The sequence below is a fragment of the Halomonas sp. I5-271120 genome, assembly GCF_030553075.1.
Classification (GTDB): domain Bacteria; phylum Pseudomonadota; class Gammaproteobacteria; order Pseudomonadales; family Halomonadaceae; genus Onishia; species Onishia taeanensis_A.
In genome coordinates, this window is record NZ_CP130701.1 from 2,747,744 (window position 1) to 2,803,448 (window position 55,705).

Annotated in this window: 53 protein-coding genes and 2 tRNA genes (2 of these 55 cut by a window edge); 26 read left to right on the forward strand and 29 right to left on the reverse strand. The window is 64.5% G+C overall.

The annotated features are described in order from the left end of the window. Positions 1-388, forward strand: partial view of an RNA polymerase sigma factor FliA gene (locus tag Q2K57_RS12275; protein ID WP_304525244.1) — the 3' portion only. It extends 317 nt beyond the left edge of the window; only the last 388 of its 705 coding nucleotides appear in the window; its start codon lies beyond the left edge, outside the window; it ends in the stop codon at positions 386-388. A 428-nt stretch (positions 389-816) separates the two neighbouring features. On the opposite strand, the gene Q2K57_RS12280 is transcribed toward Q2K57_RS12275, so the two are convergent. Next, positions 817-2,925 (reverse strand): carboxy terminal-processing peptidase, encoded by a 2,109-nt coding sequence (locus Q2K57_RS12280; RefSeq protein WP_112053412.1) that lies wholly within the window; start codon positions 2,923-2,925, stop codon positions 817-819. 130 nt (positions 2,926-3,055) lie between these two features. Here Q2K57_RS12280 and Q2K57_RS12285 point away from each other — a divergent pair, with 130 nt between their 5' ends. Further along, on the forward strand, positions 3,056-4,354 hold the full coding sequence (locus Q2K57_RS12285; protein WP_304525245.1) for a M18 family aminopeptidase: 1,299 nt from the start codon (positions 3,056-3,058) through the stop codon (positions 4,352-4,354). A gap of 40 nt (positions 4,355-4,394) precedes the next feature. Here the strand turns inward: Q2K57_RS12285 and Q2K57_RS12290 are convergent, their stop codons facing one another. The 10 genes from Q2K57_RS12290 to Q2K57_RS12335 all read right to left on the reverse strand — a co-directional run bounded on the left by Q2K57_RS12290 (position 4,395) and on the right by Q2K57_RS12335 (position 12,956). Then, positions 4,395-5,378, reverse strand: a complete 984-nt coding sequence (locus Q2K57_RS12290; protein ID WP_304525246.1) for a DMT family transporter — start codon at positions 5,376-5,378, stop codon at positions 4,395-4,397. Positions 5,379-5,525: 147 nt separating this feature from the next. Next, positions 5,526-5,602 (reverse strand) — tRNA-Met (locus tag Q2K57_RS12295). 131 nt (positions 5,603-5,733) lie between these two features. Then, positions 5,734-6,825, reverse strand: coding sequence for a redox-regulated ATPase YchF (gene ychF / locus Q2K57_RS12300; protein WP_112053409.1), 1,092 nt, complete (start codon positions 6,823-6,825; stop codon positions 5,734-5,736). Positions 6,826-6,972: 147 nt separating this feature from the next. Next, a complete protein-coding gene (pth, locus tag Q2K57_RS12305) occupies positions 6,973-7,557 on the reverse strand; it encodes an aminoacyl-tRNA hydrolase (RefSeq protein ID WP_112053408.1) in 585 nt (194 codons plus the stop codon). A gap of 149 nt (positions 7,558-7,706) precedes the next feature. Continuing rightward, positions 7,707-8,369, reverse strand: coding sequence for a 50S ribosomal protein L25/general stress protein Ctc (locus tag Q2K57_RS12310; RefSeq protein ID WP_112053407.1), 663 nt, complete (start codon positions 8,367-8,369; stop codon positions 7,707-7,709). A gap of 123 nt (positions 8,370-8,492) precedes the next feature. Then, positions 8,493-9,434, reverse strand: coding sequence for a ribose-phosphate pyrophosphokinase (locus tag Q2K57_RS12315; RefSeq protein ID WP_181463005.1), 942 nt, complete (start codon positions 9,432-9,434; stop codon positions 8,493-8,495). Between the two features lie 69 nt (positions 9,435-9,503). Further along, positions 9,504-9,578, reverse strand: a tRNA-Gln gene (locus tag Q2K57_RS12320). Positions 9,579-9,670: 92 nt separating this feature from the next. After that, a complete protein-coding gene (gene ispE / locus Q2K57_RS12325; protein ID WP_304526693.1) occupies positions 9,671-10,474 on the reverse strand; it encodes a 4-(cytidine 5'-diphospho)-2-C-methyl-D-erythritol kinase in 804 nt (267 codons plus the stop codon). A gap of 76 nt (positions 10,475-10,550) precedes the next feature. Beyond that, on the reverse strand, positions 10,551-11,156 hold the full coding sequence (gene lolB, locus Q2K57_RS12330; RefSeq protein ID WP_112053404.1) for a lipoprotein insertase outer membrane protein LolB: 606 nt from the start codon (positions 11,154-11,156) through the stop codon (positions 10,551-10,553). Positions 11,157-11,216: 60 nt separating this feature from the next. Then, the gene (locus tag Q2K57_RS12335) at positions 11,217-12,956 is read right to left on the reverse strand and encodes a tetratricopeptide repeat protein (protein ID WP_304525247.1); all 1,740 of its coding nucleotides are present in this window, start codon (positions 12,954-12,956) and stop codon (positions 11,217-11,219) included. 232 nt (positions 12,957-13,188) lie between these two features. Between Q2K57_RS12335 and hemA the strand changes: the two genes are divergently transcribed. The 6 genes from hemA (at position 13,189) to Q2K57_RS12365 (ending at position 19,054) form a co-directional block, all read left to right on the forward strand. Beyond that, positions 13,189-14,463, forward strand: coding sequence for a glutamyl-tRNA reductase (hemA, locus tag Q2K57_RS12340; protein ID WP_112053403.1), 1,275 nt, complete (start codon positions 13,189-13,191; stop codon positions 14,461-14,463). 25 nt (positions 14,464-14,488) lie between these two features. Next, positions 14,489-15,577 carry a peptide chain release factor 1 gene (prfA, locus tag Q2K57_RS12345; RefSeq protein ID WP_304525248.1) on the forward strand — a complete coding sequence of 363 codons (1,089 nt, stop codon included), beginning with the start codon at positions 14,489-14,491 and terminating at the stop codon, positions 15,575-15,577. Positions 15,578-15,618: 41 nt separating this feature from the next. Further along, positions 15,619-16,458 carry a peptide chain release factor N(5)-glutamine methyltransferase gene (gene prmC / locus Q2K57_RS12350; protein WP_304526694.1) on the forward strand — a complete coding sequence of 280 codons (840 nt, stop codon included), beginning with the start codon at positions 15,619-15,621 and terminating at the stop codon, positions 16,456-16,458. 239 nt (positions 16,459-16,697) lie between these two features. Next, positions 16,698-17,198, forward strand: coding sequence for an Lrp/AsnC ligand binding domain-containing protein (locus Q2K57_RS12355; RefSeq protein ID WP_112053401.1), 501 nt, complete (start codon positions 16,698-16,700; stop codon positions 17,196-17,198). A gap of 158 nt (positions 17,199-17,356) precedes the next feature. Next, a complete protein-coding gene (locus Q2K57_RS12360; protein ID WP_304525249.1) occupies positions 17,357-18,130 on the forward strand; it encodes a HesA/MoeB/ThiF family protein in 774 nt (257 codons plus the stop codon). 3 nt (positions 18,131-18,133) lie between these two features. Beyond that, positions 18,134-19,054, forward strand: a complete 921-nt coding sequence (locus tag Q2K57_RS12365) for a LysR family transcriptional regulator (protein ID WP_304525250.1) — start codon at positions 18,134-18,136, stop codon at positions 19,052-19,054. Positions 19,055-19,122: 68 nt separating this feature from the next. Here Q2K57_RS12365 and Q2K57_RS12370 read toward each other — a convergent pair whose 3' ends face one another. Together Q2K57_RS12370 and Q2K57_RS12375 are read right to left on the reverse strand one after the other, a co-directional pair. Beyond that, positions 19,123-20,616 carry a CoA-acylating methylmalonate-semialdehyde dehydrogenase gene (locus Q2K57_RS12370; RefSeq protein ID WP_304525251.1) on the reverse strand — a complete coding sequence of 498 codons (1,494 nt, stop codon included), beginning with the start codon at positions 20,614-20,616 and terminating at the stop codon, positions 19,123-19,125. A 60-nt stretch (positions 20,617-20,676) separates the two neighbouring features. After that, positions 20,677-22,029, reverse strand: coding sequence for an aspartate aminotransferase family protein (locus Q2K57_RS12375; RefSeq protein WP_369700264.1), 1,353 nt, complete (start codon positions 22,027-22,029; stop codon positions 20,677-20,679). 216 nt (positions 22,030-22,245) lie between these two features. On the opposite strand from Q2K57_RS12375, the gene Q2K57_RS12380 reads away from it, so the two are divergent. The 5 genes from Q2K57_RS12380 (at position 22,246) to Q2K57_RS12400 (ending at position 27,307) form a co-directional block, all read left to right on the forward strand. Beyond that, entirely contained in the window at positions 22,246-23,394 is a 1,149-nt protein-coding gene (locus Q2K57_RS12380) for an ABC transporter ATP-binding protein (RefSeq protein WP_304525252.1), read from the forward strand. Continuing rightward, positions 23,391-24,314 carry an ABC transporter permease gene (locus Q2K57_RS12385; protein ID WP_112053395.1) on the forward strand — a complete coding sequence of 308 codons (924 nt, stop codon included), beginning with the start codon at positions 23,391-23,393 and terminating at the stop codon, positions 24,312-24,314. Before Q2K57_RS12380 ends, Q2K57_RS12385 begins: the two co-directional genes overlap by 4 nt. Beyond that, positions 24,311-25,114, forward strand: coding sequence for an ABC transporter permease (locus tag Q2K57_RS12390; protein ID WP_304525253.1), 804 nt, complete (start codon positions 24,311-24,313; stop codon positions 25,112-25,114). Before Q2K57_RS12385 ends, Q2K57_RS12390 begins: the two co-directional genes overlap by 4 nt. Before the next feature lie 146 nt (positions 25,115-25,260). Then, positions 25,261-26,346 (forward strand): PotD/PotF family extracellular solute-binding protein, encoded by a 1,086-nt coding sequence (locus Q2K57_RS12395; RefSeq protein WP_304525254.1) that lies wholly within the window; start codon positions 25,261-25,263, stop codon positions 26,344-26,346. Positions 26,347-26,731: 385 nt separating this feature from the next. Then, positions 26,732-27,307, forward strand: coding sequence for a glycine zipper 2TM domain-containing protein (locus Q2K57_RS12400; RefSeq protein WP_112053392.1), 576 nt, complete (start codon positions 26,732-26,734; stop codon positions 27,305-27,307). 186 nt (positions 27,308-27,493) lie between these two features. Here the strand turns inward: Q2K57_RS12400 and Q2K57_RS12405 are convergent, their stop codons facing one another. Then, complete coding sequence (locus Q2K57_RS12405) at positions 27,494-28,933, reverse strand: FAD-binding oxidoreductase (RefSeq protein WP_304525255.1); 1,440 nt, start codon at positions 28,931-28,933, stop codon at positions 27,494-27,496. A 312-nt stretch (positions 28,934-29,245) separates the two neighbouring features. Between Q2K57_RS12405 and Q2K57_RS12410 the strand changes: the two genes are divergently transcribed. Further along, entirely contained in the window at positions 29,246-29,416 is a 171-nt protein-coding gene (locus tag Q2K57_RS12410; protein ID WP_112053390.1) for a DUF6435 family protein, read from the forward strand. Positions 29,417-29,537: 121 nt separating this feature from the next. Here Q2K57_RS12410 and gatB read toward each other — a convergent pair whose 3' ends face one another. The 3 genes from gatB to gatC are packed head-to-tail and all read right to left on the reverse strand — an operon-like array spanning position 29,538 to position 32,783. Further along, on the reverse strand, positions 29,538-30,992 hold the full coding sequence (gatB, locus tag Q2K57_RS12415) for an Asp-tRNA(Asn)/Glu-tRNA(Gln) amidotransferase subunit GatB (protein WP_112053599.1): 1,455 nt from the start codon (positions 30,990-30,992) through the stop codon (positions 29,538-29,540). Further along, positions 30,992-32,452 carry an Asp-tRNA(Asn)/Glu-tRNA(Gln) amidotransferase subunit GatA gene (gene gatA / locus Q2K57_RS12420; protein ID WP_304525256.1) on the reverse strand — a complete coding sequence of 487 codons (1,461 nt, stop codon included), beginning with the start codon at positions 32,450-32,452 and terminating at the stop codon, positions 30,992-30,994. Before gatA ends, gatB begins: the two co-directional genes overlap by 1 nt. 43 nt (positions 32,453-32,495) lie before the next feature. Beyond that, a complete protein-coding gene (gene gatC / locus Q2K57_RS12425) occupies positions 32,496-32,783 on the reverse strand; it encodes an Asp-tRNA(Asn)/Glu-tRNA(Gln) amidotransferase subunit GatC (protein WP_112053388.1) in 288 nt (95 codons plus the stop codon). Positions 32,784-32,990: 207 nt separating this feature from the next. Between gatC and Q2K57_RS12430 the strand changes: the two genes are divergently transcribed. The 7 genes from Q2K57_RS12430 (at position 32,991) to tldD (ending at position 43,045) form a co-directional block, all read left to right on the forward strand. Next, entirely contained in the window at positions 32,991-34,028 is a 1,038-nt protein-coding gene (locus Q2K57_RS12430; protein ID WP_112053387.1) for a rod shape-determining protein, read from the forward strand. A 76-nt stretch (positions 34,029-34,104) separates the two neighbouring features. Beyond that, complete coding sequence (gene mreC, locus Q2K57_RS12435; RefSeq protein ID WP_304525257.1) at positions 34,105-34,959, forward strand: rod shape-determining protein MreC; 855 nt, start codon at positions 34,105-34,107, stop codon at positions 34,957-34,959. Continuing rightward, positions 34,959-35,447, forward strand: coding sequence for a rod shape-determining protein MreD (mreD, locus tag Q2K57_RS12440; protein ID WP_304525258.1), 489 nt, complete (start codon positions 34,959-34,961; stop codon positions 35,445-35,447). The genes mreC and mreD overlap by 1 nt, the downstream gene beginning before the upstream one ends. 35 nt (positions 35,448-35,482) lie before the next feature. Next, positions 35,483-36,067: a nucleoside triphosphate pyrophosphatase gene (locus Q2K57_RS12445; RefSeq protein WP_304526696.1), complete on the forward strand. Its 585-nt coding sequence runs from the start codon at positions 35,483-35,485 to the stop codon at positions 36,065-36,067. Positions 36,068-36,100: 33 nt separating this feature from the next. After that, on the forward strand, positions 36,101-37,564 hold the full coding sequence (rng, locus tag Q2K57_RS12450; RefSeq protein WP_304525259.1) for a ribonuclease G: 1,464 nt from the start codon (positions 36,101-36,103) through the stop codon (positions 37,562-37,564). A gap of 10 nt (positions 37,565-37,574) precedes the next feature. Next, positions 37,575-41,579, forward strand: a complete 4,005-nt coding sequence (locus Q2K57_RS12455) for a YhdP family protein (RefSeq protein WP_304525260.1) — start codon at positions 37,575-37,577, stop codon at positions 41,577-41,579. Continuing rightward, entirely contained in the window at positions 41,576-43,045 is a 1,470-nt protein-coding gene (gene tldD, locus Q2K57_RS12460; RefSeq protein WP_258395889.1) for a metalloprotease TldD, read from the forward strand. Before Q2K57_RS12455 ends, tldD begins: the two co-directional genes overlap by 4 nt. A 117-nt stretch (positions 43,046-43,162) precedes the next feature. Here tldD and yjgA read toward each other — a convergent pair whose 3' ends face one another. Then, positions 43,163-43,666 carry a ribosome biogenesis factor YjgA gene (yjgA, locus tag Q2K57_RS12465; protein ID WP_112053382.1) on the reverse strand — a complete coding sequence of 168 codons (504 nt, stop codon included), beginning with the start codon at positions 43,664-43,666 and terminating at the stop codon, positions 43,163-43,165. A 66-nt stretch (positions 43,667-43,732) separates the two neighbouring features. Between yjgA and pmbA the strand changes: the two genes are divergently transcribed. Next, positions 43,733-45,073 carry a metalloprotease PmbA gene (gene pmbA, locus Q2K57_RS12470; protein ID WP_304525261.1) on the forward strand — a complete coding sequence of 447 codons (1,341 nt, stop codon included), beginning with the start codon at positions 43,733-43,735 and terminating at the stop codon, positions 45,071-45,073. A 146-nt stretch (positions 45,074-45,219) separates the two neighbouring features. On the opposite strand, the gene Q2K57_RS12475 is transcribed toward pmbA, so the two are convergent. The 11 genes from Q2K57_RS12475 to Q2K57_RS12525 all read right to left on the reverse strand — a co-directional run bounded on the left by Q2K57_RS12475 (position 45,220) and on the right by Q2K57_RS12525 (position 53,454). Then, a complete protein-coding gene (locus Q2K57_RS12475; RefSeq protein WP_112053380.1) occupies positions 45,220-45,489 on the reverse strand; it encodes an HPr family phosphocarrier protein in 270 nt (89 codons plus the stop codon). A 5-nt stretch (positions 45,490-45,494) separates the two neighbouring features. Next, positions 45,495-46,400, reverse strand: a complete 906-nt coding sequence (rapZ, locus tag Q2K57_RS12480; protein ID WP_304525262.1) for an RNase adapter RapZ — start codon at positions 46,398-46,400, stop codon at positions 45,495-45,497. Positions 46,401-46,482: 82 nt separating this feature from the next. Continuing rightward, on the reverse strand, positions 46,483-46,965 hold the full coding sequence (locus Q2K57_RS12485; RefSeq protein WP_112053378.1) for a PTS sugar transporter subunit IIA: 483 nt from the start codon (positions 46,963-46,965) through the stop codon (positions 46,483-46,485). 4 nt (positions 46,966-46,969) lie between these two features. Then, entirely contained in the window at positions 46,970-47,278 is a 309-nt protein-coding gene (gene hpf, locus Q2K57_RS12490) for a ribosome hibernation-promoting factor, HPF/YfiA family (RefSeq protein ID WP_304525263.1), read from the reverse strand. Between the two features lie 156 nt (positions 47,279-47,434). Beyond that, a complete protein-coding gene (locus tag Q2K57_RS12495) occupies positions 47,435-48,847 on the reverse strand; it encodes an RNA polymerase factor sigma-54 (RefSeq protein WP_112053376.1) in 1,413 nt (470 codons plus the stop codon). 202 nt (positions 48,848-49,049) lie between these two features. Beyond that, on the reverse strand, positions 49,050-49,775 hold the full coding sequence (lptB, locus tag Q2K57_RS12500; RefSeq protein WP_112053375.1) for an LPS export ABC transporter ATP-binding protein: 726 nt from the start codon (positions 49,773-49,775) through the stop codon (positions 49,050-49,052). Positions 49,776-49,783: 8 nt separating this feature from the next. Further along, entirely contained in the window at positions 49,784-50,311 is a 528-nt protein-coding gene (gene lptA, locus Q2K57_RS12505; RefSeq protein WP_112053374.1) for a lipopolysaccharide transport periplasmic protein LptA, read from the reverse strand. Beyond that, positions 50,308-50,889 (reverse strand): LPS export ABC transporter periplasmic protein LptC, encoded by a 582-nt coding sequence (lptC, locus tag Q2K57_RS12510; RefSeq protein WP_112053373.1) that lies wholly within the window; start codon positions 50,887-50,889, stop codon positions 50,308-50,310. The genes lptA and lptC overlap by 4 nt, the downstream gene beginning before the upstream one ends. Then, positions 50,889-51,473: an HAD family hydrolase gene (locus Q2K57_RS12515; RefSeq protein WP_112053372.1), complete on the reverse strand. Its 585-nt coding sequence runs from the start codon at positions 51,471-51,473 to the stop codon at positions 50,889-50,891. Before Q2K57_RS12515 ends, lptC begins: the two co-directional genes overlap by 1 nt. A gap of 9 nt (positions 51,474-51,482) precedes the next feature. Beyond that, positions 51,483-52,463: a KpsF/GutQ family sugar-phosphate isomerase gene (locus Q2K57_RS12520; RefSeq protein WP_112053371.1), complete on the reverse strand. Its 981-nt coding sequence runs from the start codon at positions 52,461-52,463 to the stop codon at positions 51,483-51,485. Positions 52,464-52,494: 31 nt separating this feature from the next. Further along, positions 52,495-53,454: a calcium/sodium antiporter gene (locus Q2K57_RS12525; RefSeq protein WP_369700265.1), complete on the reverse strand. Its 960-nt coding sequence runs from the start codon at positions 53,452-53,454 to the stop codon at positions 52,495-52,497. Between the two features lie 157 nt (positions 53,455-53,611). On the opposite strand from Q2K57_RS12525, the gene Q2K57_RS12530 reads away from it, so the two are divergent. The 4 genes in view from Q2K57_RS12530 to Q2K57_RS12545 are tightly spaced (at most 26 nt apart) and all read left to right on the forward strand, a layout consistent with a single transcriptional unit that may run on beyond the window. After that, positions 53,612-54,433 carry an ABC transporter ATP-binding protein gene (locus Q2K57_RS12530; RefSeq protein WP_112053370.1) on the forward strand — a complete coding sequence of 274 codons (822 nt, stop codon included), beginning with the start codon at positions 53,612-53,614 and terminating at the stop codon, positions 54,431-54,433. Then, positions 54,430-55,212, forward strand: a complete 783-nt coding sequence (gene mlaE / locus Q2K57_RS12535; protein ID WP_304525264.1) for a lipid asymmetry maintenance ABC transporter permease subunit MlaE — start codon at positions 54,430-54,432, stop codon at positions 55,210-55,212. The genes Q2K57_RS12530 and mlaE overlap by 4 nt, the downstream gene beginning before the upstream one ends. Further along, positions 55,209-55,673, forward strand: coding sequence for an outer membrane lipid asymmetry maintenance protein MlaD (gene mlaD, locus Q2K57_RS12540; protein WP_112053368.1), 465 nt, complete (start codon positions 55,209-55,211; stop codon positions 55,671-55,673). Before mlaE ends, mlaD begins: the two co-directional genes overlap by 4 nt. A gap of 26 nt (positions 55,674-55,699) precedes the next feature. Next, positions 55,700-55,705, forward strand: the 5' end (the start) of a protein-coding gene (locus Q2K57_RS12545; protein ID WP_112053367.1) for a phospholipid-binding protein MlaC. Its footprint extends 651 nt past the window's final position; the window shows 6 of its 657 coding nt (coding positions 1-6); its start codon is at positions 55,700-55,702; its stop codon lies off the right edge, out of view.

The window sequence follows — 55,705 nt, forward strand, 5'->3', positions numbered from 1 at the left end:
GCAGTTGGGCAGGCCGCCGGAGGAGCGGGAAATTGCCGCCGATCTCGACATGCCGATGGATGTCTATCGCCAGTTGTTGAGCGATACCAATAACGGCCACCTGTTGCCGTTCGAGGAGCTGGTAGCCGAAAGCGGCGAACCCCAGGCCGGAGCAGGCGGGCCGCAGTCTCCTTTTGCGGCACTGGTGGATGGCCAGCAGCGCGAACAGCTGGTAGAGGCCATCAGTGCCTTGCCAGAGCGCGAAAAGCAGCTGATGGCGCTCTACTATCAGGAAGAACTGAACCTCAAGGAAATCGGTGCAGTGCTCGGCGTGACCGAATCCCGTGTCTGCCAGCTGCACAGCCAGGCCGTGAGTCGTCTCAGGGCGCGAATGGCTCCCGATAGCTGATGCCTGTTTCGGCGACCCGCTGCAAGCTCCCCCCCGTCCCTAGCGTTATCCCTTCTGACATCCGTTACGGCTGCGCGATGATCCCCGCAAGCGCAGGAGTCGGGTGTCGCTTATCGAGGCCCCCTGATGGTCAGGGCTGTCAGTTACCCCTTGTCTTCCCGCTGCTACATGCCCTGAAAGAACCGTCGGTTGATGATTGAGTCTCTCTAGGCCCAGTGCGGGGACACGGGTGAGGTGAGGCCTGGCGTCACATTGAGTTCTAGTGAGTGCTCTAAGCAGTCTGAATAGACAGGAAGGGGGCTGCCCCCGGACTCAGGGCAATGCGACAGGGAAGCTGTGAGGGCAGAAAGAAGCGGGAAGGGCGAGCGTTGAGGGAGAGTGATGAAAAAGGGCGCCCCCGCTGGGTGCGCCCTTCGTTAAGGGAGAGGTTACTCCATGCTGCTGAGCTGGCGCCCATCCTTGCTGTCGTCCTCGCTTAGATGCGCGTAGTCGAGCAGGATCTCGGCACTCTCGATGAGCTGGGCCCGGTCGATGGGGGCGGGCTCCCCGCTGTTCAATGGCTCAGCAGACGCTGATTCATCGGCGGCGCCACGCGCGTCGCTCCAGTCTTCGAGCTCCTCGAGTCCCAGCGCGCGACGGCGCTGATTCTCAAGCGACAGCTGCTCGGCTTCCTGGGCCTGCATTTCGCGCTGACGCTGCTCGCGATTCAGGCTGACACTGGTGAGCTGATCGCGCAGCTGGCGGGAAAGCTCGGCCTGTTTTTCCAGATAGACGAAGTTGGGGTGCGTGGCGATGCGCTCGCGATGTGACGCGGCCAGGGCTTCAAAATGACGCCACGGAGTCCCGTAGAGGCGGTACTGTACTGCACGCACGGTGTCCCAGGGCAGGGCGTTGTCGAGGCTGCTCTCACCGATCACTTCCGGATCGATCAGGCTCGGGAACGTAATATCGGGCTCGACGCCGCGGTGCTGGGTGCTTTCCCCGGAGATACGATAGAACTTGGCTCGCGTCAGCTTGACCTCGCCGTGGCTGAGTTCATTGAGGGTCTGCACGGTGCCCTTGCCGAAGGTCCGGCTGCCCACTATCAGGCCACGGCCATAGTCCTGAATGGCACCGGCCAGGATCTCGGATGCGGAGGCCGACAGGCGGTTGACCAGCACCGTCAGCGGGCCGTCATAGAGAACGCCACTGTCGGTGTCGCCATACAGGCTGATGCGACCGCTGGCGTCGCGTACCTGCACGGTGGGACCACGGTCGATGAACAGGCCGATCAGTGAATTGGCTTCCTGCAGGGCGCCGCCACCGTTATCGCGCAGGTCGAGTACGATACCCTCGACGTTCTGTGCCTTGAGGGAACGAATCTCCTTGGCCACGTCGCGGGTGGTGCTGCGGTAATCTTCTTCGCCGGCCTGCCAGGCGTCGAAGTCGACGTAGAAGGTGGGAACGTCGATCACACCGATGCGGTGAGTACCGTCTTCGCGTTTGACCTCGATGACCTCGCTGCTCGCCGCCTGGTCCTCAAGGTTGACGGTGTCACGCACGATTTCGACGATATGCGAGCGCGTCGTGTCCACCGACTGGGCGGGCACCACGTCCAGCAGCACCTTGGACCCCTTGGGGCCGCGAATCAGATCAACCACGTCATCGAGGCGCATGCCGACCACGTTAGTCATCTCGCCGTCATCGCCCTGGCCGACGGCGACGATGCGGTCGGCGGGCTGGAGCACGCCGGCCTTCTCGGCGGGGCCACCCGCCACCAGGCTCGAGACCTTGACGTATTCGCCATCGGCCTGCAAAAGGGCGCCGATACCCTCGAGGGACAGACGCATCTGGATATCGAAGGATTCGCCCTGACGCGGTGACAGGTATTCGGTATGGGGGTCGATGGTGCCGGTAACGGACGCCATGAACAGGCCGAAGATATCTTCGGAATTGGTCTGGCGTATGCGGTTCAGCTGGCCTTCAAAGCGATCACGCAGCGTTTTTTCTACCTCGGCTTCTTCCTGACCGCTGAGCATCATGGTCAGGGCCGAGTTCTTGAGGCGCTTGTTCCACAGTTGGTCGAGGGCGTCTTGTTTCTCGGCCCAGGGCGCATCCTTGCGATCCAGTGCCAGCCGCTGGTCGGTATCGTAGCGGTAGTCGAGGCCGTCATCGAGCTTGGCCAGGATCCACTCGAGACGTGCCTCGAGGCGTTCCTGATAGCGCTCGTAGAGTGCGAAGGCAGGCTCCAGGTCGCCGTCGTAAAGCACGTCGTCGATGCGATCGCTTAGACTGTCGCGGAATTCATTGACGTCGCGCTTGAGCAGGTAGGCTCGCTGCGGGTCGAGAATATCCAGGTAGCGCTGGAAGACACGCTGCGACCAGCTGTCGGTCAGGCTGACATCCGCGTAGTGGCCGTAGCGAAGAGAGTCGGCGATTTCTGGCGCCACCTGCTGCTGCGCCTCGCTGGGGTGCGGCTGGGCCATCGCCATGGCGCTCAGCGTCATCAGCATCAGGGTGATGGCGCCTATCCGCCAAATGGCTGCAATCCGTCTCATCAATGAAGCACTCCCGGTTTCATGTACACTTCGTCCCTAGCTGAGCCTGGCTCGTCACCCGCCTCTCGACAGCCGAGAGGGCATTGTAGCAGCCTGTGTCGCCAGACACAGACCCTCCAAGAGGATGAACATGCATCACGCCTCCCCCGTGGATCGCCTGCTCGACTTTCTCGAGCACTCGCCAACGCCCTGGCACGCGGTTGCCAACATGGCTGAACGCCTAGAAGCTGCCGGCTATCGTCGCCTGGATGAGACACAACCCTGGACGCTCGCTGCCGGTGAGCGGATCTACGTGACCCGCAACGACGCTTCGATTATTGCGGTGCAGCTGCCTAAGGGTCGACTCGATGCGCTGCGCATGATCGGGGCCCACACCGATAGCCCGGGGCTGCATTTGAAGCCCCATGCCGCTCAGCGCAGCGCCGGCTGGCTGCAGCTCGGCGTGCAGGTCTATGGCGGGGCGCTGCTGGCACCCTGGTTCGATCGCGATCTGGGGCTTGCCGGCCGCGTCCACCTGCGCCGCCCCGATGGGCGCATCGAAGGCGTGCTGCTCAACGTCGACTGGCCGGTGGCAACGGTGCCGAGTCTGGCGATTCATCTCGATCGTGAGGCCAACAGCAACCGTTCCATCAACCCTCAGACCGAGATGGCGGCGGTTTTGTTGCAAGGCGGAGACAGCGATGACTTCAACGACCTGCTGAGGGGCTGGCTTGACGCGCAGCATGGCATTCAGGGCGCCGAGCCGCTGGACTTCGAACTGGCGCTCTACGACACCCAGCCCCCGGCGCGAGTGGGCGCTCGAGGCGAGCTTATCGCCAGCGCTCGCCTTGATAACCTGCTGTCCTGTTTCATCGGCATGGAAGCATTGCTTGATTGCAACGGTGAGCAGGGCGCATTGCTGGTGGCCAACGACCATGAAGAGGTCGGTAGCGCCAGCGCTTCCGGTGCCCAGGGGCCCTTCCTCGGTGATGTGTTGCGTCGCGTCAATGCTCAGCTTGGCGAGGCCGGCGACGAGGGCTTTATTCGCCTGATCCAGGCATCCAGAATGATCTCCTGCGACAATGCCCATGCGCTGCATCCGAATTTCAAGGACAAACATGACGCCGGCCATGGTCCCGCTATCAACGGCGGCCCGGTGATCAAGGTCAACGCCAGCCAGCGCTATGCGACCAACAGTGCCACCTCGGCGCTGTTTCATGACCTATGCCGCGAGGCCGAGGTGCCGGTGCAGACCTTCGTCACCCGCGCCGACATGGGGTGTGGCAGTACCATCGGGCCGATCACCGCCACCGAACTCGGTGTGCCGACGCTTGACGTGGGCGTCGCCCAGTGGGGCATGCATTCAATCCGCGAGACCGCCGGCAGCGAGGACGCCGAGCGGTTGATTCGTGTGCTGACCGCTTATCTGAATCGCGCTGAGCTCGTTTGATCGCGAGCTGGGTCGCCCGGTCCCGGCCCCGGTCCCGGCCTTAGTCAGTGCGAGTGCGGGGCCGGGCATTCTCTTTGCCTGCTTGCTCGGAGGCGGGGGCATCGCCTTGAGTCGGCTCGGGTTGGGTGGTGCGGGGCTGAGCCGCGCCGGCTCGGGCAGCGCTGGCTTGATTAGTCCCCGGACGGTCGAGGGCCAGCCCCGCCACCACCAGGGCAGCGCCGATTATCATGGGGGCCGTCCACTGCTCGTCGAACAGCAGCCAGGCCATTACCGCCGCGCAGGGCGGGACGAGGAAGAAGGTGCGGGCGACCTGGTGCGCTTCGCCGCGGGCGATCATCATCATCAGTAGCCAGATGGCACCCACCGAGATCGCCCCGACCAGCCAGGCAAGTGTCAGCAGCAGGCGAGGGGTGGGGTCGAAGGTGAAACTGCCGACCCAAGTGGCGGCGATGCTGAACACCAGCGCCGCCCCCAGATACTGAAAGATCAACCCCTCGACCATTCCCATGCCGCCGCTCAGTCGCTTCTGCCATAGGGTGGCGCTGGAGATGCCGACCAGTGCGACCAAGCACCAGGTCAGGCCAATCAATGGCCATCCTTGAGATACCTCCAATCCCCCTCCCAGCACCAAGCTGGCGCCCAGCGCGCCCAATGCAAGGCCGCTCCATTGCCTGGGGCCCAGGCGCACCCCGAGCAGCGGCAACGACAGGGCCGCCGTGGCCAGTGGGTGCAGGCTGACCAGCAGTGCCGTGAGCCCGGCGGGTAGCCCGGATTTGACCGCGGCGAAGACGCCGCCCAGGTAGGCGCCGTGCAGCAGCATGCCCACGCCCATTTGGCAGCCTCGCTGTGCACGGCTGCCCCATTGGCCTGGCAACCGGCGTACCCACAGGATGACGCCCAGTACCGGGAGCACCAGCAGGCTGCGCACCAAGAGTAGGGTAAAGGGCTCGGCATCCATGGTGCCCAGTCGGGCACAGATGAAACCGGTCGAGAAGAGCAGCACGAAGGCCAGCGGAATCCACATCGTCACAATCCTTTGAATCGACTCGCGCGCCAGCCCAAGCCTGGAGCAGGCGGGCATGTCGGGCTGAGCTCTATTGATGTCACGTATGCCTGAACGGGTCAAAAAAAACGCCCGAACGGCTAGCCGTTCGGGCGTTTTTACGAGTTCTGGTGGCTACACCCTGATTCGAACAGGGGACCCCATCATTATGAGTGATGTGCTCTAACCAGCTGAGCTATGTAGCCAACGGCGATGAATGTTACTCAAGAGGCTATGATTCGTCAACCATAAGAGCATGATACATCGGCTTTTTTCATCGCTTTGAGTCAAAACCTCTGCGCCGGGGCATGCCGATCAGGTCTTCGGCTCTCAGGGCCTAGACGTTGAAGCGGAAGTGCACCACGTCGCCGTCTTTGAGGATGTACTCCTTGCCTTCCAGGCGCCACTTGCCGGCATCCTTGGCACCCTGCTCGCCTCCCAGTGACACGAAATCGTCGTAGCCGACCACTTCGGCGCGAATGAAGCCTTTCTGGAAGTCGGTGTGGATCACGCCAGCGCCTTCCGGGGCGGTGGCGCCGACCTTGACGGTCCAGGCGCGCACTTCCTTGACCCCGGCGGTGAAGTAGGTCTGCAGACCCAGCAGTTCATAGCCGGCACGAATCACGCGATCAAGGCCGGGCTCGTCCATCCCCAGCTCGTCGAGGAACATGGCGCGTTCTTCGTCTTCGAGTTCGGCAATCTCGGCCTCGATCTGGTTGCAGACCGGCACCACCATAGCGCCCTCGGCGCTGGCGATCTCGCGCACCTTGTCGAGATAGGGGTTGTTCTCGAAGCCATCGTCGTTGACGTTGGCGATGTACATGGTCGGCTTCAGAGTCAGGAAACCAAAGCTCTTAAGCTGCTGCTGCTCGTCAGCATCGAGGCCGAAGCTGCGCAGCGGCTGGCCCTCGGCCAGGTGAGGCTGGATGCGCTCAAGGATCGCCTTGGTGGCGATGGCATCCTTGTCGCCGCCCTTGGCGACCCGCACCAGGCGCTGGATGGCGCGCTCGACGGTATCGAGATCGGCAAGCGCCAGCTCCATGTTAATGATCTCGATGTCCGCCTCGGGATCGACCTGGTTGGCGACGTGGATGACGTTGTCGTTATCGAAGCAGCGCACCACGTGAGCGATGGCGTCGGTTTCGCGGATGTTGGCCAGGAACTTGTTGCCCAGGCCCTCACCCTTGGAAGCACCGGCGACGAGGCCCGCGATATCGACGAACTCCATGGTGGTGGGCAGCACCTTCTGGGGCTTGACGATCTCAGCCAGCTTGTCGAGGCGCGGGTCCGGCATCGGCACGATGCCAACGTTGGGCTCGATGGTGCAGAAGGGGAAGTTTTCGGCGTCGATGCCCGACTTGGTCAGGGCATTGAAGAGGGTGGACTTGCCGACGTTGGGCAGGCCGACGATACCGCAGTTGAAACCCATGGTGTGTTCCTGGAATTCGGTGGAAAAACGATGGCGGGCATTCTACGCCACACGGCAGACCTTCTCTAGCAGCGCCGTGCCCAGCGAAAAACTGGCGGGCAACGGTTCGGCCAGGCAAGCCTCAGCGCGCGAGTAGCGGTTGTGTCGTCACCCCTTGAAGCTGTGCAGCCGGTTCATGGCTCGCGCCCAGTCACCGCTGACGGCATCCGGCAGAGTGCGTTCGATCTCGTCGATGGAGGCGTCGATGGCGGTGCGTTCTGCCTTGCCGGGACGACCCAGCACATAGTTGACGACCTGGCGGGCGTCACCAGGGTGGCCGATGCCGATGCGCAGCCGGTGGAAGTCCTTGGCGTTGCCCAGCGAGGCGATGATGTCGCGCAGACCGTTATGGCCGCCGTGTCCACCGCCTTGCTTATAGCGCGCAGTGCCGGGGGCGATATCGAGCTCGTCGTGGGCGACCAGCAGCTCTTCGGGGGCAAGCTTGAAGAACTTGGCCAGGGCGGACACGGAGCCGCCGCTCTTGTTCATGAAGGTCTGTGGGTACAAGAGGTGCAGGTCCTGGCCGGCCAGAGTGATCTTCGAATAGAGACCCAGGAACTTGCGCTCTGGGCGCAGGGCGACGTGATGATCGCGTGCCAGGGACTCTATCAGCCAGGCGCCGGCATTGTGCCGGGTGGCATCGTAGTCGGCACCCGGGTTGCCAAGGCCGATAATCGCTTTCAGCTGACTCATGCCGGTGTCCTCGCGTGTTCGGGGGCGTGTGTTCGAGGGGCTACAGGTAGGGCTTGTGACAGGCAAAAAAAATCAAGCGCCGAAGCGCTTGATTTTCAGAAGACAGCACGGGCATGACGGCTAGCCGGCATGCCCGCAGGCGTCGCCGATTACTCGGTTTCGCCTTCGTCTTCAGCCGGCTTCGCTGCCGGTGCGTCGGCTTCTTCGCCTTCTTCGCTTTCCTCGGCCCGAACCTTGGCCTTGGTCACGCTCAGTACGGCGTTGTCGTGATCTTCGCCGTGGGTCAGTGCAACCAGGGTCACGCCCGCCGGGACGACAAGGTCGGACAGGTGCAGGGTGGTGCCCAGCTCGAGGTTGCTGATATCCACTTCCAGATACTCGGGGAGATCCTTCGGCAGGCAGCTGATCTCGACGTCGGAAGCCAGCACGTGCAGCTCGCCGTCCTCGTCCTTGATCGCCTGGCTGGTGTCTTCACCCACCACGTGCAGCGGAACATGCAGGGTCAGCTCGTGGGTAGCGTCGACGCGCAGGAAGTCGGCGTGAGTCACCAGCGGCTTGAAGGGGTGACGCTGCAGGTCACGAACCACGACCTGCTCCTTCTGACCTTCCACGTCCAGTGTGATCACGGAGGAGAAGAAGGACTCATCTTCGATGGCCTTGTAGAACGGGGCCTTGTCGATGGCGATAGACTTGGGAGCCGTCTCACCGCCGTAGATGATCGCCGGGATGGCGAGGTCCGCACGACGCAGGCGGCGGCTCGCACCTTTCCCCAGGTCGTGGCGAACGCTGGCATTAAGATTGAAATCGGACATTGAATGAAACCTCAGTGGTTTGATGAGGAGAACGCCAAGCCCGCGACCAAGCGTTGACGTTTCCAAGAGCGCCTGACGGCGCGCGTATCCTGCGTGGTGTTCCGTTTGTCCCTTGTCGGGACGTCAGTGGAACATCGCGCTGACGGATTCTTCGTTGCTGACGCGGCGGATCGCCTCGGCGATCAGACCGGCCACCGACAGCTGGCGGATCTTGCCGCTCCGGCGTGCTGATTCGGACAGCGGGATGGTATCGGCCACCACGACCTCGTCGAGCACCGAGCCGGTGATGTTGTCGACGGCCGGACCGGACAGGATCGGGTGAGTGGCGTAGGCCACCACGCGGCGTGCGCCGTGCGCCTTGAGCGCCTCTCCGGCCTTGCACAGGGTGCCGGCGGTATCGATCATGTCGTCCACCACCACGCAGGTGCGGTTTTCGATCTCGCCGATGATATGCATTACCTGAGCCTGGTTGGCCTGGGGGCGACGCTTGTCGATGATGGCGAGATCAGCATTGAGCTGCTTGGCGATAGCCCGGGCGCGAACCACGCCGCCCACGTCCGGGGAGACCACGACCAGGTCTTCGTAATTCTGGCGCTCGATATCGTCGAGCAGGATCGGTGAGCCGTAGACGTTGTCGACGGGCACATCGAAGAAGCCCTGAATCTGATCGGCGTGCAGATCCATGGTCATCACTCGGTCAACGCCGGCCTTGACCATCATGTCGGCGACGATCTTGGCGGAGATGGGCACGCGGGCCGAGCGGACGCGGCGGTCCTGGCGTGCGTAGCCGAAGTAGGGAACCACCGCCGTGATGCGGGCGGCAGAGGCGCGACGCAACGCATCAATCATCAGGACCAGTTCCATGATGTTGTCGTTGGTGGGCGCGCAGGTGGACTGCAGTACGAAAACGTCCTTGCCGCGGACGTTCTCGTTGATTTCGACCGCGATTTCGCCGTCGCTGAACTGGCCTACCGTGGCGTGGCCTAGGCGATTGTCGAGTCCTTCGGCAATCTTGCGGGCAAGTTCGGGATTGGCGTTCCCGGCGAAAACCATCAATTTAGACACGCGCAGCCACCTTTGGAGTCTTGGGAATCTCTATGAGGGATGTTGACGGGCGGTCGACTCGGGAGGGAATGGCTGGGGTAGCAGGACTCGAACCTGCGAATGCCGGTACCAGAAACCGGTGCCTTACCACTTGGCTATACCCCAGTAACCTTGCCTGTCGACTCTGCTTACACTCTTTCCCGGGAGAAATGCCTGGGAACAAAGAGCCGTCGTGCGGGCAATCTAGGCAGATTGCCTCACCCCAGAGCCTTGTGCAGAGGGGAGACGTTCATGCCTTGCGCCGTGAAGGCGTGCCAGCGTGGGTCGACTTGGCGCGCTATGCTAGCGGCCTCTTCGACGTTCGTCAAACTTCCGAACAGGCAAGCGCCAGTGCCGGTCAGCATGGTCGGCGCCCGCTGGGCCAACCAGCTGATGGCTTCGTCGACCTGCGGATAAAGCCTGCGAACCGTGGTCTCGCAGTCGTTTCTCCAGCACGACGCGCCCCCCTCAAGTGCGCGCGAAAGTCTAATGGCCGCAGTGTCGCGTGTCAATTCAGGCGCCTGGAAGACCCGCGCCGTCGCGACCGATACGCCGGGGTGAATCACCACGAAGTGAGGGGTGTCCAGGGTGACCGGCGTCAGGCGTTCGCCGACGCCTTCGGCCCAGGCGGCGTGACCACGCACGAAGACGGGAACATCGGCGCCAAGGCTCAGCCCCAGCGTGGCCAGACGCTCCTCATCGAGACCGAGCGCCCATAGTCGATTCAGGGCGAGCAGGGTGGTGGCGGCGTTGGAGCTGCCGCCGCCAAGACCTCCCCCCATTGGCAGGCGCTTGGCCAAGTGAATATCGACACCGCGGCGACAGCCGGTCTCGGCTTGCAGCAGGCGGGCGGCGCGCACCACCAGGTTATCCTCGGCGGCCACGCCGGCGAGAGCCGGCGTCAGACGGATAGCGTCATCGTTTCGGGGAGTGAAGTGCAGGGTGTCGCCGACATCCAGAAACTGGAACAGGGTCTGCAGCTCATGATAGCCGTCGGCGCGGCGCCCGGTGATATGCAGCATGCGGTTGAGCTTGGCGGGTGCTGGCAAGCTGATTGTGTTCTGAGAAGGTTTAACGGCAGCGTCTGATGTTCTGGTCTCAGTCACCCTTGGCCTCCGGCTGCCAGGCGTTGATGATCAGGGTGGCCTCGATGCCGGTGCGCTGCATATTCAGGCGGCGTGGCAGCCATAGCCCATTGGCCGGCATCCAGCCCGAGTAGTCGATGGTCCAGCCGGCCTGGGTCAGTTGGGTGGGGTAGCCCAGGGCGTCGGTATCGCGTTCAAAGGCATCGCCCGGGGCGGGCAGACCGCGGACCCAGTGATCCAGCGATGAAACCGGCAGTGACCAGCCCAGCTCCTGGTCGAGCAGCGCCTCGGCGCTTGCGGCGCTCACGCGGCCTTCACTGGTGGTCAGCGTCACCTTCTGGGCGGTGCCCTCGAGGGTGCTGCGGCCGGCACCGAAGGGCCCGCTGATCAGCAGCCGGTAATAGTTGGGCGTCTGACGCCAGTCCAGGTTGGCGCTAGTGCTTTCATCGGCGGTATGCAGCCCCACCTTGCCGGCCAGTGTCCAACTGGTCAGGGCTTGTACGCGGGCGACCTGATCCTGCCAGGGGCCGCGCTCGGCGCTGCCGCTGGTGACAGGTCCACGGGTGGCACAGCCGGCCAGTAGGACCAGGGCGATCAAAAGGACGAAGCGTCGGGTCATCGGGCTCTCTCGGTTTCGGGTGTCGGCCAGGGGTAAGGGGCGATCCTTTCGACGGCGCCCTCAGGGCGCCAGGGCGGGGATACGCTGTATCAGCTCATCAAGCTTGGGGCGGTCCTCGAAGCGTGACAGGCCACGTTCGACCAGGCGACGAGCATCGGCGGTGCGTTCAAGGGACCAGAGCACCTCGGCGAGATGGGCGGCAATTTCCTGATCCGGCATCATTGCGTAGGCCTGCTCTAGATGGGGCAGGGCGCGGGCATTCTCCCCCTGCTTGTGCAGGACCCAGCCAAGACTGTCGAGGATGGCCGGATTGTCGGGCGCCAGGCGATGGGCCCGCTCGATCAACTCATAGGCTTCATCGAAGCGCGTGGTCATATCGGCCAGGGTAAAGCCCAGCGCATTCAAGGCCATGGCGTTGTCGGGCCGGCGCTTGATCAGCTCGCGCAGATCGGCTTCCATGCCGTCCAGGTCGCCGGTGTTGAATTTGCGCATCGCCTGCATATATAGCAGGCCGTTGTCGTCGGGGTGGTGGTCGCGGGCCTCGGCGAGCACCTCATCGGCGGCGGCGCGCTCGCCCTCCTGATCAAGCAGCTCGACCTCTAGGGAGGCGATATTGGCGGCCTGATCGTCATGGCGCAGCCGCTCGAGTCGCAGGAAATCCAGGGCATCGGCCAGGCGATCCGCATCGATCAACATGCGCGCCGCCTGCAGGCGGGCACTGAGAAACTGATCGCCCTCTGGCACCTGGCGGTAATAGAGCAGGGCATTGTCGACCTCGCCCTGCTGCTCGGCGATGCTGCCCAGCAGCAGGAAGGCCGCCGGAGGCGTGGCGTCGTCGTCGATCAGCGGCAGCAGCAGGCGGCGGGCCGGAGCAGGTTGGTTGGCTTCGAGGAACAGGCGGGCCAGCCCCAGGCGCAGTTCAGGATGCTCATCCTGCTGAGCCAGTAGGCGATCGGTCTGGCGCTCCGCGGCGTCGACTCGACCCAGCGCCAGCTCGCTTCGGGCCAGCAGCAGCAGGAAGCGAGTATCGTCGGGAGAGGTCTCCAGGCCGCGCTGGGCGGCGCGACGCGCAGCAGTCGGGTTACCTCGCTGCATGGAAATGCGTGCGCGGGTGAGCCACAGGGCGGGAAGCTCGGGATGAGTGCGGGCCAGGTCGGCAAGCCGTGCGTCGGCCCGCTCGGCTTCGCCACCGGCGGCTTCGAGCAGGGCGGTAGCCAGCACGGCGTCGTAAGCGTAGGGGGTATCGCCATCGGCCACCAGCAGGTGGCGGCGTAGACGAATCGCCAGTGGCTGTGGGTCAGCACCCTGAGTCAGCGCCTGTTCGGCGAAGCTTGCAAGCTCCCCCGGCTCGCCTTGTGCAACCAGTGTCAGCCGTGATTCCAGAGCGGTTTGCCAGTCACCGCGCTGCTGGGCAAGGCTCGCCAGCAGGCGCAGCGGGGCCTCTGCGTCGGGGGCGCGCTGATGCCAGCGGCGGGCGGCTGTCTCGAACAGCTCGGGCTGCTGGCTGAAACGGGCCGCTAGGGTGGCGCGCTCGCTCAGCGCTGCGGAGTCATAGCGCTCGGCGGCGTCAAGATACCCCTGCGCGGCGCGTTCATACTGGCCGCGACGACCGGCCAGCTCTGCCACCAGCAGGGTTTCCAGGCCCTGGGCATCCAGGCCCTGAGTGACCGGCGGCGCTCCCCGCATGGGGTCGTCGATGCCGGGATCGTTGGCATCGTGGGTCATCGGCATGCCCTGGCAGGCCGTAAGCAGCGCGAGGGTCGCCGTGATGAGGGCCGTCTTGAGCAGGCGTGCGCGCATGATCGTCTCGTCAAGGGAATCAGCGTTCAGCATAACGGCTTGCCGGGCAAGGGCAAAGCCATGGGGGCGTGTCCCATGGGTGGGCTGTGATAGAATTGCTGTCTTCGGACGATCCGGCGACCACTCCCCAGGCGTAAATATAGGTGTTAGACAGGCTACCCTGCTGTCGCGCTGCGCCTCGTGGCGTGCGCCGTGATTCGCACCCACCCCCTTGAGCGAAGACTCTGATTGCATGACGCTTTTGGCCCTTGGCATCAATCATAAGACAGCAGCGGTCGAGGTGCGCGAGCAAGTCGCCTTTACCCCGGCGCAGCTGGAAGCGGCTCTGACCGAGCTATGCGCTCTGACCGAGGTGCATGAGGCCGCGCTGCTGTCGACCTGCAATCGCACCGAACTCTATTGCGTGATCGAACGCGATGGTGAGGCGGCGATCCTCGAATGGCTGAGTCGCTTTCATGCGCTCAGCGTCGAACAGCTGTCGGCTGCGGCCTACCATTATCTGGACGGCGACGCGGCCCGTCACCTGATGCGGGTCGCCGTGGGGCTGGACTCCATGGTGCTCGGCGAGCCGCAGATCCTTGGCCAGCTCAAGGATGCCTACCAGGTGGCGCGCAGCCACCAGGGTCTGGGCGGCGAGCTCGAACGGCTGTTTCAGCACACCTTCGCGATAGCCAAGCAGGTGCGCACCGAGACGGGCATCGGCGAAAACCCGGTGTCGGTGGCCTACGCTGCGGTGAGCATGGCCAGTCGCATCTTCGATGACCTCAAGCGCTCCACGGCGCTGTTGATCGGCGCCGGCGAAACCATCGAGCTGGTCGCCCGCCACCTGCGGGAGGCGGGGGTGCGAACGCTGATCGTGGCCAACCGCACCCGTGAGCGGGCCGCGCAGTTGGCGGACTCCTTCGGCGGCGAGGCGATCTCCCTCAACGAGATTCCCGATGCCCTGGCTCGTGCCGACATCGTCATTTCATCCACAGCAGCGCCGCTGCCGATTCTCGGCAAGGGCATGGTCGAGCGGGCGATCAAGATGCGCCGCCACCGGCCAGTGTTCATGGTCGATATCGCCGTGCCTCGTGACATTGAGCCGCAGGTCGGCGAACTGGATGATGTCTTCCTTTATACCGTTGATGACCTTCAAGAGGTTATCGAAGAGAACCGCCGTCATCGTCAGGTGGCTGCCGATCAGGCTGAAGTGTTGATCGAGCACGGCGTAGGTAGCTGGCAGCACGAGCGCCGGGTGCGCGGCGCCGGTGACTTGATTCGCCGCTACCGGCAGCAGGGCGAGCAGATGCGCGCCGAGTCCGAGGAACAGGCGCTGGCGCAGCTGACACGCGGGGACGACCCGGAGAAGGTCGTTGCACGCCTGGCTCGTCAGCTGACCAACAAGCTCATGCACGCCCCCACCCTTGGCCTGCGCGAGGCCTCCGGGGCCGAACGCCAGGATCTGATCGAGGCTGCCGAGGCGCTGCTTTTCGACGTCGAGCGCGGTCCCCAGGACCCTCGATGACCGGCACCAGACAACAGGACCCTTCATGAAAGCCACACTGCGTCAGCGCCTGGATACCTTTGCCGAGCGCTTTGAGGAACTCTCGGCCCTGCTGGCCGAGCCCGACGTCATCGCCGACCAGCCGCGCTTCCGCGACTATTCCCGGGAATATGCCGAACTCGAGGAGTTGGTGGCTACCTGGCAGGAATTCCGCGCCACCGAGGGCAATGTCGAGGCCGCCCAGGCCCTGCTCGAAGACAGCGACGCCGAGATGCGCGAGCTGGCCGAGCTCGAGCAGGCCGAAGGTCAGGAGCGTCTGGCGTCGCTTGAGGAAGCGCTCAAGCGGCTGCTGGTGCCCAAGGACCCGGACGACGGCCGCAGCGTCTATTTGGAGGTGCGCGCCGGTACCGGCGGTGACGAGGCGGCGCTGTTTGCCGGTGATCTGTTTCGCATGTATTCCCGCTACGCCGAAAAGCACGGCTGGAAGGTCGAGGTGATCAGTGCCAGCCACGGCGAGCAGGGGGGCTACAAGGAGCTGATCTCGCGGGTCAAGGGTGAGGGCGTCTATGCCCGGCTCAAGTTCGAATCCGGCGCACACCGGGTGCAGCGGGTGCCGGCGACCGAATCCCAGGGGCGCATTCATACCTCGGCCTGCACCGTGGCGGTGATGCCTGAGGCCGACCAGGTCGGCGATATCGACATCAACACCAACGACCTGCGCGTCGATACCTTCCGCTCCAGCGGTGCTGGCGGCCAGCACGTCAACACCACCGATTCGGCGATCCGCATCACTCACCTGCCCAGCGGCGTGGTGGTCGAGTGTCAGGAAGAGCGCAGTCAGCACAAGAACCGCGCCAAGGCCATGTCGCTGTTGGCCGCGCGGCTCAAGCAGAGCGCCCAGGAGAGTCAGCAGCGCGAGCAGGCCGATACCCGTCGCTCGCTGGTCGGCTCCGGGGATCGCAGCGAGCGCATTCGCACCTATAACTTTCCTCAGGGGCGAGTCACCGATCACCGCATCAACCTGACGCTCTACAAGCTTAACGAGGTGATGACCGGCGAGCTTGGCGAGATCATCGAACCCCTGCTCCACGAGTATCAGGCCGAGCAGCTCGCTGCCCTGCAGCAGGAAGCCTGATGGGTCAAAAAGAAAGCCTGATGCGCAAAGGAGAACGCCTGATGCGGTTCGACGTGCTGTTGGCCCGCGCCGCCCAGCGTCTCAAGGCAGCAGCTTCGCCGAGCCCAAGGCTGGATGCCGAGGTGCTGCTGTGCCACGTGCTCGGTGTCAGCCGTGCCTGGCTCTACACCTGGGGCGATCGCGACGCCGAGCCCCTGATGCGCGCGCGCTTCGAGGCTCTCGTCGCGGCGAGGGGGCAGGGTAGGCCGGTGGCTCACCTGGTCGGTGAACGCGAGTTCTGGGGGCTGACCCTCAAGACCTCTGATGCCACCCTCATTCCGCGCCCTGATACCGAATGCCTGGTCGAGGCGGCGCTCGCTCGTGGCGCCGCCGAAGGCGGCAAGCTACTGGACCTCGGTACCGGCAGCGGCGCCATCGCGCTTGCGTTCGCCAGTGAGCGCCCCGGCTGGCAGGTGACCGGCGTCGACCTGTCGCCGCAGGCCGTCGCCTTGGCCACAGACAACGCCGCTTATCTGGGGCTGTCGCGGGTCCGCTTCCTCGAGAGCGACTGGTTCGCAGCGCTTGAGGGTGAGCGCTTTTCACTGGTGGTAGCCAACCCGCCGTACCTTGCCGACGATGACCCCCATCTCGCGCAGGGTGACGTGCGTTTCGAACCACGCTCGGCGCTGGTGGCCGGCGACGAGGGGCTGGCCGACCTTTATTGGCTTGCCCGCGAGGCTCGTGCTCACCTCGAGCCGGAGGCTTGGCTGCTGCTCGAGCATGGCCTCGAGCAGGGCGCGGCGGTGCGTCAGGCGCTCGAGCAGGCGGGCTATTCGGACGTCACGACCCTTCAGGATCTGGGCGCGCGCGATCGGGTCAGCCTGGGGCGCTGGTCCGCATAGGCTCGCTTTAAAAGAGCGTTGGTGGTGCGACTCGCACCGCCTGGAGCGGATATGGTACTTGTATGGGAAACATGGGAGAGAATGACGAACCTCTCTGGCAAGCCTTCATGTGGCCCGACCAATCACTGAGGTTTTCGTCGATCCCCCCTTCCAACAACTATGGAAGCCATGATGCGCAGGCGATCCGGCGGCGACGCGTCAGTCGTTGTCTGCGTATCGAGCTTGGACACTGGATGACCATGAAAGCCAAGACCCGCTCGCTTGACCGTATCGACCTGAAGATCCTGCGTGCCCTCCAGGACAATGCCCGCATTTCCTATGTCGACCTGGCCGCTCAGGTGGGGCTATCCACCACGCCGTGCCTGGAGCGCGTCAAGCGCCTGGAGCGCTCCGGGATCATTCGCGGCTACAAGGCAGTGCTCGACCCCAGGGCCCTGAAGGCCAAGCTGCTGGTGTTCGTCGAGATCAGTCTCGAGAGCCAGTCGCCTGCGGTGTTCGACGAGTTCCGGCGTGCCGTGCGCAAGCTGCCGCAGGTCCAGGAGTGTCACCTGGTCTCGGGGCAGTTCGACTATATCCTCAAGTGCCGGATTCCCGAGATGTCGGCCTACCGCCAGCTGCTTGGCGAGGTGGTGCTGACCCTGCCCGGCGTCAAGGAGTCGAAGAGCTATGTGGTCATGGAAGAGGTTAAGGAAGAATTTACCCTGCATGTCCCGGATGTCGAGCAGCTCGAAGAGTACTGAGCACTTAGTATCGATACTTGGCATTAGCACCTAGCACTTGGCTCATAGCACCTAGCCCTCGGCACTGAGCGCCGACGCAGGCCGATTGACGCAGGCCGATTGACGTCGGCCGGGAACCAAGCAGGACCTGAGATAAAAGGCCCAGAAGACACGTGACGATGAACGACCAGGCGCTGCTGCGCTATAGCCGCCAGATCATGCTCGATCCGATCGAGATCGAAGGCCAGGAGCGTCTCCTTGCAAGCCATGCGCTGGTGATCGGCGCTGGCGGGCTGGGCTCGCCGGTGGCGCTTTACCTGGCGGCAGCGGGGGTCGGCCGCTTGACGCTGGCCGACGATGACGCGGTCGAGCTTTCCAATCTGCAGCGCCAGGTCGCCCACGGCCAGGCGGACATCGGCCGCCTCAAGGCCGAATCGGCTCGCGATGCCGCGCTGGCGCTCAACCCTGACTGCCGGATCACCGCCGTCACCGAGCGCCTCGACGGCGCGGCGCTGGCAATCGCCGTCCAGGCAGCGGATCTGGTGCTCGACTGCACCGATCGCTTCGCCTCGCGCTATGCCATCAACGCCGCCTGCCAGGCGGCAGGGCGGCCGCTGGTCTCCGGAGCGGCGATTCGCTTCGGTGGACAGCTTGCGGTCTTCGATCCTCGCGACCCGGAAAGCCCCTGCTATGCCTGCCTCTATCCACCGAGCAAGCCAGGAGAACCCGTCGATGACGAGGAGCTGCGCTGCGCCGAGAACGGCGTGGTAGCACCCCTGGTCGGGCTGATCGGCAGCTTCCAGGCTTTGGAGGCGGTCAAGCTGCTCAGCGGTGCCGGTAGCGCCCATCAAGGGCTTTCCACCTTCGATGGCCTCACCGGCGAATGGCGGCGCTTCCGGGTGCCCCGCGATCCGGCCTGCCCGGTCTGCGGGCAGCGCTGCGGTCAGGACTGACCCATGGCCGAGCACGCAGCGCCGCCGCTTGGGCGGGTCAGCGACTTCGAGGTGCGCCTGATCCGCGTGTTCAAGGCGGTAGTCGAGTGCGGAGGCTTCACCGCCGCCGAGGGCGAGCTAGGCATCTCCCGCTCGGCGATCAGCCTGCACATGAGCGATCTCGAAAAACGCCTGGGCCTGCGCCTGTGTCAGCGCGGACGCGGCGGCTTTGCACTCACCGAGGAGGGGCGTCAGGTCTATCGGGCCGGGCTGACCCTGCTAGCTTCTCTGGAGACCTTCCGCACCGAGGTCAACGGCCTGCACCGCACCCTGCGCGGCGAGCTCAATATCGGCATCACCGATAACCTGGTCAGTCTGCCGCAGATGCGTATCACACATGCCCTGGCCGCCCTCAAGGCCAAGGGACCTGAGGTGGTGGTGAATATCCACATGGAAGCACCGGACAGCATCGCCCAGGGAGTGCTCGATGCCCGGCTGCATATCGGCGTGGTGCCCGAGGTCAACCTGCTGGCGAGCCTCGAGGCGCGCCCGCTCTACGATGAGGCCTCACGGCTTTATTGCGCCGATACTCACCCGCTCTACGCCGCTCCTGATGCTGATCTGACAACGGAGCAACTCGCCGGCTTCGAGGCGGTGATCCCCGGCTATCCGTTGCCGGAAGCGGCGCGGGCGGCCCATGCCCCGCTCACCGGCACCGCCACCGCCAGTGATCGCGAGGGCGCGGCCTTTATGATTCTCACCGGGGCTTACCTCGGCTACCTGCCGGACCACCTGGCCGCCCACTGGGTCGCCGCCGGGCGGCTTCGGGAACTCGACCTGCCAGGCTGTCGCTTCAGCACCCCTTTCGTCACCATCACCCGCCGCGACCGGCGCCCGCATCGGGTCCTCGAAGCCTTTCTCGACGAGTTGGCCAACCAGTCCTGAGGGGCGGCGGCCTCAACGACAACGGCCGGCCCCGAAGGGCCGGCCGTTTCCGATCCTGACAACTTATATCAGCTACCGGAGGGGAAGTGAAACTCGGCGTGAGTGGTTTCGAAGGCTGACGGCCAGCGCTGGGAGATCGCCTTGCGCCGGGTGTAGAAGCGCACTGCGTCCGGGCCATAGGCGTGCAGGTCACCAAACAGTGAGCGCTTCCAGCCGCCGAAGCTGTGGTAGGCCACCGGCACCGGCAGCGGGACGTTGATGCCGACCATGCCCACCTGGATGCGATCGGCGAAGCGCCTGGCCGCCTCGCCGTCGGCGGTGAACAGGCAGGTGCCGTTGCCGTACTCGTGGGCGTTGATCAGGGCGATGGCCTCATCGAGGCTCTCCACCCGCACCACGCACAGCGCCGGGCCGAAGATCTCCTCCTGATAGATGCGCATCTCGGGCGTCACCCGGTCGAACAGGCAGCCGCCGAGGAAGTAGCCGTCTTCATGGCCGGGAACCGTCAGGCTGCGGCCGTCCGCAACCAGGCGGGCTCCTTCCTTGGTGCCGATTTCCAGATAGCCCATCACCTTGTCGCGGTGTTCGGCGGTCACCAGGGCTCCCATGTCGAGGCCGCGCTGGGTGCCGGGGCCGATCTTCAGCGCCTGGATCTTCGGCACCAAGGCCTCGATCAGTCGGTCGGCGCTGTCATCGCCCACGCATACGGCCACCGAGATCGCCATGCAGCGCTCGCCGGCGCTGCCAAAGGCCGCACCCATCAGGGTATTGGCGGCATTGTCGAGATCTGCATCCGGCAGCACCACGGCATGATTCTTGGCCCCGCCCAGCGCCTGGACGCGCTTGCCGCCGGCCGAGCCGCGGGCGTACAGGGACGCGGCGATGGGCGTCGAGCCGACGAAGGAGATCGCCTCGACCTCGGGGGAATCGAGCAGACCCTCGACGGCCACGCGGTCGCCCTGCAGCACGTTGAGCACCCCCGGCGGGGCCCCTGCCTCGCCGAGCAGTTCGGCGATCGCCAGCACCGAGGAAGGATCCTTCTCCGAGGGCTTGAGGATGAAGGTGTTGCCGCAGGCGATCGCCATCGGGTACATCCACAGCGGCACCATGGCCGGGAAGTTGAAGGGCGTGATGCCCGCCACCACGCCGAGCGGCTGGAAGTTTGACCAGGCATCGATGCCCGGGCCGGCGTTATGGGAGTACTCCCCCTTGAGCAGCTCCGGCACGCCACAGGCGTACTCGACGTTCTCGATGCCGCGCCGGAGCTCGCCCATGGCGTCCTCGACGGTCTTGCCGTGCTCCTCGCTGATCAGCTGGACGAGGCGTTCGGCGTGCTCCTCGAGCAGCTGCTTGAAGCGGTACATGACCTGGGCGCGCTTGGCCGGCGGAGTGTCCCGCCAGGCCGGGAAGGCCTCCCGGGCCGCCGCGATGGCGCGCTCGACGGTGGCGGCATCGGCCTTGGCGACCTGGCGGATAACCTGGCCGGTGGCCGGGTTGGTGACGGGCAGCGTGGCCTCGCTCAACTGCGACTGGCCGTTGATGAAGTGGGCGATCTGTTGCATGAGAGCTCCTGAAGAAAGGGCAGAGGGCAGAGGGCAAAGAGCACAAAGAATAAAGGGCGCTCAGTCCAGGGTGTCCAGAGTAGTCGCCACGGCGTCGAAGAGCCGCTCGAGCTCGTCCTCGGTGGTCGAGAACGGAGGGCCGAACTGCAGGGTGTCGCCGCCGAAGCGGACATAGAAGCCCGCTTCCCATAGCGCCAGATGGGCATCCCGTGGGCGGATCGTCGGGTCGCCATCCCTCGGGGCGAGCTGGATGGCGCCGGCCAGGCCATAGTTGCGGATGTCGACCACGTGACGCCGGCCGCGCAGGGCATGCAGCTTGTTCTCGAAGGCCGGGGCGATGGTGCGCACCTGGGCCGGGAAGTCCTCGCGCTCGAACAGCGCAAGCGCCGCCAGGCCCGCAGCGCAGGCCACCGGGTGGCCGCTGTAGGTGTAGCCGTGGGGGAACTCGATGGCGTGGGCCGGTGCGGTGCCGTCCATGAAGGCCGAGAAGACCTCTTGGGAGGCGATCACCGCGCCCATCGGCACCGCGCCGTTGGTCAGCTGCTTGGCCACGTTCATGATGTCTGGCGTGACGCCAAAGGCCTCGGCGCCGGTGCGTGCGCCGCAGCGGCCGAAGGCAGTGATCACCTCGTCGAAGATCAGCAGGATGTCATGAGCGTCGCAGATCGCCCGCAGTCGCTCCAGATAGCCCTTGGGCGGTACGATGACACCGCCGGAGCCGGACATCGGCTCGACGATCACCGCGGCGATGGTCGAGGCGTCGTGCAGGGCGATCTGGTCGAGCAGGGCGTTGGCCAGTTCCCAGCCGGTCTCAGCCTGGCCGCGAGTGAAGGCCAGACTCTGTTGCAGGGTGTGCGGCAGGTGACTGACGTCGAGAAGCGGGCCGTAGTGCTTGCGATTGGCGCCGATACCCCCAAGGCTGGTACCGCCGATGTTGACGCCATGATAGCCCTTGGCGCGACCGATCAGCCGCGTCTTCTCGGGGCGCCCCTTGAGGCGCCAGTAGGCCTTGGCCATCTTCACCGAGGTGTCGGCGGCCTCGGAGCCCGAGTTGGTGAAGAACACATGATCGAGGCCGGCTGGCGTCAGCTCGGCGACCTTGTCGGCAAGCGCAAAGGCCAGCGGATGGCCGACCTGAAAGCCGGGGGCGAAGTCGAGGCTGCCCAGCTGGTGCGACACTGCGTCCTTTATCTCGGCGCGGTTATGGCCGGCGCCGCAGGTCCACAGGCCGGAGAGGGAGTCGAACAGCCGGCGACCCTTGGCATCGATGAAGTAGCGTCCTTCGGCGCCGGTCACCATCCGCGGATGGTTGCGGAAATCGCGGTTGGCGGTATAGGGCATCCAGAAGGCGGACGACAGGGTATCGGGAGCCGAGGTGCTGGTGGGGTCGGTCTCAACGTCAGAATGCAGCATGGAGCCTCCTGGTCAGGCGCTGGGGGGTATGTCCACAGCATGGCGCGGCTGGCACGTACGAAAAATCCAACTTTACTCACACCAACGTGAGTAAAATATGGCGTAACAGCGGCAAGGCGCCTGTCCCTATTGGTCCCAACGGCACAGTTCTATAGACTGCGCGACCGGCCATGATCCGGTCGGCGAAGGCCGGCATGCGACAAGACGAGGAGAGCGATGAGCGAAACCAGCACGGCGAGCGCCCCGCCCCGCCAGGGCCTGACTGACAAAGGCCCGACGCCGCGCCGCGCTGCGGCGATCGCCCTCGAGGGCCTGCATAAGCGCTTCGGCCCCGACTCCGTGGCGCTGGACGGCGTCGATCTCACGATCCGCGAGGGGGAGTTCTTCACCCTGCTCGGGCCATCGGGCTGCGGCAAGACGACGCTATTGCGCATTCTTGCCGGGCTCGAGTCGCCGGATGCCGGCCGTCTGACCCTTGGCGGGCGCGATATCACCCAGGTGCCGGCTCACCGGCGCAGCGTCAACACCGTTTTCCAGTCCTATGCGCTTTTTCCGCACCTGTCGGTGCGCGAAAACCTGGCCTTTGGGCTGCGCATGCAGGGGGTGGCCAAGCCCGAGCGGGAGTCGCGGGTTGCCAAGATTGCCCGCTTCATCCAGCTTGGCGAGCTTATCGAGCGCAGAGTGGACCAGCTCTCTGGCGGCCAGCGTCAGCGTATCGCCCTGGCCCGGGCGCTGGTCTGTGAGCCGGATGTGCTGCTGCTCGATGAGCCGCTGTCAGCGCTGGATGCCGGGCTTCGCGGTCAGCTCCAGGTCGAGCTAAAGCGCGTCCAGGAGCGCCTGGGCATGACCTTTCTCTTCGTCACCCACGATCAGCAGGAAGCCATGGTGATGTCGGATCGCATCGCCGTGCTCGACGGTGGCTGCATCCAGCAGGTCGGTTCGCCCCGCGAGGTCTATGAGCGGCCGGCGAACGCCTTCGTGGCTCGCTTCATGGGCCATGACAACCTCTTCCCGATCCTTTCGCGTGACGGAGTGCAGCTCAACACCGGCCTGGGGGCGCTAACGGTCGAGGCGCCGGCGTCCGAGCCACCAGAGACCCCGGATGCGGACTCGCTGCTGCTGATCCGCCCCGAGACGGTGGATTTGCTGCCATCGGGCCAGGCCGGCGCCAACTGCCTGCCGGCACGCGTCACCGACTGCCTGTACCGGGGCAGCCACGCCGAATACCGCCTGGCAGTGGGCGATACCGAGCTGCAGGCGATGGTCAATAACCGGGGGCGGCAGTTGCCTGGCGTAGGAGATCGCGTCTGCGTATCGGTAGCGGCCGAGGACCTGGTGACGCTGACTGGCGAGGAGGGCACATGAGCGGGGCCGGCGTTTCGCACGCTCCCGGCGCGCGCAGGGCCCTTGGCGATACCCGCCATCTGCTGCTCACCGTGGCACCGGGGGCGCTCTGGCTGCTGATCTTTCTGGTGCTGCCCGGCATCTACCTGATGGGGGTGGCCTTCATGACCAACGGGCCCTATGGTCAGCCCCAGATGCCGCTGACGCTGGATGCCTTCGAGCGGCTGGCCGGCTATGGCATCCTGGGCTGGAGCCCGGCCAATCTCTACACCCTGCTGCGTTCGCTCGCGCAGACTCTGGTCGCGACCCTTCTGGTAGTGGCGATCAGCTATCCGCTGGCCTACCACATCAGCACTGCCAATGCGCGCTGGCGGCCGGTGATGCTACTGGCGCTGGTGGTGCCGTCCTGGACCAATCAGGTGATTCGCACCTTTGGCTGGATGAACCTGCTGGCGCCTGGTACGCCCCTGGCGGGTCTTGCCGAGTCGCTGAGCCTGATACCGCCCAACATGGGGCTTTATCCGTCCAATGTCGCGGTGACCCTAGGGCTTGTCTATAACTTCCTGCCGTTCATGGTGCTGCCGCTCTATGCCGCCTTCGAGAAGCTCGATACCTCTCAGGTGGAGGCGGCTCAGGACCTCTATGCCTCGCCGCTGTGGACCTTTCGACATGCGGTTTTTCCCCAGACCCTGCCGGGGCTGCTGGCCGGCGGTGTGCTGGTGGCGATTCCCGCCTTCGGCATGTATGTGGTCTCTGAGCTGCTGGGCGGTGGCAAGCACATGCTGCTTGGCAACCTGGTGGCGCGGCAGTTTGCCGGTGGCGCCAACTGGCCGCTGGGGGCTGCCGGCGCGATCCTGATGCTGTTGGCGACCTTTGCCGGGCTCTATGTGATGAGACGGCTGGGCAGGCGCCTGGGCGGTGGCGATGAGGTGGTGATATGACCCGTCGTGGACTGCATCGAGGCTTGCGCGTCTTCTGGTGGTTGACGCTGGTGTTTCTCTATCTGCCACTGGCGGTGGTGGTGCTCTACTCCTTCAACGCCTCCAACAGTGCCGCCCACTTTACCGGCGTCTCGCTGCGCTGGTATCACCGGCTGATGGGCAATGAGGCGCTGCTCACTGCGCTTGGCAATAGCCTGCTGCTGGCGGTGGTTTCTTCACTGATTGCACTGCTGCTCGGCACCCTGATCGGCTATGGCATGTTCCACCATCGCTGGCGGCGGCTGGGCTGGCTGGTGGTGCTGATCTATCTGCCCCTGGTGCTGCCGGATATCGTCTTCGGCATCGCCGAAATGGCCTTTTTCGTGCAGGTGGAGCGCCTGACCGGCTGGCTGTCACCGGGGCTTGGCACCATGGTCATCGCCCATGTTTCCTTCCAGATTCCCTTCGTGGCGCTGATCGTCTATTCGCGGCTGGTGGGGCTCGACCCGAGCCTGTTTGAGGCGGCCAAGGACCTCTATGCCTCGCCCTGGCAACGGGCCCGCCATTTTCTGGTGCCGACCCTGAGGCCCGCGTTGATCTCAGGGGCCTTTCTGTCATTCACGCTGTCGCTGGATGATTTCGTGATCAGCTTCTTCACCGCAGGCCCCGAGAGCGCGACGCTGCCGATCTATATCTGGGGGGCGATCCGCAAGGGCGTCTCGCCGGAGATCAATGCCATTGCGACGCTGATGATCGCTGCCGTAGTGCTGGTCGCCGTGGCCAGCCTGCTGCTAGGCCGTCAGCGTTCGGGGCGTGGCTAGCGAGCCTCTGCCACGACCGCTCCGGGCCAGCGGCCGTGACCTGGCCCCACGGTGATGTCGCCAGGAAGGCCTTGACGTGGCACCCTGCCGGTTTCGCCGATCTCATCCCGCTAACATCACATCATCGCTACTCAGGAGAGTCACGCATGCTGCATTCGCTTCCTCGTCCCTTCCTTCGTTCGGTCCGCCTGGCCTGGCCACTCATCGGCCTGATGCTGGCCGGCGGCGCTCAGGCCGCAGACGACAAGCTCTATCTGTTCAACTGGACCGAGTACATGGACCCGGCGATCATCGATGCCTTCGAGGAGCGCTACGATGTCGAGGTGGTGCAGAACTATTTCAACTCTTTGCCGGAGATGTTTGCCAAGCTCAATGCTGGCGGCGTGTCCCAGTATGACGTGATCGTGCCGTCCAACTACTATGTGCCGCGCCTGATCGAGACCGGCCTGGTGCAGCCCCTGGACAAGACGAAGCTTTCGCACCTCGATAACGTCTTGGACACCTTCCAAGACCCCGGTTATGACCCGGGCGGCGACTACAGCGTGCCCTACCAGTGGGGCACCACCGGCATCATCTACAACACCGACACCTTCCCCGACGCGCCGAAGAGCTGGTCGCTGCTGTTCGATTCGGACGAGAATCCGGATTACCCCTTCGCGGTAGCGGGCGATGGGCAGGTGACCATGGGTGGGGCCTGCGCCTATCTCGGCCATGGCTATGACTGCACAGGCCTGGATGCCTGGCGGGAGGCGGCGAAGCTTCTGATCGAGACCAAGGGACGTGACACCTTCAGCGGCTTCACCGACGGCACCCCGGCGCTGCAGCAGCTGTCCCGCGGCGTGGTGCATGCGGCGATGAGCTTCAACGGCGACTATCTGGCTTTCAAGGAAGAAGATCCCGAGGGTTTCGCGAATACCGCCTTCATGATCCCCGATGAAGGAGCCGAGATGTGGGTCGATACCATGATGATTCCCGCCGAGGCGCCAAACCCCGATCTCGCCCATGCCTTCATCGACTTCCTGCTCGAAGCGAAGGTAGGCGCCCAGCTGTCGAACTACAACTACTACGCAAGCCCCAATGCGGCTGCTGAGCCGTATCTGGACGCGGTGCTGACCCAGCCGCCGGTGCAGCCAAGCGATGAGGACATGCAGCGGCTGCGCTTCATCCCGAGCCTTGCAGGCGACGAGCTGCAGATCTTCCAGCAGCTATGGTCAGAAGTTCAGGCGCGCTAATCCTCAATGGATCATGTCTGCTGGGCCCGGGGTCGCCATGACGGCTCCGGGCCTTTGCTCGTTTGGGCGCATGAATGGCGCCGGCTGAGGGCTTCGTCTCACTGCGTCTGCCGATGGCGACAGGCCGTCGGCAAGTGTGGAAACACCGCACAGCTGCCGTGATTCACGTGTCTGCTTTATGATCCCTGCGCTATACTCCGCCCGTCTCCGACTCGTCAGCGGCAGGATGTCGCCCGAGTCCTCGTCTCATCCTTTCCCGTCACCTCGCCTGGCGCCAGCGCGTGCCCCGGGGGCGAGATTCCAGTTTTTGGATTCCCCCGAGCCGACTCTTATCCATGTCGACCCCTGTGTGGTCGACCCCTGTGTCGTGTTTGAGGAGCGAGTGATGAACAAGTCCATCGTGATTGGTAGCACCCTGTCAGTTCTCGGTCTTGGCGGCTTGGCGGTGGGGGCCTATCAGGTCAGCAGCTATTCCCAAGCGCCTGAGCCGGTCTATGCCGACATCCTGCAGGTCGAGGCGGCGACGCGAACCGTCGAGACGCCGCGCCAGGTCTGCGAGAACGTGGTGGTCAGCCAGCAGGCGCCCAGCCGCGACCCCAATCGCATCATCGGCACCGCCGCGGGTGCCATCGTCGGCGGCCTGCTCGGCAATCAGGTCGGCGGTGGTAATGGCAAGAAGATCGCCACTGTGGCCGGTGCCGTGGGCGGTGGCCTGGCGGGGCGCGAGGTTCAGGGGCGCATCGAGGCCGGTCAGACCAGCACCACCACCCGACAAGAGTGCCACACCGTCACCGATACCCGTCAGGAGCACCTGGGGTATGACGTGGAATACCGGGTCGATGGTCAGGTCTTCAGCGCCCGTCTCGATGAGGCGCCCCAGGGCAACCGGGTGTTGATGCAGAACGGCCAGCCCCAGTGGCAGGCTGGTCAGGCAACGTCTCAGGGTGACTCTCAGGGCTGAAGCGAAGGGCTAGGTGGTCGGGCCGGCATGCTGTCGGCCTTCGATATTTTCCATGCCTGTTCCCATGCCTGTTTCCATTCCCATGCCGGGCGCCTGGTGGCGCCCGTGTCGTCATGATTATCCGGTCAATGTGCCTTCCAGTCTGCCGCACGTTTCTCGGCGCTTTCCCGCTTTCCCGCTGGCCTGTCAGGCTGCCACCTCGCCGACTTGCGGAGGGATGTTGAGGTTCATGCGGAACAGGTTGCCGGGGTCGACCTGCTGCTTGATGGCCTGTAGGCGGGCAAAGTTGATCCCGTAGGCCGCCGCCACCCGGTCGCCTTCATCCTCGGTGAGGAAGTTCACATAACCGCCGCCCGTGGCGAAGGGCGCCAGGGACGTAAAGGCCTGGCGGGCCCAGTCGCGGCAGCGGGCATCGTCCTCGGCGGCTTGCCAACGGCCATGAACATTCACGACATAGGTGGCGTTGCGTCCCGCGTAGGCGGTGGCGCTGGGCTCAACCCGGGCCATGGCGCCGCCCAACTGGGCGGCGAAGATCTCGCACTCCGGGCCGGGCAGTGTCTCGGCCGCGCGGATCAGCGCCGCGAGAGCCTCATCATCGAGCCGAGCGAAATCGTGGGACTTCCAATAGTTGCGTGCGCCCGGGGTGAGCAGGGGGTCGAAGGCCGACTGGAAAGCGGTGTAGGGCTGGGCGCCGAGATGCTCGCCGAGCGGGGTGCCGAAGGCAAGTACTGGAGCCGCCAGGCGTTCGCCCTCGGCGATCTCACCGGCATAGAGCAGGGCAAATACCACTACCGGTTGGCCATGGGCGGATTCGGGCAGGAAGGGCAGCGGTGGGGCCTGGCGGAGCACTGCCCAGACGCTGAGTTCGTCAGGAGCGGTCTGGGTGAAGTCCCGCCAGGCGCGCATCACCCGCTCGGCCTGATCGAAGGGGTAGACCACCAGGCCCGCGTAAACGTCGGGGCCCACCGGGTGGAGCTGGAACTCGAAGGAGGTCACGACGCCGAAGTTGCCGCCGCCACCGCGAATGGCCCAGAAAAGGTCGGGCTCCTCGCTGGCCGAGACCCAGTGGCGCTGACCATCGGCGGTGACAATGTCGGCGCTCAGTAGATTGTCAGCGGTCAGGCCGTGGCGCCGCGTCAGCCAGCCGAATCCCCCGCCCAGGCAGAGGCCAGCGACCCCGGTAGTGGCGTTGATGCCCAGTGGTGTGGCCAGCCCGAAGGCCTGGGTCTCCCGGTCGAGATCGCCGAGCAGGGCGCCAGGATCGACCCGGGCAGTCCGTCGGCGCGGATCCACCCGCACGTTGCGCAGCGCCGAAAGGTCGATAGTCATGCCTTGCTCGGCGATGGCATTGCCGGCGATATGATGGCCACCTCCCCGCACGCTGAGCCGCATGGCATGATCGCGGGCGAAGTTAATGGCCTGGGCGACGTCATTGGCGCCCAGGCAGCGGGCGATCAGTGCAGGGTGCCGGTCCAGCATGCCATTCCACAGCTGGCGCAGCATGTCATAGCTGGCATCGTCCAGGGTGATCACGCTGCCGTGAAGGGCGGCGCGCAGGCGGTCAATGGCTTCTAGGGGCAATGACTGTTCATCGCCCTCCAGAGTCCGGTAGGTAAGTGTCTTCATGGCAAGCCCCCTTGAGGGGAAGTCTGGCTGGCCCGTAGGGCTTCCATGCCGGGTGGGGAGGGTCGAAGGACGTCGCCGTTCCGGGCGACGGATGGAAACAGAGAGAGTGGGGCTTAGGCGCACCCTCGTCACTAACAGCACATGACGGTTCTTAAAGAGTCTGGCGGGTAGCGGGGCGCATGGGGCACCAAATCGTCTAGGGGAATGGTCGAAGAGTGGGGAGGCGGGAAGGCATAGCGATGTACAATACCTGTATCGATATTGTACATAAATTGGCGTAGTCTGCAGGGACATTACTTCAGGAGCGACGCCATGTTTGGGATCTTCAAGAGCGACCCGACCAAGAAGCTGCAGAAGGCCTATGAGCGCAAGCTTGAGCAGGCCATGGAAGCCGCCCGCAATGGCGACATGCACGCCAATGCCTCCTTGACCGCCGAAGCGGAAGCCCTGCGAGAGCAGATCGAGGCGCACAAGAGCGGCTGACCGGGCCTGATGGTAGTGACACCGCCGTATACGACGACGCCCCCTTCAAAGGGGGCGTCTTGCGTTGCGGGCAGCGCGCGGGATTCACTTCCCACGCCTGCCATTCAGTGCCTTGGATGGTTCAGCACAGGGCGTCGAGCTTTTCCTTGAGTAAGCCGTTGACCTGCTGGGGATTCGCGGTGCCGCGGGAGGCCTTCATGACCTGGCCGACGAAGTAGCCGATCATCTTGCCGCGCTTATCCGGTTCTGCATCGCGATACTGGGCGACCTGCACCGGGCTGTCAGCGATCACCTGATCGATCATCGCCTCGATGGCGCCGGTGTCGGTGACCTGCTTGAGGCCGCGGGCCTCGATGATCGCATCGGCGCTGTCGCCTTCACCGTCCCACAGCGCGGCGAAGACCTGCTTGGCGGCCTTGCCGTTGATGGTCTCGTCCTTGACCCGCGCCACCAGCTCGCCAAGCTGGGTAGCCGATACCGGACTCGAGGCGATCTCCAGGCCTTCCTTGTTGAGGCGGCCGGCGAATTCGCCCTGTACCCAGTTGGCGGCCAGCTTGGCATCGCCGCAGACGTCCTTCACCCCCTCGAAGAAATCGGCCATGGCGCGGGTCGCCGAGAGCACGCCGGCATCGTAGGCGGACAGCCCCAGCTCGCCCTGGAAGCGTGCGCGTTTCTCTGCGGGCAGTTCCGGCAGCGAGGTGCGCAGGTGGTCCACGTAGGCGTCATCGAGCACCACTGGCAGCAGGTCGGGGCAGGGGAAGTAACGGTAGTCGTTGGCCTCCTCCTTGGTGCGCATGCTGCGGGTCTCGTCGGCGTCGGGGTCGTACAGGCGCGTTTCCTGCACGACCTTGCCGCCGTCCTCGAGCAGTTCGACCTGGCGTTCGACCTCGAAGGCGATGGCGCGCTCGACGAAGCGGAAGGAGTTGACGTTCTTGATCTCGGCGCGGGTGCCGAAGGCCTCCTGCCCCTTGGGACGCACCGAGACGTTGACGTCGCAGCGCATCGAGCCCTCGGCCATGTTGCCATCCGAGATGCCAAGGTAGGTGACGATGGAGTGGATCGCCTTCAGGTAGGCCGCGGCTTCCTTGGCAGAGCGCATGTCGGGCTCTGAGACGATCTCCAGAAGCGGTGTGCCGGCGCGGTTCAGGTCGACCCCGGTCATGCCATGGAAGTCCTCGTGCAGCGACTTGCCGGCGTCTTCCTCGAGGTGGGCGTGATGAACGCGGATGCGCTTCGTTTCGCCGTCATCGAGGGTGATCTCGACCTCGCCCGGCCCGACGATCGGGTGATACATCTGGCTGGTCTGGTAGCCCTTGGGCAGGTCCGGGTAGAAGTAGTTCTTGCGATCGAAGATCGAGACCTCGGGAATCTCGGCATCGATGCCGAGCCCGAACTGCACCGCCATGGCCACGGCGGACTCGTTGAGCACCGGCAGGACCCCGGGCAGGCCCAGATCAACGGCGCAGGCCTGGCTGTTGGGCTCGGCGCCGAAGGCGGTGGAGGCCCCGGAGAAGATCTTCGAGCGGGTGGCCAGCTGGACGTGGACCTCTAGGCCGATCACGGTTTCCCATTGCATCATGCGTTCTCCTTGCCGAAGGCCGGGCGTTGCTGGTGCCAGTCGGTGACCTGCTGGAACTGGTGGGCGACGTTGAGTAGCTGCGATTCGGCGAAGTGCGGGCCGAGGATCTGCAGACCCACCGGGCGGCCGTTGACGGCGCCTGCCGGCACGCTGATGCCGGGAATGCCAGCCAGGTTGATGGCAATGGTGTAGATGTCCTGCAGGTACATGGACACCGGGTCCTTGTTGGCGCCCAGGTCAAAGGCCGGCGTCGGCGTCGACGGGCCCATCAGCACGTCGACTTGTTCGAAGGCGTCCATGAAATCCTGGCGGATCAGGCGGCGAACCTGTTGGGCCTTCTTGTAGTAGGCGTCGAAGAAGCCTTCGGAGAGGGTGTGAGTGCCGATCAGGATGCGGCGCTTGACCTCGTCGCCGAAGCCTTCGGCCCGGGAGCGCTTGTAGAGATCCTCGAGATCCTTGGGCGCGTCGCAGCGATGACCGAAGCGCACGCCGTCATAGCGGGACAGGTTCGAGGACGCCTCGGCCGGGGCGATGACGTAGTAGGCTGGGATGGCGTGATGGGTATGCGGCAGGCTGACTTCCTGCACGGTAGCGCCGAGGGATTCGTAGACCTTGACCGCCTCGCGAATGGCGCTCTCAACCGCCGGGTCCAGGCCATCGCCGAAGTATTCCTTGGGTAGGCCGATCTTGAGGCCGGACAGCGACGCGCCAAGCTCGGCGCGATAGTCGGGCACACCACGGGCCACGCTGGTGGAGTCGCGCAGGTCATGCCCGGCGATGGCGCTCAGCAGCAGTGCGCAGTCCTCGGCGGTGCGGGCCATGGGGCCGGCCTGATCGAGGCTCGAGGCGTAGGCCACCATGCCGTAGCGGGAGACGCGCCCATAGGTGGGCTTCAGGCCGGTAATGCCGCAGAAGGCGGCCGGCTGGCGAATCGAGCCGCCGGTGTCGGTACCCAGCGCCGCCGGTACCAGGCCTGCAGCCACGGCGGCGGCACTGCCACCGGAGCTGCCACCGGGCACGGCGGTGAGATCCCAGGGGTTCTTGACCGGGCCATAGTAGCTGTTTTCGTTGGAGGAGCCCATGGCGAACTCGTCCATGTTGGTCTTGCCAAGGCTCACGGTGCCGGCGGTCTTGAGCTTCTCGACCACATGCGCGTCATAGGGCGCAACGAAATTGTCGAGCATCTTCGAGCCACAGCTGGTCCGTACATCCTGGGTGCAGAAGATGTCTTTCAGGGCCAGCGGAAGGCCGGTGAGCGGGCCGGCTTCGCCGCGGCCGCGGGCGGCGTCGGCGGCATCGGCGGCGGCCAGTGCCTGCTCGGCGGTCACGCTGATGAAGCTGTTGAGGTCGCCGTCGAGGCGCTCGACGCGTGCGAGCAACGATTCGGTCAATTGGCGGCTGGTGAACTCGCCGGCCTCGAGGGCGCGGGCAAGCTCGGTCAGGGTCATGTCATGCATTGAGGCTTGGCTCCAGATGAGGCATTCAGGCAGCGAGCAGGGCTCATTCGACGACGCGGGGCACCAAGTAGAGGCCGTTCTCTACCGCCGGGGCGTTGCGTTGGAAGCGCTCGCGCTGGTCGGTCTCGGTGACCTCGTCGGCGCGCAGACGCTGAGTGGCATCCAGCGGGTGCGCCAACGGGGCCACGCCGTCGGTGTCGACCGCCTGAAGCTGGTCGGCCATCTCGAGAATACGGGTCAGGTCGTCGACATAGCGGTCGGCGTCTGTCTCATCAAGGCCCAGTCGGGCCAGATGCGCCGCGCGCTGCACGTCTTGCGGTTCAAGCGCCATGGTGGATATCCCTTGAGCATGGATCGTGGCGGCGGCGCCGAGCTGGCGTCTGCCGCAGTAAATAACCGCAAAATGTACCATATCCTGGGCCAACTGGCAGGGCTTCCACTCTCGCGTCCGCCCCCGATGTCGCTTGCTGCATTAAAGCGGCGATGGTACCGTTTGCGTCCGCACAGGGTTCCGGTCTGCACTAGGTGAAAGACTTCCATGTTTAAACGTTTACGTGGGCTGTTCTCCAGCGATCTCTCGATCGACTTGGGTACGGCCAACACGCTGATCTATGTTCGCGGACGGGGCATCGTGCTCGATGAGCCTTCCGTGGTGGCGATTCGCCAATCGGGCAATATGCGCACCGTGGCTGCTGTGGGCATTGATGCCAAGCGCATGCTGGGCCGTACGCCGGGCAATATCACTGCCATCCGGCCGATGAAGGATGGCGTGATCGCCGATTTCACCGTGACCGAGCAGATGCTTCAGCACTTTATCCGCAAGGTGCACCAAAGCACCTTCTTGACGCCGAGTCCGCGGGTGCTGGTCTGCGTGCCTTGCATGTCGACTCAAGTCGAGCGCCGTGCGATCAAGGAATCTGCCGAGGGCGCTGGCGCCCGCGAAGTATTCCTGATCGAAGAGCCAATGGCAGCCGCCATTGGGGCCGGCCTGCCGGTCGAAGAGGCCCAAGGCTCGATGGTCGTCGATATCGGTGGCGGTACCAGCGAAATCGCGATTATCTCGCTTAACGGCGTGGTCTACTCGGAATCCATCCGCGTCGGCGGCGACCGCTTCGACGAGGCCATAACCGCCTATGTGCGCCGTCATTACGGCAGCCTGATCGGTGAGGCGACTGCCGAGCGCATCAAGGAAGAGATCGGTTGCGCCTACCCGGGCGGTGAGCTGCGCGAGATCGACGTGCGCGGTCGCAACCTGGCCGAAGGCATTCCGCGCAGCTTCACGCTGAACTCCCATGAGGCCCTCGATGCCTTGCAGGAAACGCTGGCGGCCATCGTCACGGCCGTGAAGAGTGCCCTCGAACAGTCTCCCCCCGAGCTTGCCTCGGACATCGCCGAGCGCGGCCTGGTGCTGACTGGCGGCGGTGCTCTGCTGCGCGACCTAGACAAGCTCATTTCCGAGGAAACCGGCCTGCCGGTGATCGTTGCCGAAGATCCGCTGACCTGCGTGGCGCGTGGTGGCGGCAAGGCGCTGGAAATGATTGATCAGCATACCTTCGAGCTACTCTCCAGCGACTGATCAGTTCGCTAGACCGTGACCCGGGGGAACGCTTATCAAACCGCTGTTCACGCACGCGCCAGTGCCCGGTTACCGCATGCTGCTGTGTGCGGTGCTGGCACTAACGTTGATGTTTGCCGAACATCAATTGTCGCGGGTCGAAGCCTTGCGGGCACAGCTGTCGACCGTGGTTGCGCCCATACAGTGGCTGGTCAGCCTGCCCAGTGATGTCCTGTCATGGGGCTCGCTCGCGATGTCTGATCAGCGCGCCCTTGTCGATGAGAATCGCCAGCTTCGTCAGCAGTTGCTGACCCTGTCACATCGTGTCCAGCGGATGGCCAGCCTGACCGCAGAAAACGTGCGGTTGCGCGAACTCCTGAACGCCACCCAGCGCGATGATATTCCCTTTCTCACCGCGGAACTCCTGTCGCTGGATTCAGACCCCTTCACCCAACAGATGGTCGTCGATCGCGGCCGTCGCGATGGGGTCTATGTGGGGCAGCCGGTGATGGATGCTTCCGGGCTGGTGGGGCAGGTCACCTCGGTCTCGGCCTATACCAGCCGGGTGCTGATGGTGGCCGATGCCAATCATGCGATGCCGGTGCAGGTAAACCGCAACGGGCTGCGGTTCATCATTCAGGGCACGGGGCGCTTTGACGCCATGCGCGTACTGCATGTGCCCGACACCGCCGATATCCGCGAAGGCGACCTGCTGGTGTCCTCGGGACTCGCCGGTCGCTTCCCGGTCGGCTATCCGGTGGCACGAGTCAGTGAGGTGGCGCATGACCCTGGCAAGCCCTTTGCTACGGTGATGGCCACGCCGGTGGCGAAGCTGCAACGCGCCAGGCACTTCCTGCTGCTGTTTCCACCGGATGTCGATGTCGCCGCCGGGGATTCGCTTTGGACGGACGACTTTGACCTCGATCCTCTGCCCAAGGAGTTGATGCGCTGATGGCTGCCATGGGACTGCGCGGATACCTGCTGGTGTGGTCGACCTTGCTGCTGGCACTGTGCCTGCAGGTCATGCCGCTCGCCGACAAGTGGCTGATGTGGCGGCCCGATTGGCTGGGTCTGATGCTGGTCTTCTGGTGCATGGTGATGCCCCGGCGCATCGGGGTCTTTCACGGTTTCGTGCTGGGCATTCTGCTTGATCTTATCGAGGGTTCGCCGCTTGGTCTGAATGCCCTGGCGCTGTCACTCTTGGCCTTTCTGGTTGCCCTGGTCTGTCAGCGCATGCGCGCCTATTCGCTGGTGCAGCAGGCGGTGCTGATCTTTGTGCTGCTCGGCATCGTGCAACTGGTCGATCAGTGGTTGATGACCCTGTTTGGTCCCTTTTCCATTCATCTGGCCTTCCTGCTGCCGTCATTGATCGGCGCTGTCCTGTGGCCCTGGCTGTTCACCATGCTGCAGGCCCTGCGCCGTCGCTTTGCCGTGTCCTGACGGAGGCCTGTCACTCAAAGGAGGAGTGCGTGGCTATTCTGTGTCTGGCCTCGGCGTCCCCGCGCCGACTCGAGCTATTGGCGTCGATCGACGTTGACTGTGAGGTGCGCCCGGTCGATATCGACGAGACGCCGTTGCCGGGAGAGCTTCCCCGTGACTATGTCTGTCGCCTGGCGCGCGTAAAGGCGCTTGCCGGTGCAGTCCTCTCTGAACTTCCGGTGCTAGGGTCGGATACGGCGGTGGTGCTCGACGGCGAAATCCTCGGCAAGCCCCGCGACCGCGCCCATGCCCTCGAGATGCTGGCGGCGCTCTCTGGCAACACCCATGAAGTGCTTACGGGGGTGGCGGTGAGTGGCCCTCAGGGACTGCTGGATATCTGCGTCACGACCCGGGTCACCCTGCGTGCGATCAGTGCCGCTGAGGCGGCCGCCTATTGGGCGACCGGCGAGCCCCGGGACAAGGCCGGGGGGTATGGCATTCAGGGCCGGGCAGCGGTGTTCGTGTCCCATATCGAAGGCAGTCATAGCGCCGTGGTTGGCCTGCCGCTTTATGAAACCGCCGAACTGCTTGCGCGCCAGGGCGTGGCGCTGTGGATGAGTGGCCAGGCAGCTGTGTCATAATACCCGTATGAGCAAATGATTAAGGAAGCCCGCATGAGCGGTGAAGTACTGATCAATCTAACGCCCATGGAAACGCGCGTGGCAGTGGTCGAGAACGGCGTCCTGCAGGAAGCCTTTATCGAGCGCAGCGGGCGAAGGGGCATCGTCGGCAATATCTATCGGGGCAAAGTGGTGCGGGTGCTGCCCGGCATGCAGGCCGCCTTCGTCGACATTGGCATCGACCGCGCCGCCTTTATTCATGCTCACGAGGTCATGGCGCCCAACACGCCGCTCGACGAGCAGGTGTCGATCAGTCAGTTGCTCCAGGAGGGCCAGCCGCTGGTGGTGCAAGCCACCAAGGACCCGATTGGCTCGAAAGGCGCACGGCTTACCACTCATCTTTCCGTGCCCTCGCGCTATCTGGTCTATATGCCGGACTCGCCCCACAACGGCGTCTCCCAGCGCATCGAGGACGAGGGCGAGCGGGAGCGCCTGCGTCAGCTGACCGAGTCCTGCCAGGCCGAGCAGGATATCGAGGTCACCGGCGGCTTCATTATTCGCACCGCCGCCGAAGGCGTGACCCGAGACGAGCTCTACGCCGATATGCACTTCCTGCTACGGCTGTGGCGCAAGGTCAGCGAGCGCAAGCACACCGCCGGTATTCCCAGCGTGATTTACGATGACTTGCCGCTGTTCATCCGCACCCTGCGCGATGTGATGCGCGACGAGATCGAGCGGGTGCGCATCGATTCCCGGGAAAACTTCCAGAAGCTGGTCGAGTTCGCCCGCGAGTTCATGCCCGGTAACGAATCGCGCATTGAGTACTATCCCGGCGAACGGCCGATCTTCGATCTCTACAGCGTCGAGGACGAAATTCAGAAGGCCCTGGGGCGCAAGGTGCAGCTGAAGTCCGGAGGCTATCTGGTGATCGATCCCACCGAGGCGATGACCACCATCGACGTCAACACCGGCGGCTATGTCGGCCATCGCAACCTCGAGGAGACGATCTTCAAGACCAACCTCGAGGCTGCCACGGCGATCGCTCGCCAGTTAAGGCTCAGAAACCTCGGCGGGATCATCATCATCGACTTCATCGACATGGATGACACCGAGCATCAGCGCCAGGTGCTGCGCATGCTCGAAAAGTCGCTTGAGCGTGACCATGCCAAGACCAAGTGCACCGGCGTCACCGAGCTTGGCCTGGTGCAGCTGACCCGCAAGCGCACCCGCGAGAGCCTCGAGCAGACCCTCTGCGAAGCCTGTCCGGTGTGTCATGGCCGTGGCACCCTCAAGACACCGGAGTCGGTGTGTTATGAGATCTTTCGCGAGATACTGCGCGAAGATCGTGCTTACAGCGCCGAGACCTATATGGTGCTGGCCGCCCAGGCGGTGGTTGATCGCCTGCTCGACGAGGAGTCGGCCTCGGTTGCCGACCTGGAAGTGTTTATCGGCAAAACCATACGTTTTCAGGTGGAAGCCCACTATTCTCAGGAACAGTACGATATCGTGCTGATGTAGGAGGCGTGCCATGAGCCCGTTTCGCCTCCTGTCGCGCTGGGCATTGACCACCGTTGCCATCCTGTTGGCCTTGCTCGCCGTTTTGCTGCTGTCACTGCGTCTGGCGGCCGGCGAGCTGGATCGCTTTCGCCCAGAAGTCGAGAGCCTGCTCTCGAATCGATTCAACGCCGAGCTCGACATGGGGCAGCTTAGCGGTGGCTTTCACGGCCTCGATCCGTCGCTGAGCCTCGATAACCTTACCCTGGTCTCACGCACCGAGCCGGCGCGGCCGCTGCTCGAAATCGACAGTGCGCGCCTGCGCCTCGACGGCGTCGCCAGCCTGCTCGGCATGCCCCGGGTCGATGATGCCAACATTCGCGGCGTCACCGTGCATCTCTACCAGAACCCGGATCGCAGCTGGCAATGGCCGCAGCCCGCTGAGCTGCCGCCGGAAATCATCCCTGATGGCCGTTTTACGCTCGAGAGACTCGACTATTGGGTCGGGGTTCTGCTGCGCCAGCGCCTGGCAGTCGAGAACGTGCGCGTCGTGCTGCACGGGCTTGATCGTCGCCTGGCGTTCGATGCGCCCCGTCTGCTGATGGCCGGTGATGCCGGTCGTGCCCATATCGAGGGCCAGCTGCACGTGGCCGACAATCCCGATGCGACCCTGACGGCGGTGCTCGAGGTATTGCCTGGCCAGGGAGGACTGGCTGATTTCAATGCCGCCCTGCAGGCGCGTATGGAACTCGATCACCTGGTGGAACTGGCCGGGGTGCTCAGCCGCAATGAGCCACTGAAGGTCGATGAGGCGCGCGGTGAGGCCAAGCTGTGGGGGCGCTGGCGGCACGGCGCCTTGGAGGATGTGCGGCTGGATGTGGATGTGCCCAGGTTGCGCCTGAGTCACGAGCAGCGGCCGCTGGATCTTCAGGATATTCGTGTCACCGGCCAGTGGCTGCGGGGAGACGACGGCTGGCAGGCCTGGTTGAACACCCAGGGCGATGCGGAAACCGATGTGACGGTATCGAACGCCAGCGCGCCTGCTGGCGCCGGCGTCACGTCTGATGGAGAATCACTTGGTTCTGGAGATGGCTCCGGGCAAGCTTCTGAGCAAGGCTCTGAACCAGGTTTGGAGGATGTGGCCGTTGAGGGCGCTGGTCAAAAGCCAGACGCCACCCTGCCGCCCGCCGATGAGACAGTCGCCATAGGCAAGGCTGACGCCGCCGGTCGGCCCTTACCCAGGCACTGGCAGGCTAGCGGAGACGGCGATGGCTGGTGGCTTAACACCAGCGCGTTTGATCTCGCCGCCCTGGCGGCATGGCGTGAACGCGCTCCCTTGCCCGAGGGCCTGCAGCGGGTCCTTGCTCGCCTGGCGCCGAGAGGGCAGGTGGGCGGCCTCAAGGTGGGACAGCGCGACGGCCATTGGCGCGCTTTCGGCGAGCTTTATGATGTCGCGGTCGATCCCTGGCAGGGCGCACCGGGCGGAGGCCCCCTGGATGCCTGGGTCGAGGCAGAGGATCTGTCCGGCCATATCCGCTTCGCCGACACCGGAGACGAGCCGGCTTCGCTAAATTTCCCTGATGTCTTTGCGGCGCCGATGGCGCTATCGTCGGCCTCCGGGAAGGTCAGTTGGGCCTACCAGGGCGATGGCGTCAGCGTCACCGGCCGTGACCTGGCGGTCGGATGGCACGGTGCGCCGGTGACAGGCAGCTTCGATCTGGAAGTGGGGCGCACCGAACCCGGTCATCTGGCCCTGGACCTTGCCTTTGCCGATGTCGATGCCTCCAGTGGCGATCTACTTGACTGGTTGCCGGTCAAGGCACTTCCCCCGGAACTCACCGAGTGGCTGGGGCGTGGCGTCGCTGGTTTCGTCGATGACGGCAGCCTGTCGCTGAACCTGCCTCTGGTCGATGATGTTCGCACCGAAGACGTGGACCTGTCGCTTGCGCTGGATATTCGTGATGGCACCCTGCCATTCGCACCCGGCTGGCCGGCACTCAATGGTGTCAAAGGTCAACTGCGCCTTGAGAATCAGCGGCTGTCGGCCGACGTCGAAAAAGCCAGCCTGGTCGGCCTACAGGCTCAGGATGCGGCAGTCAGCCTGAACGGTGAGCATCTCGAGGTTTCCGGTCAGGCCGAGGGCAGCACCACGGCGCTGCTGGACTTTCTCGCGGCGATTCCCGGCCTGGATATCGGCCGGGAAGACTGGAACGGCCAGGGCAATGTCACCGGCAAGGTCGATTTGGCAATGGATCTCGGTGCTCCCGATGCGCTGTCGCTGGATGTTAACGCCAGCGTTGATGAGCCTCGCCTGGGCCTAGAGCCCGTGGGGCTTAACGTCTTCAACGTGAATGGCGATGTTGAGTATCGTTATCGCGATGGTCGGGGAGGGTTATACGGCGAGCTTGGTGCCCGGGCCTTCGAGGGCCCGTTGCTGGCACGCTTCGACGGCGATGCCCAGACGATGACGCTGAATGGTCGGGCCCTGGCCCGCGGCCTGCTGGAATGGGCAGGCACGCCGTACCTGGCGCCATTGGTGAGTGGCTATTTCCCCTACACGCTACGCATGCCGGTCAATGGCGAGAAGCCGACCGTGACGCTGGATAGTCGCCTCGAGGGGCTCGCGTTGAACCTGCCGGATCCCTTTGGCAAGACGGCCAGCGAGACGGTGCCGCTGACGCTTAGCATTGACCGGGCTCGCGAGCGGGGCGAGATGGTCCTGCGCGATCGCGCACGGATGCGCTGGCGCAACGCTCCAATGGGGGCTCAGGGACAGCTTTGGCTTGAGAACTGGCCGCTCGAGCCTGGCTGGCAGCGAGACCCTGGCTGGTCGGTGCAGTGGCATACCAACCGACTGCCGGTATCGCCATGGATCGACGCGCTGACCGGGCTGTCGTTGCAGCACCTGAGCGGCGGTCAGGGCACGGCCGCAGGCTCACTGGATGCCATTGACCTGTCCACGCCTTGTCTGTCGCTGAACAACCACTGCCTGGGAACCCTGCAGGCGAGCGCCGATGCGCTGGGCGGCGGCAACTGGCGCATGGCGCTGGATGGCAGCATCGCCAAGGGCGAGGCCGACTATCGTCCATCCGCGGCCAGACCCATCAATGTAGACCTTTCGCGGCTGTCGCTCGACGGCCTGTGGCCGGCCCCAGAGGCCCCCACCCAGGTGTTCGACGAAGTCGCCGTTGCACCAGCGCCGACACCACTGCCGGACTGGCTCGATGCCGTGCCTGACGGCCGGTTGCGGGTGGCCGAGATGACGCGGCTTGGCAGCACCCTGGGGCCCCTGAATCTGAGTTGGAAGGCTTCGCCGTCTCAGCTTGTTCTTGCCCCGCTTGGCCTGACGCTTGGTCAGGTGAGTGCGCGGGGCGAGCTGATCTGGGAAGCCGCCGGATCCGACTCGAGCCTGACGCGTTCTCGCCTGCGCCTGGATGGCGGTGACCTGGGCACGGCGCTGGCCACACTTGGCCAGGACGTGCCGATTCGCAATGCCGAGACTCACGTCGAGTCGCAGCTAGCCTGGCCTGGAGCGCCCTGGCAATTTGCGCTGGTGCGTTCCCGCGGGAGTCTCGATGTCAAACTGCTCGATGGCCGCTTCCTCAACTTGCAGTCGGGCTCCGCCAAGCTGATAGGGTTGCTCAATTTCGATAACCTGCTGCGCCGCCTGCGGCTGGATTTCTCCGATGTCACCGGGCAGGGCACGGCCTTCGATCGTGTCAACGGCAGTGCGACGCTGTATGGTGGGATTCTCGAGACCTATGGTCCCGTGCAGATCGAAGCGCCGGCGACGCAGTTCAGTCTCGAGGGTCAGGTTGACCTGGCGCGACGTGAACTCGATCAGCGCCTTGCGATCACAGTACCAGTGACACAGGCGTTGCCGGTGGCGGCGCTGGTGGCCGGTGGTCCGGTCATCGGCGGGGCCGTCTTCCTCGCTCAGCGCCTGTTCGGTCGTGCCATCGACCGCGTGACCCGAATCCACTACCGCGTGCAAGGTCCTTGGACCGATCCGCGGATTTCTCTGGAAAGTGCCGAATGATGCTCAAGTCCTCCGAACTCTCTTCCCAGGACATGCTGGACACTGCCGTCAGCACCCTGCTGGCCCCAGGTGGCCTCGACCTGGCGGCGCTCGATACCGGCCTCGGTCATGCCCTGGGGCCCGGCGTCGACTTTGCCGATCTCTACTTTCAACGCAGCTGGCACGAGAGCTGGGTGCTGGAAGATGGCGAGGTCAAGGATGCCAGTTACAACATCGATGGCGGCGTCGGCGTGCGCGCCATGTCCGGCGAAAAGACCGGCTTTGCCTATTCCAACCAGGTCAGCGCCGATGCGCTTCGCGAAACCGGGCGCACCGCGTCCGGCATCGCGCGTAGCGGCTCGCGGCTGACCCAGGTCGCCCCGCAATTGACCGCCGCTTCGCAGCGCTATGCAGGGATCGATCCGCTGTCCGGCCTCTCGGCGGAAGAGAAGATCGCGATGCTCAAGGAAGCCGACCGGGTCGCCCGCGCGGCGGACTCGGCGGTCAGCCAGGTCAGCGCCTCCCTGACCGGCGTGCACGAGGTGGTGCTGGTGCGCGCCAGTGACGGCACCCTGGGCGCGGATATTCGCCCTCTGGTGCGTCTCAATGTCAGCGTGATCGCCGTGCGTGACGGTCGCCGCGAACGCGGCAGCGCCGGTGGTGGCGGCCGCTACCCGATGGCGAGACTGCGCGACGAGGGCGCACCCAAGCGCTTCGCTACCGAAGCCGTGCGACAGGCGCTGGTCAATCTCGAGGCCATCGACGCCCCGGCCGGCCAGATGCCGGTAGTGCTGGGCGCGGGCTGGCCCGGCATTCTGCTGCATGAGGCGGTGGGACACGGCCTCGAAGGCGACTTCAACCGCAAGGGCAGCTCGGCGTTCGCCGGCCGCATGGGCGAGCGGGTCGCCGCCCCCGGCGTGACCGTAGTCGACGATGCGACCCTGAGCGATCGCCGCGGCTCGATGAGCATCGACGACGAAGGTACGCCGGGTCAGTACACGCCGCTGATCGAAGACGGTGTGCTGACCGGCTACATGCAGGACAAGCTGAATGCACGCCTGATGGGCATGTCGCCCACCGGCAACGCGCGCCGTGAATCCTATGCCCACATGCCCATGCCGCGCATGACCAACACCTACATGCTGGCCGGAAAGGACGATCCCGCGGATATCCTCAAGAGCGTCAAGCGGGGCATTTATGCGGTCAGCTTCGGCGGTGGTCAGGTGGATATCACCTCGGGCAAGTTCGTGTTCTCGGCGAGCGAAGCCTACCTGATCGAGGACGGCAAGATCACCGCGCCGGTCAAGGGCGCGACCCTGATCGGCAACGGCCCCGAAGCCATGGGCCGTGTCTCGATGATCGGCCATGACCTTGAGCTCGATACCGGTATCGGCGTCTGCGGCAAGGAAGGGCAGGGCGTTCCGGTGGGGGTTGGTCAGCCAACCCTGAAGCTCGATGAGCTGACCGTCGGCGGCACCGATTCGTGAACCAGGCAGCTGAGCTCGCGTCCCAGCGGCGCGGGCCATCGGCTCGGCATAGGCATTGAGGGTGAAGTCAACGCCGCTGCCGGGCCGATGGGGGTGCGTTGAGGGCGCTGCCTGTGATTACAGGCCGGCCGTATCGCGAATCAGCTTGAACAGCTTGCGCGCGCTGGCTGGCGGCTTCTCCTGGTCACGCTCGCGGCGTGCGTTGCGGATCAGCTGGCGCAGCGCCTGTCGGTCGACGTCGGGGTGGTCAACGATGAAGGGCTCGAGGGCCTCATCATCGTCGATCAGCCGGTCACGCAGACCTTCCAGGCGGTGGAAAGCGTGATCACGCCGCAGCTGTTCCTGCTCGAACTCGTCGAAGACCGCCTGGATGCCGGCCACGTCCTCGCGACGCATCAGCTTGCCGATGTACTGCATATGTCGGCGACGCCCCTCATGGGAGCGGATGCGCGCGGTTTCCTCGATAGCCGCCAGCAGCTCATCGGAGAGAGGTAGCCGCGCACGCCATGCGTCGGAGAGGGCGATGATCTTCTCGCCCAGCGCCTGCAGGGCCTGCATTTCCTGTTTGCGCTGGGTCTTGCTTTGCCGACCGTCGTGGTCGGCGGGCGTTTCAATTGACATGCCATTACCATCAGCATTGGGAGGTTGGCGCAGTATACCAGCCAGCCTCGCGACAAGGAGACCAAGATGACTCAGGCTTTCGATGCCGCCGCCCAGCAGGCATTGCTGGAGTCCCGGGCCCAGGCCGCGCTCGACCAGGCGCGCTCCCTGGGGGCCGATGCCTGCGAGGTGGGGGCCAGCGTCGATCAGGGAATCGGCGTCAGCGTGCGCCTTGGTGAGGTGGAAACCGTCGAGCTGTCCCGTGATCAGGGCATCGCGGTGACCGTCTATGTGGGCAAACGCAAGGGCACGGCATCGTCGTCGGATGCCGGCGAAGCCTCCATCCGCGCCGCCGTGGATCAGGCCATGGCCATCGCGCGCCACACCGGTGAGGACGGCTTTGCCGGCCTGGCGCCGGCCGAACTGATGGCCCGCGAGCTGCCGGACCTCGATGTCCACCATCCCTGGCCGTTGACCACCGATGAAGCCATCGAGCGCGCCCTGGCCTGCGAAGCGGCCGGCCGGGCGGTGGAAGGGATCAGCAAGTCCGAGGGTGCGGACCTCTCCAGCGGCGAAGGCGTGCGTGTCTATGCTAATAGCCACGGTTTTCTCGGCAGCCAGCGCGGCAGCCGCCACTCGCTGTCCTGCATGCTGATCGCCGAGGACGACAACGGCATGCAGCGCGACTATGACTACTCCAGCGAACGTGACCCCCGCAAGCTCGCCAGCGCCGAGGCAATCGGTGCCTCGGCCGCTGAGCGCACCCTGCGGCGCCTGGGGGCCCAGCGCCCGGTGACCGGTCGCTTCCCGGTGATGTTCGACCCCAGCCTGGCCGGCGGCCTGATCGGCCATCTGATGGGAGCGCTGGCCGGTGGTGCCCTGTACCGCGAGTCCTCTTTCCTTTGTGATCGGCTCGGCGACAGTCTCTTTCCGGACTGGTTCAGCCTCTTTGAGCGGCCCCGGGAAATGGGCGCCATGGCCAGCAGCCCCTTCGACAATGACGGCGTCTACACCCGTGACAATGTGTTCATCGACCAGGGGCGCATCGCCAGCTATATGCTCTCGGCTTACAGCGCCAAGCGGTTGAACATGACCACTACCGGTAATGCCGGCGGGGCGCGAAATCTGCGTCTAGAAGCGCCGCTCGAGAGCCGTGATGCGCTGCTTGCGAAAATGGATCGTGGTGTGCTGGTCACCGAGCTGATGGGGCAGGGGGTCAACGGCGTGACCGGTGACTACTCGCGCGGTGCCGCGGGCTTCTGGGTCGAGAATGGCCGCATCCAGTATCCGGTTGAGGAATTCACCATTGCCGGCAGCCTGCCGAAGATGTTCGCGGGACTGATCGGGGTCGGCGACGATATCGATACTCGCGGTAGCGTGCATAGCGGCAGTTGGCTGATCGATGAGATGACGATCGCCGGCGGTTAACCAACAGGGTACGGCCTATGGCGAGGCCAGCCCTATTCCAATGCCCAGCTAGCCAAAACAAAAGCCACCCTTCGGGGTGGCTTTTTGCGGTCTTGCCGGTCAGAACAAAAACGGTGGCGCACGTGCTGAGACTGGCCGCTAGCGGCTCAGGCATCCTCGTCGAAGCGCGCCTCGAACAGCGCTTCGACGGCCGCCAGCACGGCCTCGGCGTCATCGCCCTCGGCATGGATCTCCAACGCGCTGCCACAGGGAGCGGCGAGCATCAACAGCGCCATAACGTTGGCGGCATCGGCGTCTCGGCCCTGATGATGCACGGTGACGCAGGCCTTATAGGCCTGGCAGCACTGCACCAGCTTGGTCGCTGCACGCGCATGCAGGCCGCGCTTGTTGACGAGGGTGAGCTCACGTCTTGGCATGGCCGTCAGCGTCCTTGCTGTCCTGAAGAGTCGGGCTGAGAGATGGCGGTGTGGATACCCAGTTCACGGTGGCGCAGCCGCACTCCGGGGTGGTGTGTTGCGAAGTGGCGGGCCAGCCGCTCGGCGAGATAGACCGAGCGATGTTGGCCGCCGGTGCAGCCAATGGCCACCGTCATGTAGCTGCGGTGACTGGCCTGGTAGGCTGGCAGCCAGCGGGTCAGCCAGTCGATGATGTCGCTGGCTAGCCGGTCCACGTCTTCGTACCCCTCGAGAAACTCGATGATCTCCGGGTCGCGGCCGGTAGACTGACGCAGTCGCGGGTCCCAGTAGGGGTTGGGAAGACAGCGAGCATCGAACACGGTATCGGCATCCAGTGGTACGCCGCCCTTGAAGCCGAAAGATTCGAACGTCAGAGTCATCTGCTGGTCGTGATGCTGGGCAACCTGCTCGCAGATACGGCCCCGCAGCTCGTGAACCGACAGTCGGGAGGTGTCGATGATCAGGTCGGCGAGATCCAGGATCTCGGCGAGAGCGCCCTCTTCGCTGTCGATGGCCTCGGCCAGCGTCATCTGGCTGTCGCGCGTCAGCGGGTGGCGCCGTCGGGTGGCCGAATAGCGCTCGAGCAGGATCTTCGATTCGGCGGTCAGATAGACCACCTGACACTGGATGCCGCGGGCCTGAAGATCGGCGAGTAGGCTCGGGAAGCGCTCAAGGGCATCCGGAAGGTTGCGGGCATCGATGCTGACGGCGCTGCAAGAGCGTCGCGTCGCGTCGCGCTGCAGCTCGTCGACCAGGGAACTCAGCAGCATGGCGGGTAGGTTGTCGATCGCGTAGTAGCCCAGGTCTTCCAGGGCCTGCAGGGCAATCGACTTGCCTGAACCGGAGCGGCCGCTGATGATCACGAGCTGCATGCATATCTCCTGCTGGCCGGGTCAGTGGGCGGTGGTGATCAGTGAGCGTGTGAGTGCGTCGCGCAAGGCGCAGGTCTGGCTGTTAGCCAGAACGGTCTTCGCTTGCGTGGCGGCGGATGGCGTCCAGCAAGGTCTCGTAAAGCTGGCGCTGGGTCTCGCTCTTACGCAGCTGCTGGCGCGTCTCGGGGTCGTTCATGACCGCCGCGACTTGGCCGAGCAGGGCGAGGTGAGCGTCATCGGCCTGTTCAGGGACCAGCAGCACGAAGACCAGATCAACGGGCTCGCCGTCGATGGCATCGAAGTCAACAGGCTCGCTGAGCTTGAGGAAACCGGCCAGAGGTGACTTGCAGTGCGGGTTTCGGGCATGCGGAATGGCAACGCCATGTCCGATGCCCGTGCTGCCCAGCCGCTCGCGACCAACCAGGCGACTGAAGACCTCCTGGCTGTCCAGGCTGGGCGTATTCTGGGCGATGAAGGTGCTGAAGAATTCCAGCACACGCTTCTTGCTTCCCCCGGGCACGCCGAACAGGGCGCGCTCGGGGGGCAGGATGGATTCCAACGTCATGATGTCAGCGAACGCTGGCGCCTTGGGCGCGCGCCTGTGTTTTTTCCTTGTGCTTGACAAGCTGACGGTCGAGCTTGTCGGCGAGGGCGTCAATCGCGGCGTACATATCTGTGTCTTCGGCTTCGGCATGCAATTCAGCACCGGCTGCATGCAGGGTGCAGCCGGCCTGCTGGCGCTCTTTCTCGATGGAAAGGGTGGCCTGAACCGTGGTGATGTTGTCGTAATGACGCTCCAGGCGGGCGAGCTTCTCGTTCACATAGTCACGCAGTGCGTCGGTGAGTTCGACGTGATGGCCGGTGATGTTGACTTGCATGGCACGCTCCTTATCCTGCGGTTGGCCAATCGATTGTAACCCTTTTTGGCGCGCTGCATACCCCTTCTCAAGGCGCTTTTCCTACGCGATTACTTTCGGTGTTTTTCCACCGCCAGGTCAACAGGTTATGCCGTTAAGGTGCGGTTCTTCACGGCATCATGAAAGCCGCTTGCGCTCACTGGAAGGTGGGATGCCCAGCGCTTCTCGATACTTGGCCACGGTACGCCTGGCTACCTGTATACCACTATCGGCCAGCAGATCGACCAGCTTGCTGTCTGAGAGCGGCTTGCGCGGCGGCTCGCTGCCGATCAGCTTCTTTAGCCGCGCGCGAATGGCCGTACTGGAATGCGCGTCACCGCCTTCGCCGCCGACCTGGCTCGAGAAGAAATACTTCAGCTCAAAAACGCCCCGCGGGGTATGGATGAATTTCTGCGTGGTGACCCGCGAGATCGTCGATTCATGCATTTCGACCTGTGCGGCGATGTCGGCCAGGATCAGGGGCTTCATGGCCTCTTCGCCCTTATCGAGGAAATCGAGTTGGCGAACCATGATTTCGCGCCCCACGCGCAGCAGGGTGTCGTTGCGGCTCGACAAGCTCTTGATCAGCCAGCGAGCCTCCTGCAGATGCTGCTTCATGAAGGTGTTGTCGTCGCTCTTGTCGGCACGACGAATCAGTGCGGCATAATCCGGCTGGATGCGCATCCGCGGCAGTGCCTCGGGGTTGAGCTCGATATGCCACCCCTCATGGCTGTGCCGGGCGATCAGGTCGGGAATCACATAATCGCTGCCGTCGTTGTCGAACGCCTGGCCGGGTCGCGGATCGAGTGAGCGGATCAGGGCGATCACCTGGCCTAGCTGCTCGTCGTCCAGTCGCAACCGCCGCTTGAGCAGCTTGCGATCATCGCTGGCCAGGGCCTCGAGAAACTGGCGAATCAGGCGCTTGGCCTGGGGAAGCAGGGGAATGTCTGCCGGCAGGGCGCCAAGTTGGAGTAGCAGGCACTCGCGCAGGTCGCGGGCAAAGATACCGGTGGGCTCGAACTGCTGCAGGCGCAGCAGGACCCGTTCGACGTCACTGGTCTTGAGGCTGTCGAGCCCCTGGGCACGCAGGCCCTGAGTCAATTCGTCGAGGCTGCCTTCCAGGTAGCCGCTGGGGGCCACGGCATCGATCAGGCTCTCGGCAATCTGGCGTTCGGTATCATTGACGTCGGCCATGGCCAGTTGCCAGGCGAGATGGTCGCGCAGGCTGACACCGATGGCATTGCGATCGAGGTCGGGGCCCTCTGAGCCGGCTCCTGAGGCCGCCATGTCCTGATAGGTATCAGACCAGTCGCTGTCGGTAGACAACTCGCTTGGAATCTCGGTAGACCAGTCATCCTCACGTGGCTCGGCAACGTCCTGCTCGCCATAGGCCTCATCGAGTTCCAGCATGGGGTTGGATTCCAGCGCCTGCTGAATCTCCTGGCGCAAATCCAGGGTCGAGAGTTGCAGCAGCGCGATCGCCTGCTGGAGCTGAGGTGTCATGGTCAGCTGGGTGCCGACGCGGAGTTGCAACGAGGGTTTCATGACCATGGCGTGGCGCGTGTCAGCAAAATGGAATGGATAACTTAGCCCCTGGCCGGATGCCATGCAAGCCACTGAGAGCAAATCATTAGCAATAAACATGCCATTGACAGGCAAAGATTCGCATTTCGAATGTCAGGCAGGGGCTTTGTGTCGTCGGGGGAGGTGGGGTTCCTGCGCCAGATTGGCATCTAGAGCGCTGCAGTGAGGCCTAGAGCCGGAAATCCTCGCCCAGGTAGACGTCCCTGACCTTCTGGTTGGCGAGGATGGCCTCGGTATCGCCTGCGGCAATGATTTCACCGTCGCCGACGATGTAGGCGCTGTCGCAGATATCCAGGGTCTCACGCACGTTGTGGTCGGTGATCAGTACGCCGATGCCGCGTGCGCGCAGGGCACGGATGATCGACTTGATGTCGGATACCGAGATCGGGTCGACGCCAGCGAAGGGCTCATCGAGCAGGATGAAGGCCGGCTCGGTGGCCAGCGCACGAGCGATCTCGACTCGGCGGCGCTCGCCACCGGACAGGCTCATGCCGGTGTTGTCGCGGATGTGGTCGATGTGAAACTCGGCCAGCAGTTCCTCGAGTCGGGTCTGGCGACCGGCACGGTCGAGGTCGCGGCGGGTCTCGAGAATGGCCAGGATGTTGTCCTTGACCGACAGCTTGCGAAAGATCGAGGCTTCCTGGGGCAGGTAACCGATACCGGCCTGCGCCCGCTCGTGCATGGCGGCTGCGGACAGGTCCAGGTCATCGATGTGCACCGTGCCGGCATCGGCACGCACCAGCCCGACGATCATGTAGAACGAGGTGGTCTTGCCTGCGCCGTTGGGCCCCAGCAGGCCGACGATCTGGCCCTGGTCGATGGACAGGCTGATGTCCTTGACCACACGGCGGCGTTTGTAGCTTTTGGCCAGGTGGCGAACGCTCAGGGTCTTCATGATGGGCCTTATTGCTGAGGTGTCAGGGTCATGCGCACGCGCTGGTCTTGATCACCATCGCTATTGCCATTGCTGGTGGCTTCGACCACGCGACGATCGAGATAGTAGTCGACCTTGGCGCCGGTGAACGTGTCCTGGCCGCGATGAAGCTCTGCCTGATTGATCAGCTCTACCCGGCGCTCGAGGGTGTGATAGATGATGGTGCGACCCCAGCCCTTCGCCAGCGGCGCATCGGGGCTCGGCTTCTGTTCGATGTAGGCCCGGTTGCCGGTGGCGTCGATGCGGGACACTTCGCCCTGATCGGTGCGGCTGATGGTGACCTTCTGACCGGTCAGCTTCATGCTGCCCTGGCGCATGTCGACATCGCCGGTGTAGACGGCGGTCCCCGCCTGGTCATCGAGTTCCAGGCGGTCGGCGACGATCTCGATGGGTGCGCTGGCGTCGCCCTCGAGGGCCAGTGCCGGTAATGCGCCCAGGCTCAGCAGGGCGGGTAGCAGCAGGCCAAGAGCCCGGCGTGTAAGGTCGCGTCTCATCATGGGGCTTGCTCCTTAGGAGGGTGGAAACCGTGAACGTTGCCGGTCAGGCGCATCAGGTCATCATCGAACCATACATCCAGCTTGTCACCCCGCATGCGCTGGGGTGGCTGGGTGATGTGGGCTTCGCCGTCGCTCCAGGCGTGGTTGGTGACGGTATCGACGTGCAGAACGTCGGTGTCCAGCTGCCAGCCTTCTCCGGGGGACTCGAGGTGTGCATCGCCGCGCAGCACCAGCGGGTTGCCGTCTGCGCCCAGCGTACCTTCCAGGCCGCTCGCCAGCCACAGGTCGCCATCGCTATCGAGCAGGCGAGCCTTGGGTGTCTCGGCGCGGGTCAAGTCGTTGTTCGGGGTGTGCACCAGTCGCGGTGTTACCAGGCGCTGATGAGGCCGGCCTTCTTCATCGAAGCGGGTCAGGGTCACGCCCTCGAGATAGAAATCGGGCTCGCCGGCGCTGTCCGTCGGCACCGGTCCCGGCGTGGGCACATCGCTCTGCTCGATGAATGTCAGGACGCCGCCCAGCGCGACCAGCAGCAGGGCTAGCCAGACGCGGGGCGAGGGGCGAGGCAGGCGCATTGCCATCAGCTGCGACCGGGGGCCACGGTTGCGTGTCCTGACGCGCCGGCGGCGTAGGACTCGATCACCGCGGTCCAGTGGCCCTGGATGTCGAGCAGGGTGTCGCAGATATCGCGTACGGCGCCGTGGCCGCCGCTGCGTGCGGTGACCCAGTCGGCCGTCTGGCGCACGTAGGAGGGCGCGTTGGGCACGCTGATGCCGAGGCCTGCGGCCTGGATAGCGGCCAGATCCTGAAGATCATCGCCGCAGTAGGCGGCCTGAGACAGCTCGAGACCCAGGCTCTGGGTCAGTTCGCGCAGGGCGATGAGCTTGTCGTCGCGGTGCTGGAAGACGTGTTCTATTCCTAGGGCGGCGGCGCGCTGAGTGACCATCGGCGATTCGCGTCCGGTGATCAGGGCGACCTCGATGCCGGCCTGGCGCAGCAGCTTGATGCCGTGCCCATCCTGGGTGTGGAAAGCTTTGATCTCGATGCCGTCGGCCTGAAAGTAGAGGCGACCGTCGGTGAGGATACCGTCCACGTCCAGTGCCAGCAGGCGGATCTGACGGGCGCGACCGGTAAGTTCTGGCGCAAGCGTGGAATCGGGTGTCATGACATCTCCTTAGATGACGCCGCTTCTCAGCAGGTCGTGCATGTGCAGGGCGCCAATCGGGCGCCCTTGCGCATCGACGACGGCGAGGGCGCTGATGCGGCTGCCCTCCATGATACGCACGGCTTCGGCTGCAAGCACGTCGGCGCGGGTGCGCTTGCCGGGCGAGGTCATGACCTCATCGACGCTCAGGGCGTGCAGGTCGCTGTGCTGGTCGAGGGTGCGACGCAGATCGCCATCGGTATAGACGCCGGCGAGCAGGCCATCGCTGTCGATCACACAGGTGAAGCCGAGCCCCTGACGGGTGATCTCGATCAGCGCATCACGCAGTGGGCTTCCCAGCGGTACCTGAGGCAGGCGTTCGCCCTGGTGCATGAGATCGCCCACGGTGAGCAGCAGTCTTCTGCCCAGGCTGCCGCCGGGATGCGAGAGCGCAAAGTCTTCGGCGGTGAAGCCGCGGGCCTCGAGAAGCGCTACCGCCAGGGCGTCGCCCAGGACCAGGGCAGCGGTGGTCGATGCGGTCGGCGCCAGGTCCAGCGGGCAGGCTTCGCGCTCCACGCCTGAGTCGAGGTGGGCCTCGGCGTGGCGGGCCAGGGTCGAGTCCGGGCGGCCGGTCATGCTGATCAGCGGAACGCCCATGCGCTTGAGCAGCGGTAGAAGGGCCGTCACCTCAGCGGTTTCGCCGGAATTGGAAAGGGCCACGACCACATCGCCAGGGGTAATCATGCCCAGGTCGCCGTGGCTGGCTTCGCCTGGGTGGACGAAGAAGGCCGGGGTGCCGGTGCTGGCAAGCGTCGCTGCGATTTTGCCGCCGATATGGCCGGACTTGCCCATGCCGGTTACCACCACGCGGCCCTGGCAGCCGAGCAGCAGGTCGCAGGCGCGATCGAAGTTGGCGTCGATGCGGGCGTTGAGCGCCTCGATGGCGTCGCGCTCGATGTTGAGGGTGCGGCGGGCGCTGGCCCGGTAGGGCGAGTCGTTGGTGTCAGTCATGACGAAATTGTTGCCCGTTGTCAGGTTTCACTCAAGCGCCGGTCATGCTGGACTGGATCAGCAGACCCAGGTAGCCGACATAGATCAAGGTCAGCAGGGCGCCGGGGATGCGGCCCAGGCTGCCGCGACGCTGCCAGAGCAGCCAGCTGCCGAGCAGCAGGGTCAGCAGCAGCATGGTGGGGTAATCGCGGCTGATGGCGTGGACATCGACCGGGCCCGGGGCCAGCAGGCCGGGCATGGGCAGCACGGCCAGCATGTTGAAGAGGTTGGAGCCGATGACGTTGCCGATGGCGATATCGTGGTGGCGCTTGAGGGCGCTGGCCACGCAGGCGGCAAGTTCTGGCAGGCTGGTGCCGATGGCTACTACCGTCAGGCCGATCACCAGTTCGCTGACGCCGAAGGCGCTGGCAATCTCGCTGGCGCCCCATACCAACAGTCGCGAGCTTGCTACCAGGAGCACCAGGGTGCCCGCCAGCCAGATCAGTGCCTTGGGCAGGGCCATGTCGGGAATCTCACCGTCCTGGGTTTCTTCACTGCCAGTACCGCCATCGGCCCGGAACAGCCACCACAGGCTGAATACCAGCAGGGCGGCGAGCAGTAGGGCGTCATAGAGGCCAAGGTCGCCATCCGCCAGCGCATAGCCGGCAAGACCGGTGGCGCCGAGCAGCAGGGGGAGTTCGCGGCGTACGATCGAGAAGCGCACCGGAATGGGCACGATCAAGGCGGTAATGCCGAGCACCAGACCGATATTGGCGATGTTGGACCCCAGGGCGTTGCCGGTGGCGAGATCGGGCGTGCCGTCCAGCGAAGCCATTATGGCGACGATGATTTCGGGGGCCGAGGTGCCCAGCGCGACGATGGTCATGCCGATCAGCAGCGTACTCATGCCGGCGCGGTAGGCGGTGGCGGCCGCGGCTCCCACGAAGCGGTCGGCACTCCATAAAAGGCCTACGAAGCCAAGCGCGACGGCAGACAGGGGTAGCAGCATCATCAAAAGGGGTCCGTGTCGGTCAGTGAAGAGCGGCCAATTAAACGCGTTGGGGCGTCGCGAATCAAGGTGACATCGCCGGTCGCGCCCTTGGCGCTAGCGGTGATCGTGGCGGTTAATATACAATGTTCGATAATTTTCGGGTGGAGGTTAGGACGCCATGAATGATTCGCCCTTGGTGGTGGTCGAAGGGCTGCGCTTCTCACGTGGCGATAGGGATATCTTTCGGGGCGTGGATCTCACCATCCCCCGCGGCAAGATTACCGCGATCATGGGGCCGAGCGGCTCCGGCAAGACGACTCTGCTCAAGCTGATCGGTGGCCAACTGGCGCCGGATGCCGGGCGAGTGACGATCGACGGTCATGATGTCCACGCCCTGTCCCGCAAGAAACTGTTCGCGCTGCGCCGTCGGATGGGCATGCTGTTTCAAAGCGGCGCGCTGTTCTCGGACCTGAGCGTTTTCGAGAATGTGGCCTTTCCGCTGCGCGTGCATACGGACCTGCCCGACGCGATGATTCGCGACGTGGTGCTGATGAAGCTCGAAGCGGTGGGGCTTCGCGGTGCCCGCGAGCTGATGCCCGCCGAGCTGTCCGGCGGCATGGCCCGCCGGGTAGCACTGGCGCGGGCGCTGGCGCTGGATCCGGAGCTTATCCTCTATGATGAGCCCTTCGTCGGCCAGGATCCCATTTCCATGGGCGTGCTGGTGCAGTTGATTCGTCGCGTCAATGATGCGCTGGGACTCACCGCCGTGGTGGTCTCTCATGATATCAAGGAGACGCTGTCGATCGCCGACTACGTCTACGTGATCGCCGACGGCAAGGTGATGGCTCATGGCACGCCGGAGAGCCTGAATGTCGATCAGGATCCTCGCGTCAGTCAGTTCATGCACGGCGAGCCCGATGGGCCGGTGCCGTTCCATTATCCAGCCGACGACTTCTACCTCGACATGCTCAATGCGGGGAATGCGGGAGAGATGCGATGATGACGCGAATTACTCGCCTGGGACGCCATGGCTGCGATCTGGTCGAGGCGCTGGGCCGTGCCGGCATGTTCCTTGGGCAGTCGCTGGTGGGTCGTCCCACCGTTGAGGGCTTTAAGCTGTGGCTGCGCCAGATGCACTTCATCGGCGTGCTGTCACTGGCCATCATTCTGGTGTCGGGGCTGTTCATCGGTATGGTGCTGGCCCTGCAGGGCTTTACCATTCTGGTGGACTTCGGGGCCGAGGATGCCCTGGGGCAGATGGTTTCACTGTCGCTGTTGCGCGAGCTGGCGCCGGTGGTGGCGGCTCTGCTGTTTGCCGGGCGTGCCGGTTCGGCACTGACCGCCGAGATCGGCCTGATGAAGGCGACCGAGCAGCTGAGCAGCATGGAGATGATTGGCGTCGACCCGCTCAAACGGGTGGTGGCGCCGCGCCTCTGGGCGGGCTTCGTGTCGCTGCCGCTGCTGACCGTCGGCTTCAGCGTCATTGGTATCTGGGGCGGCCATCTGGTGGGCGTCGAGTGGCTCGGCGTCTATGAAGGCTCTTACTGGGGCAACATGCAGTCCAGCGTCGACTTCGTCGATGACATCGGCAATGGCATGCTCAAGAGCCTGGTGTTCGCTCTGGTCGTGACCTGGATCGCGGTGTTCCAGGGCTATGATTTGGTGCCGACCTCGGAAGGCATTTCACGCGCTACCACAAGAACGGTGGTGTATTCCTCGCTGGCGGTATTGGGACTGGATTTCGTGCTGACCGCGCTGATGTTTGGAGAACTGGGATGAAGCGCAGCAAGATGATGGAGTTTGGGGTCGGTCTGTTCATGCTGGCCGGGATTCTCGGGGTTATCTTCCTGGGAGTGAGCGTCAGCGGCCTGTCCGTCGGCGGTGGTAAGGACACTTATACGCTGCAGGCTAATTTCGCCAATATCGGCGGCCTCAAGTCGCGAGCACGGGTCACCATGGCGGGTGTTACCGTGGGTCGGGTGGAGAATATCGAGCTGGATACCGAGTGGTATGACGCCCGTGTGACCCTGGCCCTCGACAGCCGCCTGGAAGGGCAGCTGTCCCGTGATACCACGGCCTCGATTCTCACCTCTGGACTGCTGGGTGAGCAGTATATCGGCCTATCGGTGGGCGGTGATCCCGATACCCTGGCCGACGGTGACACCATCAGCGATACCCAGTCGGCGCTGGTGTTGGAGCAACTGATCCAGCAATTCGTGGCCAATATGGCCACGAATTAATCATGATCTGCCTTGAGAGACGACTTATGCGA

Coding starts and splice junctions, on each gene's coding strand:
- Q2K57_RS12280 (WP_112053412.1), bottom strand. CDS start 2,925: ATGAGACGGATTGCAGCCATTTGGCGGATAGGCGCCATCACCCTGATG.
- Q2K57_RS12285 (WP_304525245.1), top strand. CDS start 3,056: ATGCATCACGCCTCCCCCGTGGATCGCCTGCTCGACTTTCTCGAGCAC.
- Q2K57_RS12290 (WP_304525246.1), bottom strand. CDS start 5,378: ATGTGGATTCCGCTGGCCTTCGTGCTGCTCTTCTCGACCGGTTTCATC.
- ychF (WP_112053409.1), bottom strand. CDS start 6,825: ATGGGTTTCAACTGCGGTATCGTCGGCCTGCCCAACGTCGGCAAGTCC.
- pth (WP_112053408.1), bottom strand. CDS start 7,557: ATGAGTCAGCTGAAAGCGATTATCGGCCTTGGCAACCCGGGTGCCGAC.
- Q2K57_RS12310 (WP_112053407.1), bottom strand. CDS start 8,369: ATGTCCGATTTCAATCTTAATGCCAGCGTTCGCCACGACCTGGGGAAA.
- ispE (WP_304526693.1), bottom strand. CDS start 10,474: ATGCTGCATATCACCGGGCGCCGCGCCGACGGCTATCATGAGCTGCAG.
- lolB (WP_112053404.1), bottom strand. CDS start 11,156: ATGACCCGACGCTTCGTCCTTTTGATCGCCCTGGTCCTACTGGCCGGC.
- Q2K57_RS12335 (WP_304525247.1), bottom strand. CDS start 12,956: ATGCGCGCACGCCTGCTCAAGACGGCCCTCATCACGGCGACCCTCGCG.
- hemA (WP_112053403.1), top strand. CDS start 13,189: ATGACGCTTTTGGCCCTTGGCATCAATCATAAGACAGCAGCGGTCGAG.
- prfA (WP_304525248.1), top strand. CDS start 14,489: ATGAAAGCCACACTGCGTCAGCGCCTGGATACCTTTGCCGAGCGCTTT.
- prmC (WP_304526694.1), top strand. CDS start 15,619: ATGCGGTTCGACGTGCTGTTGGCCCGCGCCGCCCAGCGTCTCAAGGCA.
- Q2K57_RS12355 (WP_112053401.1), top strand. CDS start 16,698: ATGAAAGCCAAGACCCGCTCGCTTGACCGTATCGACCTGAAGATCCTG.
- Q2K57_RS12360 (WP_304525249.1), top strand. CDS start 17,357: ATGAACGACCAGGCGCTGCTGCGCTATAGCCGCCAGATCATGCTCGAT.
- Q2K57_RS12365 (WP_304525250.1), top strand. CDS start 18,134: ATGGCCGAGCACGCAGCGCCGCCGCTTGGGCGGGTCAGCGACTTCGAG.
- Q2K57_RS12370 (WP_304525251.1), bottom strand. CDS start 20,616: ATGCAACAGATCGCCCACTTCATCAACGGCCAGTCGCAGTTGAGCGAG.
- Q2K57_RS12375 (WP_369700264.1), bottom strand. CDS start 22,029: ATGCTGCATTCTGACGTTGAGACCGACCCCACCAGCACCTCGGCTCCC.
- Q2K57_RS12380 (WP_304525252.1), top strand. CDS start 22,246: ATGAGCGAAACCAGCACGGCGAGCGCCCCGCCCCGCCAGGGCCTGACT.
- Q2K57_RS12385 (WP_112053395.1), top strand. CDS start 23,391: ATGAGCGGGGCCGGCGTTTCGCACGCTCCCGGCGCGCGCAGGGCCCTT.
- Q2K57_RS12390 (WP_304525253.1), top strand. CDS start 24,311: ATGACCCGTCGTGGACTGCATCGAGGCTTGCGCGTCTTCTGGTGGTTG.
- Q2K57_RS12395 (WP_304525254.1), top strand. CDS start 25,261: ATGCTGCATTCGCTTCCTCGTCCCTTCCTTCGTTCGGTCCGCCTGGCC.
- Q2K57_RS12400 (WP_112053392.1), top strand. CDS start 26,732: ATGAACAAGTCCATCGTGATTGGTAGCACCCTGTCAGTTCTCGGTCTT.
- Q2K57_RS12405 (WP_304525255.1), bottom strand. CDS start 28,933: ATGAAGACACTTACCTACCGGACTCTGGAGGGCGATGAACAGTCATTG.
- Q2K57_RS12410 (WP_112053390.1), top strand. CDS start 29,246: ATGTTTGGGATCTTCAAGAGCGACCCGACCAAGAAGCTGCAGAAGGCC.
- gatB (WP_112053599.1), bottom strand. CDS start 30,992: ATGCAATGGGAAACCGTGATCGGCCTAGAGGTCCACGTCCAGCTGGCC.
- gatA (WP_304525256.1), bottom strand. CDS start 32,452: ATGCATGACATGACCCTGACCGAGCTTGCCCGCGCCCTCGAGGCCGGC.
- gatC (WP_112053388.1), bottom strand. CDS start 32,783: ATGGCGCTTGAACCGCAAGACGTGCAGCGCGCGGCGCATCTGGCCCGA.
- Q2K57_RS12430 (WP_112053387.1), top strand. CDS start 32,991: ATGTTTAAACGTTTACGTGGGCTGTTCTCCAGCGATCTCTCGATCGAC.
- mreC (WP_304525257.1), top strand. CDS start 34,105: ATGCTGCTGTGTGCGGTGCTGGCACTAACGTTGATGTTTGCCGAACAT.
- mreD (WP_304525258.1), top strand. CDS start 34,959: ATGGCTGCCATGGGACTGCGCGGATACCTGCTGGTGTGGTCGACCTTG.
- rng (WP_304525259.1), top strand. CDS start 36,101: ATGAGCGGTGAAGTACTGATCAATCTAACGCCCATGGAAACGCGCGTG.
- Q2K57_RS12455 (WP_304525260.1), top strand. CDS start 37,575: ATGAGCCCGTTTCGCCTCCTGTCGCGCTGGGCATTGACCACCGTTGCC.
- tldD (WP_258395889.1), top strand. CDS start 41,576: ATGATGCTCAAGTCCTCCGAACTCTCTTCCCAGGACATGCTGGACACT.
- yjgA (WP_112053382.1), bottom strand. CDS start 43,666: ATGTCAATTGAAACGCCCGCCGACCACGACGGTCGGCAAAGCAAGACC.
- pmbA (WP_304525261.1), top strand. CDS start 43,733: ATGACTCAGGCTTTCGATGCCGCCGCCCAGCAGGCATTGCTGGAGTCC.
- Q2K57_RS12475 (WP_112053380.1), bottom strand. CDS start 45,489: ATGCCAAGACGTGAGCTCACCCTCGTCAACAAGCGCGGCCTGCATGCG.
- rapZ (WP_304525262.1), bottom strand. CDS start 46,400: ATGCAGCTCGTGATCATCAGCGGCCGCTCCGGTTCAGGCAAGTCGATT.
- Q2K57_RS12485 (WP_112053378.1), bottom strand. CDS start 46,965: ATGACGTTGGAATCCATCCTGCCCCCCGAGCGCGCCCTGTTCGGCGTG.
- hpf (WP_304525263.1), bottom strand. CDS start 47,278: ATGCAAGTCAACATCACCGGCCATCACGTCGAACTCACCGACGCACTG.
- Q2K57_RS12495 (WP_112053376.1), bottom strand. CDS start 48,847: ATGGTCATGAAACCCTCGTTGCAACTCCGCGTCGGCACCCAGCTGACC.
- lptB (WP_112053375.1), bottom strand. CDS start 49,775: ATGAAGACCCTGAGCGTTCGCCACCTGGCCAAAAGCTACAAACGCCGC.
- lptA (WP_112053374.1), bottom strand. CDS start 50,311: ATGATGAGACGCGACCTTACACGCCGGGCTCTTGGCCTGCTGCTACCC.
- lptC (WP_112053373.1), bottom strand. CDS start 50,889: ATGGCAATGCGCCTGCCTCGCCCCTCGCCCCGCGTCTGGCTAGCCCTG.
- Q2K57_RS12515 (WP_112053372.1), bottom strand. CDS start 51,473: ATGACACCCGATTCCACGCTTGCGCCAGAACTTACCGGTCGCGCCCGT.
- Q2K57_RS12520 (WP_112053371.1), bottom strand. CDS start 52,463: ATGACTGACACCAACGACTCGCCCTACCGGGCCAGCGCCCGCCGCACC.
- Q2K57_RS12525 (WP_369700265.1), bottom strand. CDS start 53,454: ATGATGCTGCTACCCCTGTCTGCCGTCGCGCTTGGCTTCGTAGGCCTT.
- Q2K57_RS12530 (WP_112053370.1), top strand. CDS start 53,612: ATGAATGATTCGCCCTTGGTGGTGGTCGAAGGGCTGCGCTTCTCACGT.
- mlaE (WP_304525264.1), top strand. CDS start 54,430: ATGATGACGCGAATTACTCGCCTGGGACGCCATGGCTGCGATCTGGTC.
- mlaD (WP_112053368.1), top strand. CDS start 55,209: ATGAAGCGCAGCAAGATGATGGAGTTTGGGGTCGGTCTGTTCATGCTG.